Consider the following 57,671-nt stretch of genomic DNA (forward strand, 5'->3'; position numbering starts at 1 on the left):
CCCATCCCGGCACCGTGGGGCCGGGGCGAGCACGGCGATGGGGTGCCAGCGCCCATGCAAACAGTACGTGCAACGACAGGGGTCGTGGCCGCTGACCCGGGCGAGGAAGGCTTCGGCCGCTTCGATGTCCAAGGGTGGGCTCTCGGTCTTCGCCACCGCTTCCCGCTTGCGCGGACGTATCCGTATGGATACACTTCTGCCATGAACACCTTCCTGCGTACGGACGATTTCGACGCTTGGCTTGTCGGTTTGAAAGACAATCTGGCACGCGCTCGCATCGTCCATCGCATCCGGTCTGCTGAACATGGAAATTTCGGCGACTGCGAGCCGGTTGGCGAAGGCGTTTCGGAAATGCGCATCCATGTCGGTCCCGGGTATCGCGTTTACTACACGCGACGTGGGGCAGCGATCTATCTGCTTCTGCTGGGCGGGGACAAGTCGTCGCAAAAGCGCGACATCAAACGTGCGATCGAGATGGCGCGAGCCTTGGACAAGGAGTGAACGATGGTCAAAACTGCCACCTTTGATGCTGCCGACTACCTGAACGATGAGGAAACCATCGCGGAGTATCTGACGGCGGCCCTGGAAGACCCAAACCCTGACGTGTTCCTCGCTGCCGTTCGTGATGTAGCGCGCGCCCGTGGCATGGCGCAACTTGCCAAAGATGCGGGTCTTGGCCGAGAGAGCCTCTATAAGGCACTTACGCCCGGAGCCAAGCCACGCTATGACACGGTGCTCAAGCTGCTGCATGCCCTGGGCGTGAAGATCTCCGCAACGCCAGTCCATTCTTGAGACTTGCGGTAGTGTCGGTCGCCACGCCCAGGCCATCGATCGACAGATCCGCCTGCAGTCTCACTCCGAGCTTCAATCTCTGCCGATTGAAGCTCGGGTAACGGGAACATTGCGGCCTGACTCTGCCCGTCAAGCCACCGGCAGGTCAGGCCAATTTGTGTGACTTAGCTCTCCGCCAGGTTCCGGAATACAGCAGTCGGCCATCTCGCCGCTAGCTCACGGTCGCCCAACACCCATCCACCCCTTTCCACACCTCCGCACGCTCGATCACTTCTACAAATCGAGGAGCACTGAACCCCTCTGGATACAAACTCTTCGACACTGGATCCTCCATGTCCGCAAGAGCGCTCTCACCAAACTTGCCGCGCAGGAGGCCGGCCGGATCCTGCAGGAGGTACGAATCATCCCGCAGTGCGATCAACACCTCTTCCAGCGACACCTTGAAAAACCCCTCGAACCGCTGGTGGTCGCACTCGATGGAGGTATCGACGATCCATCCTTGAATACACAGCTCCTCCTCGCCACCATTCAGCGCGAGCATTTCTGAGAACTGGATATCCGTTAGCGCCCGCTGGACCGCCGCCACCTTCCGCCGCAACTGGATGCCGGCCTTGCGGAGCGTCGTTGTCGAATGCAGCCACGCGTCGCGGCTTGATCGCCTCAGGTAAGTGGATTTAAGCTCAAGCACGAGCACTACGCCGTCACGGGCGCAGACTAGATCGACTTCGCCGGGGACCTCCGAGTCGGTAGGCGGCGGCGTCCAATTCAGGACGATACGGAACCCCCTCGATTCGAATAGCTGGCCGAGCCGCTCCTCGATTCGTTGCGTCTCCTGCCGGGCTTCGTCGCGACGCGCCCCCAAGCGACGCAGGTTGTTAATCGCGGCGGAGCTGTTGTTCTGTACCCCCACGACCCATGGCAGTTGTACGAGGAGCGAGCCAAGCTTCAAGACAGGCCGCTCAAATAGCTCCGGCTGCAAGCCGCCTCCGCCCTCGCGCATCCGCTTGCCCAGTTGCCCCCAGTCGCTGGTCCAGAAGTCCAGAATCGCTGCCGCCATCTGCAGGCTGCCGTTGGGACAGTCATCGCGCACCGTCCAACCAAGGATCTTTGCGATCTTCTCTGACCGATCGGACCACGTCAGGGGGAATCGATTCTGGAGCCCGTCAGCAAGGCCAAAGAATGCAAGGCGACTCAACGCCGCGAGCGTGTTCCTGCTGTCCTCAAGGTGCCCGGCAAACACCAGCAGAAAGTCTCGTTGGAAGAACGCGGACATCAGTTCAAGCGACAGCAGCGCCGTAAAGAGATGCACTTGCTCGCCGGTGTCGGCGGTCACCGTCTCATCGACGCCATACACCTCTGTCAGCCGAAGATGGGTCCGCATGGCAGCGATGTAGGCAGACTGGTTGGCCTCATGATTTTCGGGGCGACCGATGATCTTTCCTGCCTTCTCCGACGATGCGAAGGTATCCATCGCCCGGTAGAGCCAGTAGAGGTGCAGGCAATCGAGTTTTCGACCATCCCTCGACCACGCCGCCCGCAAATCCGGATTGATCTGTTCGATCTCCAGCCGGTAGTCGTGCCGCACGAAGCGGATTGCGTCGTCGTAGCAAAACGCCTCCGCCGAGCGCGAGAGGAATCCATTGAGCTCCACCTGGTCTGCCATGACCAGCGCGAAGGCCTCGACGATATCGTGCCGTGGCTGCGACCCGGACGAAGACGGAAAGATCAGCGGAGACAAATGTTTCCCGATTGACCTTGCAGCGTCAGTTTCCGAAACGCGCAGTGTGTGCTCCGGCGCAGTGGCGAGCTTCCAACGCACGAGGTCCGTGACGGCATCCCAGAACTCCTGGTCCGACGGGTACTCGTCTCCCTCGTCCAGGGTAGTCGTCCCCACGCTTCGCGGGACGAGTGTGTGGAAAGCATGAAGACTCGCGTATATGAGAAGTTCGAATGGTGTCAGTTCGGATAGCCTCGCCCGACTTTTCTCGAGCTCGGCAATGCGTAATTGATGAGCCGCCTCGAAAATTTCAAGGACACGGCAAAGCTCCGCGATCTCAGGCGCAAGTTCGGCCACCCCAGCCAACTCCGCGAATCGCGGGGATGTCGAACGCAAGACGAGTCCCGAACGCCGCACCGCGTAACACACGGTGTCGGGCAACGACTGCGCGAGCCTCGAGAGGAGCGGGATATTGGCGACGCGATCCTGCGAGAAGTACCGCACCAAGGCCAACGTGAAGGGCTCTGCGGCCCACCGCTCGGTGGGCACGGCACACACGACGGCACTGCTCCAAAAGGTCTCGTCCCGCTCAGCCTTCGAAATCTTCTTTTTCCCGCGCAGACGTGGCTTGCCATCCAGATAGTCTTCAAACACAAGCCGCTGGGCATCCTCGGGGGCTCTTCCCGACGCCTGCATTCGCTCAAACGCCGCGTCGTAGACGTTGAAGGGCATCTCGAATCCGGACATCGGCGCTAACCCTCCACGCCGTGACGATACGTGCGCTTGTCGGCCGCACGCATGGGCAACATCGAACGACACCTCGGGAAGCTTGGGCAGCCCCAGAAGGGCCCGCGCTTGCTATCGCGCGCCACCATCTTGGTACCGCAGCCCGGGCAGGTCGGCGTAGTCCAGTCTCCCGCCGTAGCAAACGCCAGAAGCTCCGCACGAGAGGTCTCGGTCAGACGCTCCAACATTGCTAGAAAGAGTCGGCCGTCGACCAAGGTGATCCGATTCTCGGCTGCGAATGCTCGCGCATCATCGGTGAAGCCATTCGGCGCCATGAAAAACCCCTTCTCGACGCTCTGGTGCGCCATGACACCACGCAGCTCGCGAATCAGCTTGACGCCAGCCGCCTGGCTCCATGCCTTGCATTGAACGATCGCCGTACAACGACCGGGATCGCCATCATCCTGGAACAGCCGGATGTCGACGCCGCCGTCAGCGCCCAAGTCCGTGGTCTCGGCCCGTATCCCCTTAATCCGGTAAAACTCGCAGCACACATCTTCGAAGCGCTTCCACTCGAGCCGATCGATAACCTCCCGTGTCCACTCCGTCGGGCGCTCTGGGACGCCGAGGGCGCTGCGCGCAGGCATGAGGGTCTCGTCAAGCGCCGAGAGCGGCGGATTGACCGCTGCCGACACCGGCTCAGTCCGCCTCAGCGCCCCGACGCCCACGCTCGACAATGAGCTCTTCGCCTGCTGCCTGGAGAAGCGAAGCAGGGAAATGCAGCCGAACACGGTGGCCATCGTCCAAGCCAAGGGGGTGACGAGCGCAGCCACCCCGCGCAGTAATGGCTGTCCCCCAAAGAGGACAGGCACGATCACCAAGGCACCTACTATGCAGAAGGCGGACATGCCTGCGGAGACCTTCCAGTCCGAAGTGAGTGCGATCTCGATCAGCCCCGGTTCGCGACGGGTTTTGCGGTAACGTCGATTCATGGCGTGTGATTATGCTCAAAGCAATGAGAGAAGGTGTCACGGGAATGGTCAAAGGTGTGAATTTCGCCGCGGAATTAAGGGCCCCCCGTGCGCGGAGTCCTCACGCGCCTGCAAGTCGGTCAAAAACTGGTCGAGGCGTTCGTAGCATTCCTCACCGCGCAGCAGGCGGGATTCCGCGATTCCGAAGTACACGCAATGGAGCCCCGCGGCGCGGGCAAACTCCGACAGCGCTGCGTCGTACTCACTGACGCGTGAGCCGGAGCCGGAACTCCCTAAGGTCACGAGACAGGAGCGATCGCCATGAGGGTGACGGCGCAGAAAAGCGATCGCATGGGCGAGGTGAAACACCTTGGGGTCGGGATAGGCGCGCGCCAGCACGGCGAGGCGCCGCGCAGGGTCTTTGGGAATGAGTCCCAAGGCGGGGTGAAAGACCATCTCCACCGCCCCCAAGTCGTCGTCCTCAACCGCATTCTCGGCTTGAGCGTCAGCGACCATGCTGACGCGGGACCAGCTTCCGGCAAGGTGCTTCCGTCGCAGCGCTTCGGCTTCGCGCATCTCCTGCTACAGCCTGTGCCGCAATTGCTCCTCGCCCACATGGAACACCCATTGCCGGATGCTCATATCGGTGCGCAAGCTAAGCTCCAATGTCGTGAGGTTCCAGTCCCCGCTGCGGTACATCTGCGACAAATCGAACTCAAGCGTCGACACCCGGTAGCCTTGAAGTCGGCTCCGCTTCGTATCATCGACTGCGTGCGCGACCTTCACCTCGCACCAGATCTGCTCTTCCTCGCCATGAAAGACCACATCAGGCCGTACGCGAAGGTTCGACCATGGCGAGCGCTCACCGCACTCGTCGGGAAGTTCTGATCGACGCACAGACAGGATTCGACCTGGTAGCGCACCTTGCCGTCTCCCTTCGTGAACGAGCAGTGCGGGCAGTTCAAGTGACTGCCACCCCCCGATGATCTGTCGAGCCGCCCGATGCAATGCGCTTTCGCGCCCTCCGTCGCAAGTCGGACGCGCTCGACCGGCAATGTGATGGGCGAAGTGATGGCGATTCTTCCGACCTTTCCGTGCCTGCAGTTCGGCGCCGCAGTTCGGGCACACACATCCGCACGCCAATCCGCGCTCCACCATCCGGATATCAACCACGCGGCCGGTCTTGAGGGATAGGGCAAAATCGAGACCTTCGTCATTTTTCATTGGAATGCTCCATGACTGCCAAAGAGGCACCCATGCTCGACGCCGAGCCCCAGCAAAACGAGGGAAGATCGAGGGAAGAGTCTGGAAAGAATGCGGAAATATCTGAAACGGAACAACTTTTTTCGCATACCATACTGCTTGCCCGTGCGGCCGAACTGGGCGCGGAAGCTGCAGCAAGCAGCCGAGAAAGTGGCTGGAGGGGAGACTGGCTGGTGCTTTTACAGGCGTTGTGCAGCCTCACCGCACGACAGGCCGCGGCTGGCGAACCCACCCCGCTTTTCACCGCCGAGCGGCTCCGCGAGGAAATTGCATCAATCCTCGGTGCTCCGGACGCACAGTGGTGGTCGGACGATTCCGATTCCGTGCGGAAGAAATTCGCAAACGCATGGAAGGTGCTGGAAAACGATTTCCATCGCCTGGATGGGCACCTTCGCGGACGGGCGATGATGAACCGAGTGGCGGGGCAGATCGTGCTCAATGCTCCGGCACGCCTGGGCACAACAAACGCGATGGGCTATGGTTTGAGCGTCCGACCGATCGAGCTTCCCGCAGCACAGCCGACCGTGGAACAACCCTCCGCAGCCGCCGAAGCAAACCGATCGGGAACGGCACCGTTGGAGATCATTTATCAGGAGGAAATGGAGGTCTACCCCATTCCCGGCCTCAAGCGCCCCTTGAAGCTTTCACTTCCAGGCTGGCGCGCCCTTATCCTCGTGGCGCCAATCATCGGTGCACTCGTCACGGGCGGTTTTCTGGCGTGGCTCCTACTTACGCTATGGATGTCCAACGAGGCGCCGCGCGTCCTCTTCCAATGGACGATTCTTACCTGCGTTGTCGCGGGCATGATCGCGTGGATCTGCCACCCCTTCTATGTGCTGATCAACGACCGGATCGTTCGTGCGCCGACGCTACTAGAAGCAACTCTCCCGCTCGGCCACGTCCTCGTGCTCCGCCGCGAGGGCGAAAATCGTGTACTACGGATGGTGCGATTTACCGCGAAATGCCCGATCTGTGACGGTGACATCACGATCGAGAAAGGACGACGAGGGCAACGCGGACGGCTCGTTGGCGAATGTGGCCGCAATCCGGTTGAGCACACATTCTCGTTCGACTTCATTACTGGCAAGGGGCGGCAGCTGTGAATGGAATGCGTAGTCCACTAGGCGCGAATAGATCACAAGGCTCTTCGTGCGATCATCACTCTCCGATGCCGGAAACCCTGGAGTTGGCAGGCAAGCCGCACGATCTCAGCTCCGAACTGCAGGAGGTCGACCTGACCTGCCGTTGCCGTGATACGTGAAGTCAGACCGCAATGTGCTACTCAGCTGTCGTTCGGCGACGGTGAACGAGAGCTTATCCATCCTGTGCTCTTATCTGGATGCGACCGAGGCGTTGAACCTACTCTCAGGATTCTATTCCCGCCTTCGGCCTGGTATTTCGCACCAATTCTCAAGCTGGACGCTTGCGGAAGGCGATCGCGAAACGATTCAAAACATGGCCTCTGCCGCGCGTTTTCAGTGCTTTGGCCAGTTCCAGATCGCGGGAACATCCCGGGCGTGGTGCAGGACGCGCACAACCGTGATCCCATCGTCGTCAACGAAATAAAAGAGGAGATAGGGCGTCGACGTCGGCCAACTGCGCAAACCGACCGCCAGTTCGTCCCGAGCCCGACCCATTCTCGGCTGCAAAAGCAGCGTTCGCGAATCGGCCTGGATCTGATCGAGCAACCGGTCGGCGGCTTCGATGCTGTCCTCGGCGACGAAAAGCCAAGCCTCGAACAAATCGTTTTCCGCACTGGCGGAATGTCGAACCTGGCTCACGCTGCTACTACGCGGGTCGCCGTGCGGCCAGTGTTGCCCGGCCGCGTTGCTTGATTTCGTTCATGTCGAGCTCGCGCACCCGGCCCGCCTCGATGTCGGCGACGCCTTGGGCGATGTCAGCTTTCAGGCTAGCGAGGTTTGCCGCCTGCACGCCTTGATAGGCCTCGAATAATCGCAATGCTTCGCGGATGACTTCACTCGCAGAGCTGTAGAGGCCAGATTCCACGTGCTGGCGCACCCGATTTTCCAGCTCGGGGGGTAAGGAGACGTTGAGGGACATGGCGCGCTCCAGTAAATGTCAATTAATGGCACAGTCTGCCATTAAACCGGCTGTCTGTGGGCTTGGATGCACGCTCCCACCGTCACGATGAGCCCGCTTTGCTCGATTAACCGGTGCGGGAATCTATCCCCGTACGTACGGACATGACCTGCTCCCTCCCGTGGCAGGAGCACCTGTTCCCGGGAGGGAGCAGGTTAGCGACAGGTTTCTGTCGCATTGCGGCTGCAGGCGCCAGCCAGTATTGCCCTGCAGCAGAAAGCACATTCTCGATGCTGGACTCGGTCCCCCGCTCGCCTACCGCCATCGCCTGATAGCCCAGCGAATGTGCCATGGGTAGCACATCGAAAGCAGGAGCGAGCACATACTGCTGCGCTTGGCCGACCAGCAGGACATGGTTCTTTTCATGGTTGTCGGTGTTGTCGATGAGGATGTTGAACACCAGGCGCCGGAACAGCTCATGCATCTGCGAACGATGAATCTCCACGTCTCCCCGGCGGCGCAGGAGTTGAGCCAGATTGGGGTAGGACAGCTCAACAGCCGCTGCATGGGCTGACAGCGCAGGCAATCGCCTGCCTTGCGCTCGGTCGAAGCGTCTGATGGCCAGGGCAACACCACGCGCAAACCCAGTACAATCGCCCACATGACGACCCGCTACCTCGACGACCTCGCACTGGGCGAGGTATTTACCACCAATGGCCTGACGCTGACCGAGGCAGAGATCATCGACTTTGCCTGGCGCTACGACCCGCAACCCTTTCACCTCGACGTTGGCGCGGCGGCGGCGTCGCCGTATGGCGGCTTGATCGCCAGCGGCTTCCAGTCCCTGGCGCTGTGCTTCCGGCTGTTCATCCAGAGCGGGGTGTTCCTGCAGTCGAGCATCGGCTCGCCGGGCATTGACGAATTGCGCTGGCTCGCGCCGGTGCGGCCCGGCGATACCCTGCACAGCCGGATCGAGGTGCTCGACCTGCGCCCCTCGCGCAGCAAGGCAGACCGTGGCATTGCCCGCCTGCGCTACGAGGCACGCAACCAGCGCGACGAGGTGGTGCTGAGCTTCATCGTCAATCATTTGTTGCTGCGTCGCCCAGCCTGAGCATCATGCTTCCCATCCGCTACGTCGAGCCCGTATTCCGTCCGCCCAGCGAGGCGGATTCCCTGATCCTGCCGGTCACCGATGGCTGTTCGTGGAACAAATGCACCTTCTGCGAGATGTACACCGCGCCGCAGAAGGCTTTTCGGGCGCGTGGCGAGGACGAGGTGCTGGAGTCGATCCGGCGCACGGGCGAGCGCTATGGCAATCAGGTGCGCAGGGTGTTTCTGGCCGATGGTGATGCACTGGTGTTGCCCACCCGGCGCCTGCTGAGCTACCTGGAAGCCATCCGCGAGCACCTGCCGGCGGTGCATCGGGTGTCCAGCTACTGCCTGGCGCGCAACCTGGCCAGGAAGACCGTGGCCGAGCTGCGTACGCTGGCTGAAGCGGGGCTCAAGCTGGCTTACCTGGGCGCGGAATCGGGTGACGACGAGGTGCTTGCGCGGGTCAACAAGGGCGAAACCTTCGAATCCACCCGCGCTGCGCTGGACAAGCTGGGCGAAGCGGGCATCTCCCGCTCGGTGATGATCCTCAACGGGCTTGGCGGCCAGGCACTCAGCAGACAGCATGCCGACAACTCGGCACGGCTGGCCAATGCCACCCAGCCCGAGTACCTGTCGACGCTGGTCGTCACCCTGCACGACCAGGGCCGGCGCTTCATGGAGGCCTGGCCAGCGTGGCAGGCGCTGGACCCACAGGGTCTGTTCGTCGAGATGGAGCGCTTTCTGTCTGCGCTCGAACTGCGACGCACGGTATTCCGCTCCGACCATGCGTCGAACTGGCTGGTACTCAAGGGCAACCTGGGGGCCGACAAGGCCCGTCTGCTGGCCGACGTCCGCGCCGCCATCGAGCGTCCGGACGCCGCCCCGCTGCGGGCTGCCTGGCAACGCGGGCTTTGAGCCTGCGCGCTCAGCCCCCCGGCTTGCGCGCGACCATGCCGATCAGTGCCGAGCGGCCGCGATGGCCGTGGCCCTCGTCGACGTCGTCCTCGTATTCGGTCAGCTCCTCGATGACCCAATCGGCAAAAGCCTCGCGCAGCAGCTCGGTGGTGTAGAGGTTTTCCACCGCCGAGGGGCCGCCGGTGCGGTATTCCAGCTGCTTTGGGGTGTAGCCCTGCAGCAGGATGCGACCACCCGGCCGGGTGAGCTGCTTCATTGCGTCAAACTGACGTTCGCGCCATTCCGGACCGACAAACTGGATGAAGATGCCGATCACCCAGTCGAAGGCGTCGTGCATCGAAGCCGGCGGCCAGCCGGGGGCCAGCATGTCGGCCTGCAGGCAGTGGACATCGACATTGCGCCCACGAGCCAGCCGCTGCGCCTTTTCGATGGCCACTGCGGAGATCTCGATCGCCGTCACCTCCAGCCCCTGCTCGGCCAGCCACACCGAGTTGCGCCCTTCGCCATCGGCAACGGACAACGCCGTCCGCCCGTCCTGCAGCAACCCGGCGCGGTGGGCCAGGAAGCGGTTGGGCGCGGTACCGAACAGATAGTCGTCGCCGGCATCACGGTAACGGGCACTCCAGATGCTTTCCTGATTCATCGGACTCTCCATTTTCAGATCCATTCCCTCCACCTCAAACCTGGCGGACTGAACCCGATAGCAAGGGGGCGGGCCCACCGGCAGGGCCCAGCGTAAACTCAAAACGCCCCCACCGTGCACAAGCACGGTGAGGGCGCGGACACGACGTGCAGCTTCAGCTTAGCTCAGATCGAAGCGGTCGGCATTCATCACCTTGGTCCAGGCGGCGACGAAGTCGCGCACGAACTTCTCCTGATTGTCATCCTGGGCATACACCTCGGCATAGGCGCGCAGGATGGCGTTGGAGCCGAACACCAGATCGACCCGGGTTGCCGTCCACCGCGTCGCCCCCGACTTGCGATCGACGATGGCGTAGCTGTTGCGCCCGGTCGGCTTCCAGCTGTAAGCCATATCAGTCAGATTGACGAAGAAGTCGTTGGTCAATGCCCCGACCCGATCGGTCAACACGCCGTGCGCACTGCCGCCGTGATTGGTACCCAGCACCCGCATGCCGCCGATCAACACCGTCATCTCGTGTGCCGTCAGCCCCATCAATTGCGCACGGTCGAGCAGCATCTCCTCGGGCTGCACGACGTAGTCCTTCTTCTGCCAGTTGCGGAAGCCATCGTGCAGCGGCTCCAGCACCTCGAAGGATTCGACATCGGTCTGCGCCTGGCTGGCATCCCCCCGACCCGGGGCGAACGGCACCTCGACATTGAACCCGGCCGCCTTGATCGCCTGCTCCAGTCCAACATTGCCACCCAGCACGATCACGTCGGCCACGCTGACGCCTGTGTCGGCGGCAATCTTGTCGTACGCCGCCAGCACCCGGGCCAGACGTGCCGGCTCGTTGCCTTCCCAGTCCTTCTGCGGCGCAAGGCGGATACGTGCGCCATTGGCGCCGCCGCGCTTGTCCGAACCGCGGAAGGTGCGGGCGCTGTCCCAGGCCGTGCTCACCATGTCGCTGACCGACAGGCCGGCAGCCGCAATCCGGGCCTTGACCGCAGCCACATCGTAATCCTTGCGGCCGGCGGGTACCGGGTCCTGCCAGATCAGGTCTTCAGCCGGAACATCGGGGCCAAAATAACGCGCCTTCGGGCCCATGTCGCGGTGGGTCAGCTTGAACCAGGCACGGGCGAAGACGTCCTCGAAATAGGCCTGATCGTCACGGAAACGCTCGGCGATCTTGCGGTATTCAGGGTCAAACTTCAGCGCCATGTCGGCATCGGTCATCATCGGCTTGCAGCGGATCGACGCATCCTCGACATCCACCGGCATGTCCGCCTCGGCGATATTCACCGGCTCCCACTGCCAGGCACCGGCCGGCGACTTCTGCAACCACCAGTCGTGCTTGAACAGCATGTCAAAGTAGCCGTTGTCCCATCGGGTGGGATGGGTGGTCCATGCGCCCTCGATGCCGCTGGTCACGGTATCACGGCCAATGCCACGGGCCTTGTGGTTGACCCAGCCAAAACCCTGGTCCTCGATGCCGGCACCTTCGGGCGCCGGGCCAAGATTGGCCGCGTTGCCATTGCCGTGTGCCTTGCCCACGGTGTGACCGCCAGCGGTCAGGGCCACGGTTTCCTCGTCGTTCATGGCCATGCGGGCGAAGGTCACACGCATGTCCCGGGCGGTCTTGAGCGGATCCGGCTTGCCATCGACCCCTTCCGGGTTCACATAGATCAGGCCCATCATCACCGCGGCCAGCGGGTTCTCGAGGTCGCGTTCGCCCGAATAGCGCGATCCCTCACCACCGCTGGGTGCCAGCCATTCCTTTTCCGAACCCCAGTAGATGTCCTTCTCGGGGTGCCAGATGTCTTCGCGGCCAAAGCCAAAGCCAAACGTCTTGAAGCCCATCGACTCATACGCCATGTTGCCGGCGAGGATGATCAGGTCGGCCCAGCTGATCTTGTTGCCGTACTTCTTCTTGATCGGCCACAACAGGCGACGGGCCTTGTCGAGGTTGCCGTTGTCCGGCCACGAGTTCAGCGGGGCAAAACGCTGGTTGCCGGTACCACCACCACCACGACCGTCGGCCACGCGATAGGTCCCGGCCGCGTGCCAGGCCATGCGGATCATCAGGCCGCCATAGTGGCCCCAGTCGGCCGGCCACCACGCCTGGCTGTCGGTCATCAAGGCCTTGAGGTCGGCCTTCAGCGCCTGCACGTCGAGTTTCTTGAGTTCTTCGCGGTAGTTGAAGCCCGGACCCATCGGATCGGTCTTGGCGTCGTGCTGGTGCAGGATGTCCAGGTTCAATGCGTTTGGCCACCAGGCCATCACCGAGTTGCTGCTTGCCGTATTGCCGCCGTGCATCACCGGGCACTTGCCCGGGGTGTTGTGTTCGCTCATATCGATCTCCTCATGTATCGCAGTATTGGCCCACGCTGGCTTATGACATCCACAACCCGACACCTGCCCGCCCACGCCTTGTCGGGGGGCTGTTTCCGGGGCTATCGAGTGGCTTGAATCATCCGCTCACAGCCTCAGGTTAGCAAAACACGATGAATATTGAAGCAATAGGGTCAATTGCCTGAAACTATTCAAGCTCTAAGTTTGACAAAAATCAATCTATTGCATCGCAGCAAACCGCCCCGCTGCCAGTCTTCCCTTCCTGACGCTGCCACGCCCGCGTACTGACGTTCGTTTTCCATACGTTCATCGTCTTACCGCTCGCCCGTTGCCGGGCCTTCACCGGCTTCGCAGCGCAGCACCCCATGAACGGACCGCCCCCTTCCGTCCTTGTCCTGACCGCCTTCTTCGTCATCTCGCATCGCAGCACCCGCACCTCGGGCACAGGCGTTGCAAAGGGAGAAGTGGCGCACCGCCTGGCGGGCACCACCATCCACAACAAGGAACGGAGACAAACATGGAAGTTCAAACCGCATCACGCGTACAGGTGCTGGGAATCGATGCCGGTGGCACGATGACCGATACCTTCTTCGTGCGTGAAGACGGCCGCTTCGTTGTCGGCAAGGCACAAAGCAACCCGGCCGATGAATCGCTCGCCATCTTCAACTCGTCGCAGGACGCCCTCGCCCACTGGGATCGGACCGTGGAGGAGGTCTTTCCCGAACTGGTCACCGGCGTGTATTCCGGCACCGCCATGCTCAACCGCATCCTGATGCGCAAGGGGCTCGATGTTGGCCTGATCTGCAACAAGGGCTTCGAGCAGATCCACTCGATGGGTCGCGCACTACAAAGCTACCTGGGCTATGCGCTGGAAGACCGCATCCACCTCAACACCCACCGCTACGACGAACCGCTGGTGCCGGTGTCGCGCACACGCGGGGTCACCGAGCGGACCGACGTACAGGGCAAGGTGGTGATTCCGCTGCGCGAGGCGGATGTGCGCCAGGCCACCCGCGAACTGGTGGAAGCCGGATCGCAGGCCATCGTGATCTGCCTGCTGCAATCACACAAGAACGAATCCAGCGAAGTACGCGCACGCGACGTCGTACGCGACGAGTTGCAGCGCCTCAAGGTCGACATCCCGGTGTTCGCGTCGGTGGACTACTACCCATCGCGCAAGGAAAGCCACCGCATGAACACCACGATTCTCGAAGCCTATGGCGCCGAGCCGTCGCGCCAGACACTGAAGAAGGTCAGCGATCGCTTCAAGAAGCACGGCGCCAAGTTCGACCTGCGCGTGATGGCCACCCACGGCGGCACCATCAGCTGGAAAGCCAAGGAACTGGCCCGCACCATCGTCTCCGGTCCAATCGGCGGCGTCATCGGCTCCAAGCTGCTTGGCGAATGTCTGGGCGACGAGAACATTGCCTGCTCGGATATCGGTGGCACCAGCTTCGACGTGGCACTGATCACCAAGGGCAACTTCGCCATCAAGTCCGACCCCGACATGGCACGGCTGGTGCTGTCGCTGCCCCTGGTGGCCATGGATTCGGTCGGCGCCGGGGCCGGCAGCTTCGTACGCCTCGACCCCTATAGCAAGGCAATCAAGCTGGGACCCGACAGCGCAGGCTACCGGGTCGGCACCTGCTGGCCGGAAAGCGGCCTGGATACGGTGTCGGTGTCCGACTGCCATGTGGTGCTCGGTTACCTCAACCCCAACAACTTCCTGGGCGGTGCGATCAAGCTCGATGTGCAGCGCGCACGCGACCACATCAAGGCGCAGATCGCCGACCCGCTGGGCCTGTCCGTCGAAGACGCCGCAGCGGGCGTGATCGAGCTGCTGGACCTGACCCTGTCCGAGTACCTGCGCGCGAACATCAGTGCCAAGGGCTACAACCCGGCCGAGTTCACCTGCTTCTCCTACGGTGGCGCTGGCCCGGTACACACCTACGGCTACACCGAAGGCGTCGGCTTCAAGGACGTCGTGGTACCGGCATGGGCGGCCGGCTTCTCCGCCTTTGGTTGCGCCTGCGCCGACTTCGAGTACCGCTATGACAAGTCGGTGGACCTTGGCGTCAGCCAGCATGCGGGCGACGCCGACAAGGCCGCCGCCTGCAGCACCTTGCAGGACGCCTGGAGCGAGCTTGCGGTGAAAGTCATCGATGAGTTCGTGATCAATGGCTACAAGGCCGAAGACGTGATCCTGATCCCGGGCTACAAGATGCAGTACATGGGTCAGCTGAACGATCTCGAGATCGCGTCACCGGTCACGACCGCTGCAACCGCTGCCGACTGGGACCGCATCGTCGAGGCGTTCGAAAACACCTATGGCCGCGTCTATGCCAGCTCGGCGCGCTCTCCGGAACTGGGCTTCTCGATCACGGGCGCAATCCTGCGCGGCACGGTGGTGACGCAGAAACCCGTGTTGCCCGAAGACCCCGACGCCGGCCCGACGCCGCCGCCGGAAGCCTATCTCGGCACCCGTCCTTTCTATCGTCACAAGAAATGGGTCAACGCCGCCCTGTGGAGGATGGAGGCGCTCAAGGCCGGCAACCACATCGTGGGCCCCGCGATCATCGAATCGGATGCCACCACCTTCGTCGTACCTGACGGCTTCGAAACCCGGGTCGACAAGCATCGCCTCTTCCACCTGAAGGAAATCCGGTAGTCGCCGGGCAGCCCCGGGACGACCGGCTCCCCCAGGGGGCAAGGTCATGAAACGCCCGGGACACAACCAATTCTGAGGACATCCCGATCATGAAAATGAGCAACAAGGAAATCGGCTTCGCCGACCTGCTGAAGAACGGTCAGACGCTGAAGCAGTTCCGCGACGGCATCATCGAACGCACCAATGCCACCGGCCACTACAACGGCCAGACCACACTGGCGTTTCGCGACAGTGACCCGATTGGCTACGAGAAGCTGTTCTCGAAGCTGCGTGGCGGTCTGGTCCATGCACGCGAAACCGCCAAGAAGATCGCCGCCAGCCCGATCGTCGAGCAGGAAGGCGAGCTGTGCTTCACGCTGTACAACGCGGTCGGCGACTGCGTGCTGACCTCCACCGGCATCATCATCCACGTCGGCACCATGGGCGCGGCGATCAAGTACATGATCGAAAACAACTGGGAGGCCAACCCCGGCATCAACCCAGGCGACATGTTCACCAACAACGACTGCTCGATCGGCAACGTCCACCCCTGCGACATCGCCACCATCGTGCCGATCTTCTGGGAAGGGCGGCTGATCGGCTGGGTGGGCGGCGTGACCCACGTCATCGACACCGGCGCGGTCACGCCGGGATCGATGTCCACCGGCCAGACCCAGCGCTTTGGCGACGGCTACATGATCACCTGCCGCAAGACCGGCATCAACGACGAGCCGCTGCGCGACTGGCTGCACGAGTCGCAGCGCTCGGTACGCACGCCCAAGTACTGGATCCTGGACGAGCGCACCCGCATTGCCGGCTGCCACATGATCCGCGACCTGGTCGAAGAGGTGATCCGCGCCGACGGCATCGAGGCCTATGAGAAGTTCGCCTATGAGGTGATCGAGGAAGGACGCCGCGGACTGCAGAGCCGCATCAAGGCCATGACCCTGCCCGGCAAGTATCGCAAGGTGTCCTTTGTTGACGTACCGTACAAGCACGACGACGTACAGGTCTCCAACGCCTTCGCCAAGCTCGACTCGATCATGCACTCGCCGTGCGAGATGACGATCAAGCCTGACGGCAAGTGGCGGCTCGACTTCGAAGGCGCCAGCCGTTGGGGCTGGCACACCTTCAACGCCCACCAGGTGGCCTTCACCTCCGGCATCTGGGTGATGATGTGCCAGACCCTGGTGCCCACCCAGCGCATCAACGACGGCGCCTACTTTGCCACCGAGTTCCGCCTGCCCAAGGGCACCTGGTGCAACCCGGACGACCGCCGCACCGGCCACGCCTACGCGTGGCACTTCCTGGTCTCGGGCTGGGCGGCGCTGTGGCGCGGGCTGTCGCAGTCCTACTTCAGCCGCGGCTTTCTGGAAGAGGTCAACGCCGGCAATGCCAACACCTCCAACTGGCTGCAGGGCGGCGGCATCAACCAGGACGGCGAAATCCACGCGGTGAATAGTTTCGAAGCATCGAGCTGCGGCACCGGCGCCTGCGCGATCAAGGACGGTCTCAACCACGCCGCCGCGATCTGGAACCCCGAAGGCGACATGGGCGACATCGAGATCTGGGAGATGGCCGAACCCCTGCTTTACCTCGGGCGCAACGTCAAGGCCAACTCCGGCGGCTACGGCAAGTACCGCGGCGGTTGCGGCTTCGAAACCCTGCGCATGGTGTGGAACGCGCAGGACTGGACCATGTTCTTCATGGGCAACGGCTTCATGAACAGCGACTGGGGCATGATGGGCGGCTACCCCTCGGCCACCGGCTACCGTTTCGAAGCGCACAAGACCGGGCTGGAACAGCGCATTGCCATTGGCGATTCGCTGCCGCTGGGCGGCGATCTCGATCCGGACAACCCGGACTACGAACGCCACATCGACGCCACCGCAAGCGTCAAACGCGACAAGCAGTGCATCACCACCGAAGACTGCTACGCCAACCACGATCTGTACCTCAACTACCTGCGCGGCGGCCCCGGCTTTGGCGACCCGATCGACCGTGACCCGAAGGCCATCGAGAACGACCTCAACCAGACATTCCTGCTGCCGGAGTACGCGCAAAAGGTCTATGGCGCGGTCTTCACCCAGGATGCCAAAGGGGTCTTCACCGTCGATGCCGCCAAGACCCAGGCGCGTCGTGCGGAGATCCGCAAGGAGCGCCTCGCCCGCGCCCTGCCGACCCGTGAATGGATGAAGGAAGAGCGCGAACGCATCGTGAACAAGCACGCCGCGGTGCAGGTGAAGCACATGTTCGCCACCAGCTTCGCCCTGTCCGAGAAGTTCACGCAGCAGTTCAAGGACTTCTGGAGCCTGCCGGCCGACTGGCAGTTGCTGGAATCCGAACTCGGCGTGCCGTCCTACGGCGCCACCCACCGCATGGACCTTTCGCTGCTGCCCGACGTCACCACCGTCGTCCAGGTCGAAGAATGATCACCGCATCAAGGAGCTGAAAAATGACTACCTACACCGATGAACAGGTCGCGCACCTCACCGAAGGCTCGCTCGACTGGGAAACCACCTTCCGCATGCTGTCGATGCCCAAGGACCACAGCCGTTTCGAGCAGTACCTGAAGGCGCTGCAGGCCAAAGTGCCCTTCAAGGAGCGGATCGTGCTGCCGCTCGGCCCCCACCTCTACATCGTGCAGAACGCCGCAAAGCAGTGGGTCACCCAGTGCGATTGCGGCCATGTGTTCGGCGACTACCGCGAAAACTGGAAGCTCAACGCGGCCGTCTATGTGCGCGACACCGAAGAAGCCATGACCGAAGTGTATCCGCGGCTGATGGCGCCGGACACCCAGTGGCAGGTCTATCGCGAGTACTACTGCCCCAGCTGCGGCGCCATGCACGATGTCGAGGCCCCCACCCCGTGGTATCCGGTGATCCACGACTTCGAGCCCGACATCGAGGCCTTCTATCGCGACTGGCTCGGCCTGCCCATCCCTGAAAAAGCGGCCTGATCCCGTCCGGCGCGCCTGACCGCGCGCCAAGGTGCTTCCCCTCCGGCCGGTACGGCGCGGCAACGCGGTGTACCGGCATTTTTTCGGATGTACGCCAACACCCCTACCACGCAAGGTCTGCGGGACAGACAACAAGGACACCAGCATGAACACCTATCTCGCCAGCGCCCCCCGTTTTGCCGACACTGCGCTGTTTCGATTCCTCCAGCACTACGGCCATGCCGACCTCGACGCATTGCAACTGTGCGCCCGCGAGGAACCCGGCCGCTTCTGGGCAGAGGTGGAAGACGCCCTGGGCCTGCGCTGGACACGCCGCTACCGCCAGGTGTGCGACCTGTCTGCCGGGCCAGCCTGGCCGCGCTGGTTCGTCGACGGCGAACTCGACCTTCATGACAATCTTGTCGGCCGTACTGCCAGCACCCATCCACAACGCCCGGCGCTGATCTGGGAAGGCGACGACGGCAGCCATCGCGAGCTGAGCTATGCCGAACTCGATCATGCCGCACGACGGCTGGCCACCGGACTGTCCCGCCTGGGTATCGGCGCAGGTGACCGCATCGCGATGTACCTGCCAATGGTCCCCGAAACTGCCGTCCTCTTCCTTGCCGCGGCACGCCTCGGCGCCATCGTGCTGCCACTGTTCTCCGGCTATGGCGCCGACGCCGTGGCCAGCCGGCTCGCCGACAGCGGCGCCCAGCTGCTGGTCTGTGCGGACGGCTTCATGCGCAGGGGGCGACAGGTCGACATGCTGGCGGAAGCCCGCCGCGCTGCCGCCATGACCGCCCCTCTCGCACATTTGCTCGTCGTGCCTCGCCTCGGGACGAACCTGACCCCACCCGATGTGTCGCACTGGACGGAATCGAGCTGGGCCGATCTGCTCGCAGACAGCGATCCGGCACCGGGCCCAGCCACTCACCCCGCCGACACGCCACTGCTGATCCTGTACACCTCCGGCACCACCGGGCGCCCAAAAGGGGTGGTGCACACCCATGCCGGCTTTCCCTTGAAAGCTGCGCAGGACATGCTGATGGCTTTTGACCTGAACCCCGCCGACCGCCTGCTGTGGATCACCGACATGGGCTGGATGATGGGTCCGTGGCTGGTCTTCGGCGGCCTGCTGCGCGGTGCCACGCTGGTGCTCTTCGAAGGCACCCCCGACTACCCGCATCCCCGGCGCATCTGGGAACTGGTCGCACACCACCGTCTCACCCACCTCGGCCTGTCCCCCACCCTGGTACGCCTGCTGATGACAAGCGGCGACGCCGGTCTGCCCGAACCCGGACAGCTCGACAGCCTGCGCATCTTCGGCTCCACTGGCGAACCCTGGAACGACGATCCGTGGCACTGGCTGTTCGAGCAGGTGGGCGGGCAGCGCTGCCCGATCATCAACTACTCGGGCGGCACTGAAATAGGTGGCGGCATCCTCGCGTGCTTTGCCGGGCTGCCGCAGAAGCCCTGTGGTTTCACCGCACCTATCCCGGGCATGATTGCCGACGTGGTCGATGCTGCGGGCCATTCGCGCCATGCCGGCGGCCCTGCGGACGAGGTCGGCGAGCTCGTCCTGCGCGCACCGTGGCCCGGGATGCCACAGGGTTTCTGGCGTGACGATGCGCGCTATCTCGACGCCTACTGGTCGCGATTTCCCGGTATCTGGGTGCATGGTGACTGGGCGCGGGTGGACGTCGACGGACACTGGTTCATCCAGGGACGCAGCGACGACACACTGAAGATCGCCGGCAAGCGCGTTGGCCCCGCTGATTATGAATCCGCCCTGGTCACCCACCCCGCGGTAGCCGAAGCCGTCGCAATCGGCGTACCCGATGAAGTGAAGGGAGAAGCCGCGCACTGCTTCGTCACCCTGGTCGCCCCCATTGGCCGGGGCAGCCGCCGCTGGCGCGAGCTCGAAACCGACCTCATCGCCCACCTTGCAGCCCGCCTGGGCAAGGCACTTGCCCCCGCGCGGATCCATCAGGTCAGCACACTGCCGCGCACACGCAACGGCAAGATCCTGCGCCGCATGGTCAAGGCGATCTGGCTTGATCAGGCCCTTGGCGATACGGCCGCACTGGAGAACCCCGAGGCTCTCGACGCCCTGCGTCAATGCCGCGAGACGCTCGAGGCCGATGCCTGAACCGTTCGGTTTCCGTACGCTGCTCAGACGCCGAACGTACGGAAACCGAACGTCGCGCTGCACACCCAGGCTGGCCGACACACCTGACAGCGTCATTTGCGCCCCGGTGGCACAGGCAGGCATTTCCTTTGCTAAGCTAAAGAGGCCCGCAAACCGGTCGGCCCCTTGGCCGACCACCACGGGCACACATCACGAATCCACCCACCATGCGCGACGGTACTGCCGATCGCATGCTGCCAGCAGAGCAGCCGGGCGCTGGAGTTCGCCAAGGAGGAGATCAACGCAATGACCGGTACATCCGATGGACAGCGCTTTTCCGAGCCTGGAAAAGACGCCGATGTCATGGCAGCCTGGGAGCGCTTTCTCAACGGCAGCGGGCAAGCGGGCGATGCCCTGCGCAGCCTGGTGGAAGGGTCCTGGCAACGCTGCCGGGATCACAACGTCGACCCGGACAAACGTAGTGCCCCACCGCCCCTGACCGAGTCCAGGCTCGAATCACTACGCAACACCCACGACGAACTGCTGCGGGCAAGCGCGCCGATCATGGCCTGCGCACGCGACTTCCTCGCCGAGACCGGTACCGTCATGGCGCTCGCCGACGTCAACTGCACCATCCTCAGCATGGAGGGCGACACCCGCACCCTGGGCGCCGCAGAGAACATCCACCTGCTGCCCGGGGTCGCCTGGAGCGAACGCATCTGCGGCACCAACGCCATCGGTACCGCGCTCGCGGTGGGCGAACCGGTGCAGATCCACTCCGCCGAGCACTACTGCGCGGGCATCAAGCGCTGGACCTGTTCGGCCATGGTCATACGTCATCCGATCGACGGTGAGACCCTCGGTGTCGTGGATGTCTCCGGGCTTTCGGAAACCTACAACCGGCAAAGCCTCGCCCTTGTCGTCACCACCGCCAACCGGATCGAAAGCCGGCTGACGATGCGTGAAACCGAGCTGCGTCTGCGCCTGCTCGAAGCCGCCCTCCCCAACCTGTCCTCCACCACCGACAGCGTCGTGCTGTTCGACCGTCGCGGCTACCCGATCAAGGCCAATGGCAACGCACAGGCGGTGCTCGCCTCGCTCGGCGCCGATCTCGACCTCAGCCGGCCCCGTCGCATTCCGGCCCTTGCACTGGACAACAGCCTGACCCAGTTGCCGCCCTGGATGCGCGCAGAGTGGCTGGCCCCGGTTTCGGAGCGCGGCGAACGCATCGGCACGCTGCTCATCCTGCCGCTGCCCGCCCTCGTGCATCGCCGCAGCAAACCGGATCGCGAGGAGATCGAACGCCCGCCGGGCGGCTTCGAACACATCATCACCGTGGACCCCGGGTTGAAAACCGTACTGAGAAAGGCCCGCCAGTTGGCAAGCTCTCGCGTACCGGTGCTGCTGCTCGGCGAAACCGGTGTCGGCAAGGAGGAATTCGCCCAGGGCATACACCGCGCCAGCCCGTTCTCCGCAGGCCCCTTCGTCCCACTCAACTGTGGCGGCCTGTCACGAGAGCTGCTCGCCAGCGAACTCTTCGGCTATGTAGACGGCGCCTTCACTGGCGCCCGCCGCGGCGGTCTGATCGGCAAGATCGAAGCCGCCAATGGGGGAACCTTGTTCCTGGATGAAATCGGCGAGATGCCGATGGACCTTCAACCCCACCTGTTGCGCGTGCTCGAACACGGCGAGATCTATCGCCTGGGCGAAAACGCGCCGCGCAAGACCGATTTCCGGCTGGTCGCCGCAACCAACCGCGACCTGCGCCAGGAGGTTGCGGCCGGCCGCTTCCGCATGGATCTCTACTACCGCGTCGCCGTCACCTCGATCCGCATCCCGGCACTGCGCGACCGGCAAGGCGACGTCGAACGGCTGGTACAGCATTTCCTTGCCCACTTTGCCGAACGCCATCGCAAGCCCTTGCCGGTCATCGATCACGCCGTACTCGAACGGCTCACAGCCTACACCTGGCCGGGCAACGTCCGGGAGCTGCGCAATGTGGTGGAGAGCATGCTGCTGGTGTGCGAAGGCCCGCGCCTGAGCCTGGACTGCCTGCCGGCCGAACTGGAAGCCGATACCCCCACCACCCCCGATACCCATCCCGCGAGCGTGACCCCACTGCATGCCGTACAGCGCATCAGCGAAGTCGAGGCCGAGTTGATCCGCCGCACCATTGCGGCCACCGGCGGCAACCTGACACTGACCGCGAGCAAGCTGGCCATTGCCAAGAGCACGCTCTACCAGAAACTCAGGGATTACGACCTGCACGACGAGGTCTCTGCCCAGCGCAGCCTGAAACTGAGCGGCCAGCGTTGATCGCCCCCTTAACCTTCGGTCATCTCCGGTCTAGACTGAGAACATTCCTGCGCCACCGGAGCCCGCCTTGAAGATCGATCTTGCCGCATTCCGCCTCAACGCGCTCAGCACCCTGACGGCCAACGACAGCAAGGGCAGCAGCAATACCGACTTCCTCAGCGCCCTGCTCAACGCCAGAATGGGAAACCTGCCCGACGCCGCTGGCGCGACCGGCGCCATCTCGCTGCTGGGCGATACCGGATCGCAGATGCAGTCGGTACTGTCCCAGCTGGAGGCCAGCAACGCCGCCTTCCTGCGCCGTTACAACGCGCGGGTGGATGCAATCGGTGACGAGGCGCAGGTTCTCACCCGGCTGCGCGAACGTGTCGCCGAACTCGGTACTGCCAGTCAGGAGCTGAGTGGCCTGCGTGTCGACAGTGCGGATACCGACATCAAGGCCGCCTTGCAGGACTTCATCGCCCGCTACAACGCGTGGGACAGCGAGTTCGACCCCTACTTTGAGGACGGTGCCCTGCTGGACGACGTGCAGGCTGGCGAGACCGCCCGCTTCTCGCTGCGCCGTGAAGTCGGCTCGATCTTCCACGGGGCCGGCAATGGCGGTTTCGACCGCGGCCTGACGGCGATGGGCGTCAGCTTCGGCAGTGACGGGCAACTGCGCTTTGACGAGGCCAGCTTCGACGCCGCGCTGGGCAGTGACCGCGCGGCAGCAGTACAGACCTTGAGCAATGTCGCACGCGCCTTTGGCGATGCGGCCGAAATGCTCTCGGCCGACGGCCATCTGCTTGCGCGCCGCATCGACAACGCCCAGCGCGCCGTCGACTGGGCGGCAGACAATCGTGACGACCTGAATGCAGAATTCGGCCCGGGCGCGGTTGCCGCGCGCCTGCGTCGCGCCGGATATTCCTGAAGCAGCGGTAGCGGGCCCATAGCGCCCGGCTTCAGACGCCGCTTCCGGCAAACCCGGCAGGGCGCACGCATCACGCGCCGCTCCCGCCGGCTTTCGACCCGACGACCTCAACGAAGGCACGGAAAGTGCCGTCCGTCGGCTTTCGATGCATCGGCAGGCAGCCAACGGCGGTCTGTGGGATTACACTTCGCGCTCGACAAATCGGGCACCACGCCCCCAAGGAGAGAGACGATGAAGCTCGGCACCCCCCTGTCCCCCAGCGCACTGCGCGTCATGCTGCTCGGTGCCGGCGAACTCGGCAAGGAGGTCGTCATCGCCCTGCAACGCCTGGGCGTGGAAGTCATTGCCGTCGACCGCTACGCCAATGCCCCCGGCCACCAGGTTGCCCATCGTGCCCACGTCATCCCGATGACCGACGGTACCGCGCTGCGGGCGCTGGTCGAGGCCGAGCGCCCGCACCTGATCGTGCCCGAGATCGAGGCCATCGCCACCGACATGCTGGCCGAAATCGAAGCGGCCGGTCTGGCCGAGGTCATCCCCACCGCGCGTACCACCCAGCTGACGATGAACCGCGAAGGCATCCGCCGCCTGGCCGCAGAAGAACTCGGCCTGCCGACCTCGCCTTACTGCTTTGCCAGTTCGCTGGAAGAACTGCAGGCCGCGATCGACGGCGGCATCGGCTACCCCTGCATCGTCAAACCGGTGATGTCGTCCTCCGGTAAGGGCCAGTCCACCCTGCGCGGTCCGGACGACGTCCGCAAGGCCTGGGACTATGCGGCGGCAGGCGGCCGGGTGAACCAGGGCCGCGTCATCGTCGAAGGCTTTGTCGACTTCGAATTCGAGATCACCCTGCTCACCGTCCGCGCCTGCGACGCCAGCGGCGCCGTTCAGACCTACTTCTGCGAGCCGATCGGCCACCTGCAGGTGTCGGGCGACTATGTCGAATCCTGGCAGCCGCAAGCAATGCGCCCGGCAGCCCTGAAGCGCGCGCAGGAGATTGCCGCTGCGGTCACCGGCAATCTGGGCGGACGCGGCGTGTTTGGCGTCGAACTGTTCGTGCGGGGCGACGAAGTCTGGTTCTCCGAAGTCAGCCCGCGCCCGCACGACACCGGCCTGGTCACACTGTGCACCCAGCGCCTGTCCGAGTTCGAACTCCATGCCCGCGCCATTCTCGGCCTGCCGGTGGATGTCGCCTTGCGCGAGCCCGGCGCCTCGGCGGTGATCTATGGCGGCATGGACGAAACCGGCATCGCTTTCGAAGGCGTAGCCGACGCACTGACCGTACCGCGCAGCGATCTGCGCCTGTTCGGCAAACCCGAATCCTTCCTGAAGCGCCGCATGGGCGTCGCCGTGGCCAATGGCACGAGTGTCGACGAAGCACGCGATCGGGCCCGCCTGGCGGCAAGCAAGGTGCGCCCGGTGAAGGACTGATACGGACGTCGTATGCGGTGGCATCGTCGGCCGACCCGCCGAGCGGTGCCAAAAGCCGCGATGCAAGCACTCATAAACCCTTGCTGGAGCATTGCTTTTCAATCAGACGAAAGTTAACCTGATCAGCATTACGATTTCACCCGTCAATGGGCAAGGTCATGCCGTCCGAGCAGGAGTTGCTTGAGATCATCGATATACAGACCGAGATTGCGAAGCTGGGCCGCAATCTCGGTGACGTCATGAAGCGGGTCACCGAACGGACGCTCAGCCTGGTTCGCGCCGACGGCGTGGCCATCGAACTGGCCGAAGGCGACGACATGGTCTACCGGGCAACCGCCGGCATGGCCAATGGCCATCTCGGCATCCGCCTCAAGCGCGACGCCAGCCTGTCGGGGCTGTGCACTCAAACCGGCCAGATCCTGCGCTGCGACGACGCCGAAACCGACCCGCGCGCTGATCGTGAGGCCTGCCGCAAGGTAGGTATCCGGTCCATGATCGTCATGCCCTTGCAACACAACGAATCGACCGTCGGCGTGCTGAAAGCCATGGCGGCAGCGCCTGCACACTTTACCGACCACGACGTCGAACTGCTCAAGCTGCTGTCCAGTCTGGTGGCGGCCGCCATGTACCATGCCACGCACGACGACAACAGCGATCTGGTGTACAAGGCGACCCACGACGACCTGACGGGCCTGGCCAACCGGTCGCTGTTCATGGACCGGCTGCGCAGCAGCCTGATCCACCTGCCTCAACAATCGCGCGGGGTGGGCGTACTGATGATCGACATGGACGGTCTCAAGGAGATCAACGACACCTGCGGCCACCGTGCCGGCGACGCGGTCATCCGCGAATTTGCCACCCGTACCAAGAGCTGTGCCCGCAGTTCCGACACCGTCGCCCGCCTGGGTGGTGACGAGTTCGCCATCATCCTGAATCCGGTCGACCTGCCGGATGGTGTTGGCGCGGCGATCAAGCGCATCCAGTCAGCGCTGGAAGCCCCCTTTCTGTTTGAAGACCGCAGCTACCAGCTTTACGCCAGCATTGGTGCCGCCCGTTTTCCGGACGACGGTCACGCGATCGACACCCTGCTCGAACTGGCCGATCAGCGTATGTACGCGATCAAGCGCCAACGCAAGGGGCAACAAGGGTCGCGACTGCACTGACCCCCGTGACCCCGTCAAAACTCACATTGCCCTGATTGCGTCGACGATCTGGCAAAGCCGGCTCAGGCTTCGGCGCACACCCTAAGCATCGCCAGCCTTGCCGCAGCCAGATCCCACCCACCCCAACCGCAGCTCTTGAACAGCACCGGCCCCGCCGGACGCGGACGCGACTCCCGCACGATCTCAGCCAAGGAGGGCAGGGCGGTGATGTCGACGCCGGCCTGCAGCAGGTCGCCCGCCTCATGTTCGGCATCACGGGTATCCACCACCACCGTGCCGCAAGCCATCAAGTCACGGCACATTGCCGGCCCCAGTTCCACCATGCTTGGGGTAAAGGCGCCCACTGCGGCAATGAAGGCATCCTCACGCGGGCGGGCATCCAATACCACGCCACTGGCCGGCGTGGCGGTGACGACCAACGGGCAGTCCGGCAAGGCCGCCGCCGCGTTGTCCACCACCCGGGCCTGAGCACCCAGCGTACGGACATGCGCCGCAAGCGCCTCGGCGCTCGCCGGGCTGCGTGAGCAGATCCACACCTCCCGAACTCCCAGGCCGGCAACAAAGGCCTCCACATGCGCGCGCCCCTGAACACCCGCCCCCAGCACCAGCAAGGGACCACGGGTGTTCGGAGCCAGTCGCTGCGCCGCCAGCAGGGACACCGCAGCAGTTCGGTGAGCGGTGACGGTGGGGCCATCCAGCACCAGCCGGCGCGTACCGGTTGCGATATCGAACACCACCACATCGCCCTGTATCGTCGGCCTGCCGGTTCCCGCGTTGGCGGGGGTGAAGGTGATCAACTTGGTCATGGCCACCGTGGCATCGTTGGCCGGCATCACGAACAGGCTGGCACCACCGGGCAAGGGCTGCACCAGGCGCGGCGGCACAGTGACTGCGCTGTCGGTGAGCGAGGCGGCCAGTTCATCGGCCAAGGCGGGGTAGGGCAGGCAGGCGGCAGTCGCCGCAGCGGACAGCAAAATGTCGGACATGGCTCGGTCGGGTCATGGTGCGGGACAGCATCTTACCGCTAGCAGAACCGGTCGGCCTTGCATCTGGCGTCGGGCACCGCCACTGCTTCAGCGTCGCACAGGCATACCGGCGGCAACATCCCCGGCTTCGGACAAGACTGCAAACCATGACGTACGCAATCTCGTGTTGCGCATTGCAAAAACCCGTATCGCATTAAATTATCCCCCGAATACACCGATGAAACCTCAATCATTCATAAAACTTATGGTTTCATAGAAACATTCGAATGCGGTATTGTTGCGACGCACAAGGTGTTCGTATAGTATTTGAACCGTCTCCTCCACCCTCCTCCTTTGGTGTGGATTTAGGCCCGAACACTCAAGTGATCGGGCCTTTTCTTTTTTGCAGTCCTGTTTCCGCTGATGGTCAGTCACCAAGCCATCACAAGTGTCACTGCCCAGCGGTTCAATGGCAAAACAGGCCAGATCTTTCGACCTGACCCGCCCCTGGGTGTCATCGATCAACCCAGCTTTTCCAGCAACAAGGGTTTCACTTCGGCCAACCAGGCGTCGATACGCTCGTTGGTATGCATGCCCTGGGTGCGCTCGTCGATCACCAAGCCGACAAAACGCCCGTCCCGGACCGCGGCAGATTGTTGAAAGGTGTACCCCTCGGTGCTCCAGCTACCCACAATTTCGGCGCCATAAGCTGCAAACACCTCATGGAGCCGCATCAGCGAACTGGCAAAGCGTTCTGAATAGCGCTCCTGTGCGCCCAGGCCGAACAGTGCAATGCGCTTGCCGGAAAAATCCGGCTGCGCCATCTTGGCGAGAAACTCTTCCCAGTTCGGCTCCAGACAACCGGCACTGCGGCCGGGGATCTGTTCCTGGCCATAGCTGGGAGTGCCGAGAATCAGCACATCGTATGCGAGCATCGCGGCCGGCTCGATGCGATTGACGTTGACCGGCTTGTCGGCCAGTTCGTCACCCAGCTTCTTGTGGATCTTCTTGGCGATCAGGCGGGTGGTACCAGTCTCGGTACCAAAGAACATTCCAATCTTTTTCATGGCGGCAAGGGCAGAAAACGGCAATGCGTCGATGATACGCAAGCCACCCAAAGACCACACCATAAAAGCGGTCTTGCACGCCAGAATTTCTTTAATGCACCACGATCGTGCGTGCAAAATCCGCCAATATGCACCGAAACAGGGATTTCACCGCGCCACTTCCCGCCTGCAACGGTACTCAGACACCATTGTCCGGCTTGTCGTTACGCGAGGGGTTTACCTCGCGAATGACCTCACCCTCCAGCACCAGTCCACCCGGCGGGTTGTCACGCATCTGTTTGCGGATGGCCCGCGACTTCCACCACAAATACCCCCAGGCCACGGCACCCACGGTCAGCACCACGGCAAACAGCACCACCGAGAACATCAGCGCCAGCACGAACACGCCACCGGCGACGACCACCGCCAGCAGCTTTTGCAAGGGGCTGCGCGGCTGCGCGGGTTGACGCCCGAACTGGCGGAAGAAATTCGTCCTGCGACGGTCGGTATACATCAAGCAAATCCTTTACAGCGATCACGCTGAAACAGTGCCGAAAATCGGCAAATCGGAAGTATGAACCACCGCGACCGAAAAGATTCCGGACGCCCAAGGGCTCAAGCGCGCGTTCCGCTCAAATCCAAGCCATCGACACCGCCTGAACCCTGCGGCAGTGCAGGTGCCTCGAGCCCGGCGGCCGCACGCGCTCGCTGCTTGGCGGCAACAAACTCACCCCGTGGGATGTAGAGCAGATCACCCAGCTTGAGCATCAACTGGTTCTCATGGTGACTCAGATGACCATCGGCATAAGCCACCTGCCACAGGTACTCGGTCATGCGCAGCTTTTGCGTCAGATCGAAACCGCGATTGAGTTGCGACGTAAACGCGAACAGGTCAGGCGCATCATTGGCCGTCGCCTGCGCCAGTTCAAGCAATCTGGCCACCTCGTCTTCACCCAGACCGAACTTGCCTTGCAGTGCCTTGATCACCGCACCGCGCTCGTCGGGGTCAATCCGGGCGTCCGCACGCATCATCTCCACCAGCAGCACCGCAGTGGCCAGTTGCAGGGTATGCTCGCGCGCCGCCGGCGCAGCCTCTGCAGGCGCGGCCAGGGAGGCAAACAGTTCTTTCAGGGTGCGGATCATCGATGAGCTTTCCTTGCAAAACGGCGGTGTCGCCACCATGAGTCCCCTGATGCCCCACAAGAGTTCCGCCACCGGGAGCCGGATCGGCATCGCCGCGCTCGTGGAACTCGCAACCGGCAATGCAGTCTGTTGCGCCCGGGCGACCCTGCGTGCACACATCCTGCAACGACAGCCATGTGGCATATCGCCCTGATCGCCACTAACCTGCCCGTATGCCGTCTCCCAGCCAAGCTCCCACCACCTCACGCGACCTGCGCCTCGATTTCTTTCGGGGCCTGGCGCTATGGTGGATCTTCCTGAACCACATCCCGGACAACATCTTCAGCTGGGCCACGGTGCGCAACTACGGTTTTTCCGATGCTACCGAGATCTTCGTGTTCATCTCCGGCTATGCCGCAGCGCTGGCCTATCGACGGCCGATGCTGCAGCAAGGCATGGTATTTACCACCCTGCATGTGTGGCGGCGCTGCTGGCAACTCTATGTTGCCCATCTGATCCTGTTCCTGTTCTTCACCGCCCAGATTGCCTATGTTGCCGAACGCTTCGGCAACCCGATGTACATGGAGGAGATGAACGTCACCCCCTTGCTCGACACCCCGCACCTGGCCCTGCTCGACGCGCTGATGCTGACTTTCCGGCCCGTGAACATGGATGTACTGCCGATGTACATCGTACTGTTGCTGGCGTTTCCGGCCATGCTCTGGATGCTGCTGCGCGTGCCGGTCATTGCCTCGCTGCTCTCGATAGGCCTGTATATGGTGGCGCGGGTGTTCGAAATCAACCTGCCCGCGCATCCGCCCGGCAACAGCTGGATCTTCAACCCCTTTGCCTGGCAGTTGCTGTTCGTGCTCGGCGCCCTGCTGGCGCTGTATCCCAAGCTGCGCAACTACCCGGTACGCCTGACACCCGTCATCGATCTGCTCGCCCTCGCCTATGTGCTGGGTGCGGGCTTCATCGTTGCGACCTGGCATCTTCCCCAGCTGGAGCGATGGGTGCCGGAAAACCTGGCGATCTGGATGTACCCGATCGACAAGACCAACCTCGACACCCTGCGCCTGGTGCACTTCCTCGCCCTGGCCCATCTCACGTTACGCCTGGTCCCGCGCGAGGCGGGCTGGCTGCAACGAACCTGGGTCTGGCCAGTGATGTTGTGCGGACGCAAGTCACTGGAGGTGTTCTGCCTCGGCATCTTCCTGTCCTTCGTCGGCCACCTGGTGTTGATCGAGCTGGGCAACGACGTGTGGCTGCAATGCGCGGTCAGCGGCACAGGCATTGGCATCATGGCCAGCCTCGCGTATGTTTTGCACTGGTACGGTAGCCGCGCAGCCGCTGGCCGCCGCAGCGGATGAACGACAGGAAGCTCATGCCTCACCCCGCCACACCCGCCCCACACTTGCACCGGCTATGTACCGGCGTATTGCTTGCGCTACTACCGCTTGCCGGCACTGCCGCCGCAGGCGGAACCGAGCGCGCGTGCGACGTTCCTGCCGAACTGCTGTACCACAACCCGCCGCTGCACCGGGTCCATAAGGCCTTGGCCGAGGGCCGGCTGGACATCCTCATCCTGGGCACAGGCTCGACCGCCGGTGCCGGCACCAGCGACTCGCAGCACGCCTACCCCGAGCGCCTGCGCCAGCATCTAGCCGACGCCCACCCAGGGCTCGAGCTGCACATCCAGGTCGCCAGCCACCCTGGGCAAACCGCACAGCAGCTGCAACGCATCCTGCCCACCTTGCTGCGTCATCAGACCGACCTGGTGATCTGGCAGACCGGCTCGGCTGACGCCGCCCGCAAGCTGTCGCTGCAGTCCTTCGGTCAGGCCATTTCCACCGGCTTGCGCAGCATCCGCAACCGTGGCGCCGACGTCATCCTGATGGACATGCAGTACGCCCCTTACACGCTGATGATGGCTGACTTCAATAGCTACCGCGGCTATCTGTGGTGGAAGTCCCGCCAGGAAGACGTCGGCCTGCTGCCCCGCTACCAGATCATGGAATACTGGTACGAGCAGGGCCGTTTCGACCTTGCCACCGATGATCCGGCTCAACAGCGTGCCAACGCCGACGCCATCCATGACTGCCTCGGTCAGCTGCTTGCCACCATGACCTCCGAAGGCGCTGCTCATGCCGCGCCTGCCGGCGACGGTGCAGGGCAGGCAGCACGCTGAGCGCTCACGCGCTCAGCGGTGCACCTCGGCCAGCACACCGTCACGCTCGGCCATTTCCAGCATCACCTTGTAGTCGACGATTCCCGCGACCGACCCATCGGGCGCCAGTCCGGCAATCGGTCCCTCGAACACGCAGAACAGCACGCAACCACTGGCGGTACGCGGCTGGTGAATATCGCCGGCGGGTTCGAACATGTAGTCGCCCGGCCGGCCGATATCCGCCTCCTCGTAACAGATGTCACCTTCCAGCACCATCACCTCGATCGCGCCCAGGTGGTGATGTACCGGCGCCTCCACCCCGGGCAGCACCTTCAGCATGCAGGTGAACCCCCCTGTGCGGCGATTCACGCTCAGCAGCTTGTACATCACGCCCTCCATGACCCAGGGCTTCCAGGGAATGGGGTCGAGCTTCTGAAACCGGGGGTAGGGTCGGGTGATGCGGTCGTGTGCGCCACTCTGGCCCTTCTGATGCTCTGCGCTACACAGCATTGCGGTCATTGCATGTCTCCTGATGGTTGTCGGTATGTGGCATCCGGGGCCGGCCTTCCGCCCGCCCCGGATGCCGATACTAGGCCGAGCAGCCGAGGCCATGCCGGCCGGCCCGGAAATCGCCGCGACTACTGCAAAACATCGATAAATCGACAGTAATAGCCGACGTTCACGCACCTTTTTCAAAAAAGCGCTGCGCTGTCGGGATATCGCTGAGATTCGCCGCGGGCTGCGCTTGTGCACCGCACACCCCGCTAGATTGCGCCTCATCGGTCGACCGGCCGGTCAATAAAAACACTCAGGAGACACGCATGACCGCAGCAATCCTCAACGCTTCATCCCCTGTCCATGCCCCGCTCAGCCAACGTGCCGGCAAGGATTTCATCAAGCTCGACACCATTCCCTGGACGCCATGGGTGATGGAAGGCACCCATTTCAAGCTGCTCGCGATCAACGAACTCAGCGGTGGCTTCTCGATGCTGCTCAAGGTGGATCCCGGTGTGCAGGCACCGGTCCACGCCCACCTCGGGTCCGCCGAAGCCTATCTGGTGGAAGGCGGCTTCTACTACGAGGCGGACGACCCCGGCTGCGCCGGCGACTACACCTATGAACGCGGTGGCTCGGTTCATCAACCGGTGTCTCACGAAGGCTGTGTGATGTTTGCCGTCACCCATGGCCCGCTCGCCGGCTGCAATCCCGACGGTTCGGTATCCGCCGTCGTCGACTGCCGGCTGATGCTGAAACTGGCCGAGGCCAGCGGCACCGCCGACCACGTCGTCCGAGTCATCTCCGGGCACTGAGCCCCTGCACCTCCCCCTTCTCAGGAGGCAATCATGCACAACACAGCTCGCAGGCATGGCCTGCGCCGGGCCTGTCTCGCCGTCGCCATCGCCGGACTGGGCCACACCGCACAGGCCAACGACTTCCGTCTTGGCGATGAACTGACCGGCATGTGGACACTTAACGCCAGCCTCGGCACCAATGTCCGCATGCAGGGCCGCGACGCCGCGCTTACGTCGTTCGGCAATGCCAACCACAACGGCGGCAAGCCCGGTACCGGTGGTGGCAGTACCGATGACGGCGATCTCAACTTCGACCGTCACGACATCACCTCCACCACCCTCAAGGTGGTCGGTGATGTCGAACTGCGCTACCGCAACTACGGCGCCCTGTTACGTGCCAAGGCATGGCACGACTTCACCCTGTCCACCAAGAAAGTCGACCATGGTCACTTCGACAACGGCTACGTTCCCGGTGAACGCCTGGACGATCGCCATTTTGACGACGCCGCCAAGTTCTCCGGTGCGGAGCTGCTCGACGCCTTCATCTACGGCGACTGGGAACTGGGTGAGAACGCCCGGCTGAACATGCGCCTGGGCAGCCAGGTGGTGAACTGGGGAGAAAGCATCTTCATCCAGGGCGTGAACGTGGTGAACCCGGTCGACGTGCCGGCCGCCCGACGCGCGGGTGCCCAGGTACGCGAGATCCTGCTGCCGGTACCGCTGCTCTACGGCAACCTTGGCCTGCCCGGCGGCGTCAGCCTGGAAGCCTTCTACCAGTTGAAATGGAAGAAGACCGTCATCGACGGCTGCGGCACCTTCTTCTCTCCCGCCGACGTCATCAACTGTGGGGGTTCGCAGTTCGGCCCCGACGCCTTTTCCGACCGTGAGCATTACGAAGGCATTCCCGCACTGGGTGGTCTCAACGTGCGGTCGATGCGGCTCAACGACGAGAAGCCGTCCGATGGCGGCCAGTACGGTCTGGCCTTGCACTGGCTCGAACCCAATACGGAGACCGACATCGGCCTGTACTACATCAACTACCACACCCGCACACCCTTCCTGACGCTGTCGAGCGTGCCGTCCGAACCCAGCTCGCTTTACGGCACCCTGGCGCCGCTGTCCTACCGCCTCGACTATTCGGCAGAGGACATCAAGACCTTCGGCCTGAGCCTGTCGAACACCCTGGGCGGCGCCTCGGTCATGGCCGAACTGTCCTATACCCGCGACCTGCCGGTGCAGATCAATGGCGGTGACCTGGTGCAATTCGGCATTTCCGGCGGCACCCAGGGCCCCCTGGTGGGTCATCGCATCTACGACCCGGCCGGTGCGAACATCCGCGGCTATGACCGGATGGACAAGATCCAGCTGCAACTGGGTGCGATCAACGTCTTCAGCCAGGTGCTGGGCGCCCAGTCACTGCTCACCGTGGGTGAAGTCGGCTTCAGCTGGGTACCCGATCTGCCCAACCCCAAGACCGGGGTGCGCTACGGTCGTGCCTTCACCTTCGGCACCGCCTGGCATCCGGGCTACACCGATCCGGCGCTGGCCAGCCGCGCGGGGTGTGACGCAGCCAACATCGCAAACAAGGTCACACCCGCCAACTGTTCACAGGACGGCTTCGTCACCCCGTTCTCGTGGGGATACCGCCTGTTCGGGGAACTGGAATACCCCAACGCCGTCGCTGGCTGGACCGCAAAGCCTCGTCTGTACTGGTCCCACGACGTCAAAGGCAACGCTGCCGACGGCGTGTTCCTGGAGAACCGCCGCACCCTCGGTACCGGCGTTGCGCTATCGCGCCTGGAGAGCGGCCGGCGATGGACCGTGGACCTGGCCTACACCCGCTTCATCGACGCCGCGCGCTGGGACACCAACCGCGACAAGGACTTCCTCGCCGCCAGCATCAGCGTGGCGTTCTAAGGAGAACAGACATGAACCGACTTCACCCCGCCTGCCGCCTCGCCGGCCTGATCCTGCTGCCGCTCGCCATCGGTAGCGCACATGCTGCCCTGAGCGCTGAAGAGATCGCCCGTCTCGGCAAGGACCTGACCCCGGTGGGTGCCGAACGCGCCGGCAACGCGGCCGGCACCATTCCCGCATGGACGGGCGGCCTCACCAAGCCGCCGGCCGACTTTGACATCACGCAGGGCCATGCCAACCCCTATGCCGGCGAGAAACCGCTGTACACCGTCACCGCACAGAACTGGGAGCAGTACCGGAATGTACTCTCCGACGGCCATGTCGCCATGCTCAAACGCTACCCGGATACCTATCGTCTGGAGGTCTATCCCACGCACCGCAGCGCCGCACTGCCGCAGGCCGAATATGACCGCATCCGCGAACAGGCCGGCGCCATCACCCTCACCGCGAGCGGCACCGGGCTGGAGAACTGGGACCGCAGCGCAGTGCCCTTTCCCATTCCAAAGAACGGGCTCGAGGCCATCTGGAACCATCAGGTACGTTCCCGCGCAGGCGGCATCGAACGCCGTCATCTCATCGGCGCCGTCAACCCCAACGGCAGTTTCAACGCCTACGGCGTCGATGAAAGCTGGATCTTCGCGCAGAACATGGACCGCCAGGAACCCAACCGCTTCTGGTACTTCATGGCACGCATGTACTCGCCAGCCGACGTCACCGGCGAGGTGGTGATGGTGCACGAGCCGCTCGACGCCGCGCGCGACGGGCGTCTGGCCTGGGTGTACAACGCCGGCCTGCGCCGTGTACGCCGCGCACCGCAGATCATCTACGACTCACCGGGCAGCTTCTCCGAAGGCACCCGCACCGAAGACGACTACGACATGTTCAACGGCCCCACCGACCGCTACGAGTGGAAGCTGGTAGGCAAGCGCGAGATGCTGATCCCCTACAACAGCTATGCCATCCACTCGAAGAAGCTCAAGGCACGCGATGTGGTCAAGCCCAGACACCTCGACCCCGCCCTGACACGCTACGAGCTGCATCGCGTCTGGGTCGTGGAAGCCACGCTGAAGGACGGCATGCGCCACATCTACGGCAAACGCGTGTTCTATCTTGACGAGGACAGCTGGACGATCGCAGTCAAGGAACAGTATGACGGGCGCGGCCAGCTCTGGCGTGTGGGAGAGGCGCAGTTGATGCAGTACTACGACCTGCCATTGCCCTACTACGCCTTCGAGAACATGTACGACCTGCAGGACGGGCGCTACTACGTCGCCGGCCTCAGCAACGAAGAAGGCCCGTGGCGCTTCGGTGCCAAGGCACGACGTGCCGACTTCGACCCCGACGCCCTGCGCCGCAGCGGCACCAAGTAAGCAGCGGCCACGACCGCGCGCACGGGGCGCACCAGATTCAAGGCGTGCGCCCCCACCCACAGGGAACACCATCATGACACGCCTGCCCCTCGCCACCCTGGCCACGGCCGCGGTGCTGGCCATTGCCGCCAGTGCTGCAGCCGGCCTTGCGCCCCGCCCCGCCAGTACACCCATCGACCTGTTGGAAACCCCCGCCCCTCAAAGCCCTCGGGCCGCCAGCCAGCTGATGAACAGCCTCGTTCATGCCGGTCCGCGCATGGTCGCCGCCGGCGCGCGCGGCACCATTGTCCATTCCGACGACGACGGCCACAGCTGGATCCAGGCCGAGGTTCCCGTCGCCGTCATGCTGACCGCGCTGCACTTTCCCACCCCTGAGCTGGGCTGGGCCGTGGGCCACGACGGCGTCATCCTGCACAGTCGCGACGGCGGCGCCCACTGGCAGCGCCAGTTCGACGGCGACCAGGCCAACACACAGATGCTCGCCTGGGCGAAAGCCCGGGTCAGCCAGGCAAGGCTGGCGCTGCAGCAGGCGGGCGAGGCCGAACGTGCAGCCGCCGAAGACCGCCTTGCCGATGCCGAAGATGTCCTGGCTGGCGCCGAACAGGCTGTCGCCTTCGGCCCCTCCCAGCCATTCATGAGCGTCTGGTTCCGCAACCCACGCGAAGGGTACGCCGTAGGCGCTTTCGGCATGGCCTTTGCCACCACCGACGGCGGCGAGCACTGGACCCTGTTCGCCGACCGGCTGCCCAATCCCGAAGCCCTGCACCTGTACGCCATTGCATCACCCAGCCCCAATGTCTTGCTGATCGCCGGCGAACGCGGCCTGATCCTGCGCTCCACCGATGCAGGCCAGCACTGGCAGGCGGAACCCGATCTTGCCGAAGGCGGGTTATACGGCCTGATCACGGCGCCACAGGACGGTGCCGTACTCGCGTACGGTTTCGACGGCATCGTACTGCGCAGCACTGACCTGGGTGCCAGCTGGCAAACGCTCGACAGTGGCACCCGCAGCGCACTCTACGGCGCAGCGACTGCGGGCGACGAACTGCTGCTGGTCGGCAACAACGGTACCCGTCTGCGCCTGAATGGTCACCGCTTCGATCCTCTGCCTGCGGGGGACGGCCGTCCCCTGACCACTGCCGCCCACGGCGCCAGGGGCTGGATCCTGGCTGGCTGGGGTGGTCTCGCCCATGACTCCGCCGCCGCATCAGGAGCCACCCGCCATGAATGAGACGTCCTCCCGCCGCCCCCACGACGGCTTGCTCAAACGCCTTGAGCGCCGGCTCGAAGGTGCGCTGTTCCGCCATCGCGGCGCCACCGTCGTCATCTTCGCCGTGCTGACGGTCTGGCTGGGCTGGGTCGCACTCGGCCTTCGCCCGGACGCCAGCTTCGAGAAGATGATCCCCACTCACCATCCGGCCATCGCCAACTATCTGGTGCATGAGGACAACCTGCGCGGTCTCTCCAACGTGGTGCGGGTCGTGGTCGAGAACCGTCAGGGTGACATCTTCGACCCCGCTTTCCAGGACATCCTGCGCAAGGTCAACGACGAGGTCTTCTACATTCCTGGGGTCGACCGCGCCGGCATGCGCTCGCTCTGGACACCCAACGTGATGTGGGGCGAAGTCACTGCCGAAGGCTTCGAAGCCGGCCCGGTGATCCCCGATGGCTACGACGGCTCGGCGCAGGCCATCGAGCAGTTGCGTGCCAACGTTTTCCGGTCGGGCGAAGTCGGCACCCTGGTTGCCAATGACCTGCGCTCGGCGCTGGTACTGGTCCCGCTGATGGAGCGCAACCCCGAGACTGGCGAACGTCTGGACTACGGCCGCTTCGCCACCGACCTGGAAGAAAGGATCCGTGCCCGCCATGAAAGCACCACCACCGGTATCCACATCGTCGGCTTTGCCAAGGTCATCGGCGAACTGATCGACGGCGCAGTGCCCATCCTCGGTTACTTCCTGCTGACCCTGGTGCTGACCGCAGCCCTGCTGTTCTGGTATTCGCGTTGCCTGCGCAGCACGGCCACCACGCTGCTGTGCTGCCTGATCGCGGTGGTCTGGCAGCTGGGCATCGTCCGCCTGCTGGGCTACGGGCTGGACCCTTACTCCATCCTGGTGCCCTTCCTCACCTTCGCCATCGGCATCAGCCATGCGGTGCAGAACATCAACGCCACCGCCAATGCCGCCCTCGACGGTGCCGACCGTATCGAAGCCGCCCGACGCTCGTTCCGCAGCCTGTTCGTCGCCGGCACGGTGGCCCTGCTGTGCGATGCGGTAGGCTTTGCCACGTTGCTGATCATCCGCATCGGCGTCATCCAGGAGCTGGCGATCTCGGCCAGCATTGGGGTGGCCGTCATCATCTTCAGCAAGATGTTCCTGCTGCCGGTGCTGATGTCATGGACCGGCGTCTCCCCCGCTGCCGTCATCCATGCCCGCAAACGCCGTGAACACCTCCCCTGGCTCTGGCAGCAGGTGGCGCGCTGCGCGCAGCCACGCCCGGCAATGGTCGTGACGCTGGCCGGTGCAGCCTTGCTGGCGCTTGGCTACTGGGGTGCACGCGACCTGCAGATCGGCGACCTCGACCCGGGCGCGCCCGAACTGCGCACCGACTCCCGCTACAACCGCGACGCCGCTTATCTGGTACGGCACTACACCACCAGCACCGATGTGTTCGTCGTGATGGCCGAAACCCCACCCCAGGGTTGCCGCGACTACCAGGTGCTGGCCGGCATGGACCTGCTCGCTGCCGAACTGGAGCGCGTGCCCGGCGTTCAGCGTACGGTGTCGATGTCCGACTTTGCCTACCGCGTACTCGCCGGCAACAATGAGGGCAACCCAAAGTGGTACGCCATCAGCCGCAACAAGTACGCGCTTGGCGGCGCCTTCCAGAAGACCCCCAAGGAGTACATCGGCAACGGCTGCGCGATGACGCCCTTCGTGGTCTACCTCAACGATCACAAGGCCGCCACGCTGTCGGCCGTGATGGCCACGGTGCGCGACTTCGCCGCCCGCCACGACTCGGACGCGGTGCGCTTCACCCTGGTCGGTGGCAATGCCGGCATCGAGGCCGCCACCAACGAGGTCATCGGCAACGCCGAACGCACCATGCTGATCCTGGTGTACGCCATCGTCGCGCTGCTGGTGCTGATCGAATTCCGCTCACTTCGGGTCACCCTCTGCATCGTGGTGCCGCTGTACATCACCTCAGTACTGTGTGAAGCGGTCATGGCCTGGATGGGTCTTGGGGTGAAGGTCGCCACCCTGCCGGTCATCGCGCTCGGGGTCGGCATCGGCGTGGACTACGGGATCTACATCTACAACCGCCTTCAGTCCTACCTCGACCGTGGCCTGCCGCTAACCGAGGCCTATCTGATGACCGTCTCCACCACCGGCCGCGCAGTCGCTTTCACCGGCCTCACGCTGGCGGTGGGGGTGCTCACCTGGATGGGCTCGACCATCAAGTTCCAGGCCGACATGGGCCTGCTGCTGACCTTCATGTTCCTGTGGAACATGGTCGGTGCGCTGGTGCTGCTGCCGGCGCTCGCCAGGCTGCTGCTCCCGGCGCAGGCAGCGACGCCCGCCACCACGACACCCGCCGGGACACCTTCCGCATCGTCGCCCCCACCCCAACTCACCCTTGCCGAAGCCCACAGGAGCTGAACCCATGAACCCGATCGAAACCCGCCTGATGGACCTCAGCGGCCGTGTCGCCCTCGTCACCGGTGGCGCTTCCGGCATCGGCCGCGCCACCGCCCACGCCCTGGCAGCACAAGGCGCACGCGTCATCGTCGCCGACATCAACGAAGCCGGCGGCTGGGAAACGGCCGACGCCATAGGCTCCGCTGCCAGTTTTGTTCACCTGGACGTCAGCGACGAGACCGCCTGGTGCCGCGCCCTCGACTACGTCGTCTCGACCGAGCAGCATCTCGACATCCTCGCCAACGTTGCCGGCATCGGCCTGGGTGGCGACTTCGAGGACCTGACACTGAGCGACTGGAACCGCCTCATCGCAGTCAACGCCACCGGCCCCTTCCTCGGCTGCAAACACGCGATCCGCGCCATGTCCGGCAGCGGCCGACCCGGCGCCATCGTCAACGTCGGCTCGATTGCCGCCACCCACGCCGCGCCGGACCTTGCCGGCTACTGCGCCAGCAAGGGCGCCATGCGCATGCTGAGCAAATCAGTGGCGCTGTACTGCGCGCACAAGGGCTACCCGATCCGCTGCAACGCCATCCACCCGACCTATGTGGATAGCGAAATGCTCGACCCCATCGCGGCGCACTATGGCAGCCGCGATGCGATGGTGCAGGCAATGTCGCGGCTGGTACCGGCAGGCAGACTTGCCAAGCCGGCCGACATCGCCGCAGCCGTGGTGTTTCTGGCATCTGACGCAGCCACCATGATTACCGGTACCGAACTGTTCGTGGATGGCGGTCAGACCGCCGGAATTGCGCCATCACATTTTGGCTAGGATGAGTCCGGCCACAGGTCATTTCGGATGTCACCACAATAAGGCTCAGTCTGCTTGCCCGGGACGACAATATGAGATCACGGTTCGTCCACGATCTCGTGGAGTCGCTCGGGTACGCGCGCACAAAGGATCGCATGACCGCACAAGGCCTGCGAGGCACGCTGTAATCCGGTTGAGGATCATTTTCGTGGCGTCACGAAAATGATCCAGCGCTGAAGGGGGGCCCAACGCCCCATTGACGACAGCCTGCCAACCATGGGGTCGAAGGACCTGGCCCCTTACCCCCGATACGCTTTCGGACTCACCCCGATCACCCTGCGGAAAGTCGCCGAGAAGTGGCTCAGGTTTCTGAAGCCGCAGCGGCGGGCGACTTCTGCCACGGACAGGGCGGGTTCCTCGCGCAGCAGCATGCGTGCGCGCTCCAGCCGCTGCGACAGCACGTAGTGATAGGGCGTCTGGCCGACGGTGTCGCGGAAGGCACGCAGGAAATGGTCCTTGGAGATGCAGGCCAGGTCGGCCAGGTCCTGCAGGCAGATGTCCTCGTGCAGGCGTTCGTGGATCAAGGCGGTGATCTTCTTCAGAACGCTCTGACGTAACTGGTTTCCGGCATTGCTGCGAGTCAGCACACGCTCGGTTTCGATGCGTCGTTCGCGGGTGTAATGGGTCACCAGGTGGCGGACCAGCAGGCTCTGGATCTGGTCCAGCACAAGGGTTTCCAGCCGGGTACCCTGTCCGGCAGCCGGCGGGGCTTCGCTTGCCAGCATGCGGAAGAAGCCATCCAGCCAGCTATCGCTGACCGAGAAGAAATCGTCGATCGGCGGACAGGCGTCGCGCTCCAGGGTGTCGCGGGCGAAAGCATCGAGCAGGGATTGAGGCAGGTAGAGATGGAAGACCTGGGTGTTGCCACCCAGCCGCCAGTCCGACTCCGAATCGCGCGGCATGAAGGTGACCGATCCCACCCGCGACCGGAAGCCGGTAACCATGCCCTGCTGCAGGCGTTCGACATCGGTGTTGCCCGACAGGTGATAGACAAGCACATGTTCCGCATTGCGGCGCAGCTGTGACTCGCCAGCGGGGTGGTTCCAGCGTGCGCCAAAGATGGTGCCGCTATGCGCCTGCATCACGTAGTCGGGCCCCGATGCGGTCGCGCGCGCAACCAGCTCCGGGGTGGATACCAGCATTCCCATTCTTGTCTCCTCTGTCCGGATACCGCTTTTGTTATGCAAGCCATTGTAGGCGTGCTGTTTTCCAATTACAGCTGGGGACTTTGCAGATATCGCGAAAGTTATCCCGCCGCGCGCCGCCGGAGACGCCACAAGGCTACAGTGCCGACCACGGAGCCGCCCCGGACGAGGGCCGCCGAACGACAGGAGACGACAATGCAGGGAATGCTGGAACAACGCGTGGTGATCGTGACCGGTGCCGGATCGGGAATCGGCCGCGCCGCCGCCGAGGTGATGGCACGCGAGGGGGCGATCATCATTGCCAGTGACCTGAAGCTGGACACTGTGGAAGAAACGGCGCACCGCATCGTCACCGCAGGCGGACGGGCCATCGCCACCCGCACCGATGTATCCCGGCTGGGTGAGCTCGACGCGCTCCACGCACTGACCATCGGCGAATTCGGCCGACTCGACGGTGCCTTCAACAATGCCGGCATTCCGGGGCCGGGCAGCGCCCTGGCCGACCATGATGAAGCCGCCTTCGATGCGCTGATCGCAATCAATCTGAAAGCCGTGTGGTACGGCATGAAGCGCCAGATCGAGCTGATGCTGCCGCGTGGCGGCGGTGCCATCGTCAATACCGCCTCGGTCGGCGGCATCGTCGGCAAACCCGGACTATCGGTGTATTGCGCCACCAAACATGCGGTGATCGGCCTGACCAAGACCGCCGCGCTGGAATACGGCAGCCGCGGTGTCCGGGTCAATGCAGTGTGCCCCGGCGTGATCCGCACGCCCATGGTGGACCAGGTGATTGCCGGTCAGCCCGGTGCGGAAGAAGAATGGAACAAGCTGCAGCCGATCGGCCGCATGGGCACGCCGGAGGAACTTGCCGAAACCGTGGCCTGGCTGATGTCGCCGCGCGCCTCGCTGGTCCATGGTCACGCACTGGTTGCAGATGGCGGCCTGACCGTCGCCTGACCGACGAACAGGGGAAATGGTGCCCCTCCTCTTGGCCCGGCCTGTCGCCGGGCCTTTTTTTGTCTACAAAGGGTTTGCCGACGTCCCGTTCGCCACCAGTCCCACGCCTGCATCAAAGCGCAAGCGGCCGAGCTCGGCAATGAACCAGGCCAGGGCCTTGCCCTTGTTTGCGGCCTGCCAGGCCACCGAAATCGGCTGTGGCAAGCGGGGCTCGGCCAGCGGCAGCTCACGCAGGTGCCCGGCAGCCAGCTCGTCCACGATGCGGTGACGGGGCAGGAAGCCTACCCCCACCCCCTGGCGCTGGGCCTCAACTTTGTGGGCGAAGGTCGGCACGACGATACGCGAACGGCCATCGAGCAGACCACTGGAGCGGGCTGGCAGGTAGCGTGAGCTGTCGGCCACCACCACCGTGGGCCAGGGACGGATCGCCGCTGCGGCCAATGGTCGCTCGGCCTCACACAGGGGGTGATCGGCAGCCACCGCGAACACGAACTCCACCGCCCCCAGCGGCATAGTGGCGATATGACCCGGCGGCCCTTCACCGGCCGCACCGACGACCAGATCGCAGCGCCCGCTGGTCAGCGCATCCCAGGTACCGCCCAGCACCTCTTCGACCACACGGATCTCGGTCTGCGGGCGCAGCCTGTTGAAGGCACCAATCAGGTGATAAATCGGCTCGGGATCGAGCACGTTGTCCACGCCGATGCGCAGCTCCGCCTCCCAGCCGTCGGCCACCGACTGCACCACCCGGGTCAGTGCATCGACCGCGTCGAGGATATGCCGCCCCTGATCCAGCACCAGACGACCCACCGGCGTCAGCACCGCACGCCGCCGGCTACGGTCGAACAAGGCCACGCCAAGGTCTTCCTCAAGTTTGCTGACGGTATAGGACACCGCCGAAGGCACCCGGAACAGGGCGTCGGCCGCTGCGGCAAAACTGTGCTTGCGATCGATGGCGTCGAGCACGCGAAGGGCATCCAGGGTGATGGGCGAGATCATTGTTCGATTCCATTGAACATTCAGATCAATATTAACCGTTATTTTTTGCTTTCTCCTTTAACTAAGATCGCTCCATCAGTCATACGAACTGACCAATTACCCCAGGAGAGACTCTCATGAACACCCTGATCCAACGCATCCTGTCGTCCAACGCCGGATTCGCCACCCTTGCGCTGCGCATTCCCGTCGGCATCATCTTTGCCGCACACGGCGCCCAGAAACTGTTCGGCTGGTTTGGCGGCTACGGTCTGGAGGGCACCGGCCAGTGGATGGCTTCGATCGGCCTGCAGCCCGGCTACCTGATGGCGCTGATGGCCGGCAGTGCCGAATTCTTCGGCGGTCTGGCCTTGCTGATCGGCCTGCTGGTCAGACCGGCGGCCGTAGTGCTGGCATTTGCAATGCTGGTGGCGATCTTCAGCGTGCATATCGGCAACGGCCTGTTCATGAGCAACAACGGCTATGAGTTCGGCCTGGCGCTGCTGGCAATCTCCGTATCGCTGGCAATCAGTGGCGGTGGCCGGCTCGCGCTCGACAACCGCCTTGCCGCCATGTATCGCTAAGCCGCCCGCCAGACCCAGCACAACGCCCGCGGGCCATGCCCGCCGGGCCTCATCCAGGAGAGCACACATGATCACCCTGCGCCCCGCGGCCGACCGCGGCCATGCCAACTTCGGCTGGCTCGACAGCCACCACACCTTCTCTTTCGGCAGCTACCACGACCCCGCACACATGGGTGTGTCCGCCCTGCGCGTGATCAACGACGACCGGGTGACACCCGGTGCCGGTTTCGGCGCCCATCCACACCGCGACATGGAGATCATCAGCTATGTGCTCGAAGGCAGCATCGAGCACAAGGACAGCATGGGCAGCCACACCCGCCTGAACGCCGGGCAGATCCAGGTGATGAGCGCCGGTACCGGCATCGTCCACAGCGAATACAACCCGGACGACAGCACCGGCCTGCACTTCCTGCAGATCTGGATCCAGCCGGATCGCCGCGGGGTCGAGCCGCGCTATGCCCAACAGGATGTGCCACCGGGCGAGGGCGCCACCCTGCTGGTGTCGCCGGATGGTCGCGATGGCTCACTGTCAATCCATCAGAATGCCTTCATCCACCTGCTGCGGCCGGCCGCATCCGGGCTGACCCGGACGCTGCACGCCGACCGGACCTACTATGTTCACGCGGTGCACGGCACACTGACGGTCAATGGCGTGAGCATGAGTGCAGGTGACGGAATGACGCTTGCCGCCGAAACCGCCTTGACGGTATCCGCGCAAGCGGGCGCCGAGGCCCTGTTGTTCGATCTGCCCTGAACGGGATGCGGGCCAAGCAGCACCTTGGCGCTCGACGAGCTCGGGCTCGGTGGCGTTCAGTAAATCAGCAACACCCGGGTCTCGATGCTCTTGCGCAGCGGCGCGTCGGGCGGCACCTGCGGAAGGTCGAACGCTGCGTGGGGCGTGAATGACGCCACGTCGGCAGCAGAGTCGAAGGACTTGAACACCAGCGCCTCGTCGCGCCGCATGCGTGGGTAGTAGTGCCAGCGATGTCCTTGAGCATGGGTACACAGATAGATCTCGCCGCTGCGCGACGGGTAGTGGATGTCGGTCGCCACCAGATCCTCGCTCGCCACACTACTCGCATCGCAGACGCCCAGTGGGGTATCGAGCACTTCGCCCACCAATGGCCGCCAGATGTTGAGAATGGAAAACCGGCCATCCCAGGTATCGCCATCCATGCCCGGGCACTGCATGCCCAGGCGCCGCCGGCCAGAAGCGGCCGTGTAGTCGTTATGCACCCGCCCCACCGCAGCAGGCGGACTACCGTCATCAGCGCGACCAAAGCCCAGCGCCGGCCGACCCGCCTCTCGCTCACGTACAAGATGGTCGAACACGATTGCCAGCCGCGCCCCGGTCAGTTGCCGCGCCAGCGTCGCGCATTCGCGGTAGTAAAGCGACTTGACCTCGGCCCAATCGAAAAAGTCAGCCACCTCGCTGCGCTGCTCCACCAGACGAAACCCCTCCACATCCAGCGAGGTCTCCGGTCCCTGGCGGGCATCCCGTACCTCGCACAGACAGGACTGATAGCGCGCCGTCTCGCGCTTGATGCCGGCAGGAGGCGGGTACAGATAGGTGTATGGTTTGTCCTGCATCGGCAGCAGATAGCTGAATTCGGCATGCAGACTCATTGTCCGTCCTCCACCTTCTGCCGCGTTGCATGACGCAGCGCATGGGCCAAACGGTCGGTGCCCCAGAACAGGGTGTCGCCGGCGAAGAAGCTGGGCGCACCAAAGACGCCGCGCCGCATCGCTTCGGCGGTGTTCTCGCGCAGGCGCGCACGTACTGCCTGGCTGGCAGCCAGGACCAGGACCGCATCCGGTTCGACCTGCAAGCCTTCAAGCATCATGCGCAAACCATTGGCCCCGGCGATGTCGATGTCATAGCCAAAGCTCGCTGTATAGGCACTGAGCACGAAGCGCTTGCCCCATCCCTGGTCGAGTCCTGCCAGGGTCACACAGGCGGGCAACACGCTGTTGCGCGGAAACACCGCAGGCCGCCGCAGCGGCAGGCCGCGTTCTTCGCAGAGGCGGGCAAGGTCCTGCCACATGTAGTCGCCCTTGGCCGGATACAGGTTGAATGGCGAGTCCTGCCAACCCTGGGCTGCAAAGACCGGCCCCAGCAGGAAAGGGCGGTAATCGATCCGTGCCCGGCCTTCATCCTCAAGCCGGGCCACGTCGGCAGCGGCCACATAGGAGTAGGTACTGGCAAGATCGAACCAGAACTCGATAAGGGGCGGGGGAGTGCGCATGCTTGTTGTCTCCAATCCAGGTTGCACGGCTGCATGTTGAGGCCCGCCGAAGCAGGCTTGCTTGAACAACGCTGTGGGAGCGCACAGCAAAATTCAACCATCGCAAAAGCGCAGCCGCCTAATCTGGACACGCCCTCTCCGCGGCGTCGTTCCTCCCGACACGCCGCATCCCTGTGGCTCCGCCCCTTCGGGGGCGGTCTTTTTTGCCGAAACGTGTCCCCGGGAGATCGTCGGTCAAGGAGCCACTCATGCCCCACCACGACACGCGCTGGATCATGGAACTCGATCATGGCGCCCACCTCAACCTGACACTGCGTCCGGGCACCACCCTCTGTTGCCGCAGTGGCTGCGTCTGGCTGACCGAGTACCGGCCCGGCAAGGACGTGATCCTTGCCGCCGGAGAGTGTCACCTTGTGAACCACGGTGGCGCGGTCGTGATCAGCAGCCGGCATCGGGCGCTGATTGCCGTCAGTCCGGTAGGTGGCTTGAGCATGCACACCACGCTAAGTGCATTTTTCGAGAACCTAGCTGATCTCAGGATCCGTCTGCAGCTCGGTGGCGAGGTCGAGAAGGGCTGCAGTGCAGGCCTGGACGACCGGGCGCCCCTGCCCCTGCGCTGAGTGCAGCAGCACATACTGCTTGTCCACCCTCTGCCAACGGCGCAAGGCACGCAGATGATGGCGCCGGCAGTAACTTGCGGTCAGGCGCCAGGGCAACCAGGCCAGGCCTTCGCCGCGCGCGCACGCAGCCAGAATCGCATAGAGGTCGTGACAGACCAGCGCGGGCGCACGTGGCAGCCCCTCCAGACCATGCCCTTGTGCCAGGCGCAGCCAGGGTATCGATGGATGCTCGATCAGGGCCTCACTGGTGAGCACGTCCGGCAGGGTACGCAGTTCGAGCGCGGTCACCCGGGCGGCGGGGGCCAGCATCACCAAGGTCTCCTGCCACAACGGAATCGCCCCCTCATGCTGGCCCGGGTGACAGTAACGCACTGCGATGTCACACTCACCCCGCTCCAGATCAGACAGCGACTCGGTGGCTGACAGCGTCACGGCCACCCCAGGACAGGCGGCACGCAAGGATGCAAGTCGCGGCGCCAGCCACAGGCGGGCGATGCCCGGGCTGGCCGACAGGCGCAACTCGGTGACAAAGTCCTTGCCCAGTCCGTGAAGTGCATCTGCCGCTCCCCGGGCAAAGGTCGCCACCCCCTGGTAGTAGGCACGACCTTCGTTACTGAGCTCGACGTCGGGCAAGGGGCGGATCAGCAGACGCAGACCGGTGCGTTCCTCGAGCAGCGCAATCGACGCACACAACGCGGCCTTGCTCACCCCCAGTTCGGCCAGAGCACGCGCTACCGAGCCATGCCGCACCAGCGCCTCGAAGGCAACCAGGGCGTGCAGTGGTGGCAGCGGAGCAGGGGGGGTGTTCGCAGGCAGCATGGAGAATCCTCATGAGTCGTTCATTATTGCGTGATCTGCCCCTGCTGGAACTGCTCGCGCTCGAAGCCACCTTGCGCCTGGGCAGCCTGACCCGTGCCGCAGACGAACTTTCGGTCACGCCATCGGCAATCAGTCACCGAATCCGACAGATCGAACAACGCCTCGGCGTCGCCTTGATCGAACGACAAGGTCGCGGAGTCGGACCCAGTGCCGCAGGCCAAAGCTGCCAGACCGAACTTAGCCGCCTGGTGGCCGACTTCCGCGCCCTCTCGCACACACTGCGCAACGATGCGCACCAGCACCTGCAGATCGACACCACGCCGGTACTCGGCACCGAATGGCTGACGCGCCAGCTACCCGAACTGCATCGCCGCCTCGCTGTTACCGGCCTTCAGGTCGAGCTGGCTACCAGTCGCTTGGTCGATACGCCGCCCGATCCGCGCGCCGATCTGGTCATCGAGCTCGTCACCGGAACCTTGCCGAGCGACGTCCGCCCCCTGTTTGCTGCCCATATCGGTCTGTACGCAGCATGTCATCTGGCACTCGCCACGCCGATCACCCTTGAATGGCTGCAGGCACAGCCATTGGTACGCCATGCCGGTGCCGACTGGCCGCACTGGCTGCAGACCGTATTTGGTCAGTGTCCCGACCTGCACTATGCGATCACCGTCGACGACCCACTGACTGCACTCGAAGCCTGTATCGCCGGCGCTGGACCGGTGCTGCTCAACACCCTGGCAGCACGCCCGCATGTAATCGAGGGGCGGATTTACGCCCTGCACGCCGCACGCGTGCATGCCGGTCACTACCTGCTCAGCCTCGGTGCGCGAGGGCAGCTCAAACCGCTGGCACGCCGCGCTGCCGACATCCTGAACACGCTCGCCACCACACCACCATACTGATTCACCACCGGAGGCCTCCATGCACGATCAAGATGGCCACTTCGCCGCCCGCCAAGCGGCGCTGACCTGCAAGCCGCGACAGATCACCCGCTACACGCTCCAGGTCGAGCGTCCCGCGTCCTTGGCCCGGTACATCGCCATGTCTGCCGCATGAATGAGCGTGCTGGCCGAGTCGCCATCGACCGGGAAGCGGGCAATCCCCACGCAACAGGAGATCTCGATCCGCAGGGAAGCGAGCTCGTACGGCGCCGACAGACTCTCGACCACCCGCGCCGCCGCCGATTCGGGCGTAGTTCGGGTGTCGCCGCCGGTCAGCAGCACGACGAACTCGTCGCCACCCAGGCGGGCGACGGTGTCCTCGTCGCGGAACATCGTTTCCAGCCGACGAGCCACTTCGCACAGCACCAGGTCGCCCACCTCGTGACCATGGAGATCGTTGACCGGCTTGAACCGGTCGAGATCGACAAACAGCACCACCACCTCTTCGGCCTGTCGGCGGGCGTGGGTGATCATGCGCTCGAGACGGTCGATCATCAGTGAGCGGTTGGCCAGCCCGGTCAAGGCATCGAAGTTGGCCTGGCGCCACACCTCGTCTGCCTTGCGCCGCAGTTCGGTGACATCGGACAGCACCACCACCCGATGCGCCGCTTCGTCAGGCAATGTGGGCTGCATCACGGTCAATAGCACGCGGCCCGTATAGGCATTACCGTTCTTGCGCAGCCCGTCAAAATCCTCCACCCACCGGCTGCCACCCTTTTCGTGAATGATCTCGGCCAGTTTCCGGGCACCTTCGAATGCGGGCGACAGCACGTCGCAGCGCTGGCCAAGCAGCTCTGCCTCCGAGTATCCGGTCAGCACCGACACGGCAGGATTGATGCCTACGATGCGATCGTCGGCGTCCACCACCATGACGCCTTCGCCAATGTTGTCGAGCACACTGCGGTGGTGCTGGTTGCGAACCTCAAGCGCACGCACCACCTGTTCGTAACGCCACAAAGCGTATAGCAACACACAAGTGGCAAGCAGGATGAGCACGGTGGAAATACCGGTACGCAACAGGATCCCATGATTGATGTTGACTGTCGGCAACATCTCGTCCCCGATTGCAATCCCCGCGGCCATGATCAAGCCGGAGGGCAGGCGCCGCCAGGAGTACAGTCGGGTCACACCATCGATGGCACCGGACGCCACATAGTCTCCTTCCAGCACATTGGGCTCAAGCAGAAAGGGGCGATCTTCCGGAACGCGTTTGCCGAAGTAGCTCGAACTGCCCAGTGAGCGCAACAGGTAGTGTCCGTCGCTCGAAAGCAGGGTCAGTGTGTCGTGCGGCCCCACCTCATAACGCCGCAACTGCGTCATCCATTCATCGGCCGAGATTGCGATCGACACCACCCCGGCAAACACACCGTCGTGCCTGACACCCCGCGCAAACTGGATGCTCCACTTGCCGGTCAGCCGCCCAAGCACCGGATTGCTGACCACCAGCGGATCGGATTCGCTTGCTGCAAGACGGCGAAAATAATCGCGATCACCCAGAAAGTTGCGTGGCGCAGGGCCAAGCGACGAATAACTGAGGTAGCCATCCGCATCGATATGAAAAAGCTGCAGGACCAGCGCTGAAGGCAAGGCCTCGATGACGATGCGGCCGTGCTTGGCCAGCATCTCCGGCTGATCGGCCGCCGCCGCCCTGACTGCCCGCAATGCGTAGTCGAACCGATCGATCGACGCCTGCAGGGTATCGGCTGCAGCCCTGACCCGAACGCCAGCCTGACTGCGGATGCGTTCCATCGCAGCCTGTTCATTGTGCTGAACGGAGTTAACCGACTCCAGCCACATCACCGTGAGCGTCACCAGACAGGCGAGTGCTGCCAGCACCCTGATCACACAGAGTGGCCGACTGGCACAACGCCTGAAGGGCTGAAACAGCACAGCGACCACGGATCGCGGGTCTCCATTACGTTATAGATATGAAATCAGACAGGCAGTGTCCGCACCGGTACGGACAGGAAGCGGCAGATTATTACACTCGCTGGCATCGTTCCAGCGTGTCGAATGACTCGGACGAAAGATATAACACTGGCTCGACGTTGTCTCAGATGACACCCAGCCATCGCAGCACCATCACACCCGCACTGGTGGTCAGGATGGACCCCAATGTAGTAAGCGCAATGATGTTGGCCGCCAGGCTCGCATTCCCCCCCATCGCCCGCACCATCACATAGCCTGCCGCTGCCGATGGCGCCGATGCCATCAGGAACAGCACACCCAGTTCGGTACCGCGAAAACCCAGCGCAATACCCCCCACGCCGAGCAGCACCGGCACCAGCACCAGCTTGCTCAGACTTGCGAGTACGGTATTGCCGATCTCCGAACGCAGACTGCGGAAGTTGAGCGCCGCGCCGGTACACAACAGGGCCAGTGGCAGCGTCATGTCGGCCACATAACGCCCGGACTGCCACAACACCTCAGGCAGCGGAAGCTGCAACCATGACACCGGCAAGGCCAGCAGGATACCAATGATCAGCGGATTGGTGGCAATGCCGCGTGCAATCTTGCCAGCCCCCTGACGGCGGTGCAAAGAACGGCTCAGGGTGACGACCGCCAGCACATTCACCAGAATCGTCACCAGACCGAGGTACAGCGACACCACTGCCAGGCCCTCATCCCCATAGGCGTTCAGGCAATACGCCAGACCCACCACCCCAAAGTTGGACCGAAATCCGCCCTGAACCACGACTCCACGATCCTGCGCGGGTTGCACACAGTGCTTCGCGCCCCACTCGAGCAACAGGTAGATGACCAGCGTCGCCACCAACCCGTAAGCAATCATGCCCAGATTGACCGAATCTCCGATCTGCGTCTTCGCGATGCTCATGAACAGCAGCACCGGCAGGGCAATGGTGAATACCAGCCGCGATCCGGCATCGATGAAGCCGTCGGTCAACATGCCGGTTCGCCGCAACAGCACCCCCAGCGCCAACAGCACGAAGATCGGTCCGGTGACCGAAAACGAAAACGACAGGACTTCAAGGAATGCGGTCATGACCTGAGGTGAGGCAAGGAAAAAGGGGAAAGGACCGGCCGCCTCCGAGGAGGCTGTCGGGCTTGAGCGATCGTAGCGAGCCGAGGAGGAAAACGAGGACAGATTTGGCCGTTTTTGAGGCGCATAGTCATTCCATGCAACGAAAAAACGGGCGGATATGGACCGTTTCTCCCACTGGCGAAGCAGATCGGCCTCAAGCCCGACAGCCTCCTAGGCGCGCAACAGGAAGAGCAAGACCGACAAGGTCAGCACCGAAAGCAGTGTGGACAGAAAGACCGACGAGGCCACCGCCTGCTGACAGACGCCGTAGCGCTGCGCAAACAGATAGGGCGTAATCCCGGCAGGCAGCGCCGCCAGCAAAACCGCAGTCATCACCCACAACTGCGGTACCTCGAACACATGCGCTGCCAGCATCCAGACCAGCAGCGGATGAATCACCGTCTTCAGCGCCACCAATACCATGGGCTCGCGCAGGTTGCCGGCCAGGCTGTAACGCGTCAGCGAGGCGCCAAGTGCAAACAGGGCACACGGCGTCGCCGCGCTGCCCAGACCCTTGACCACGACATCGAGCGGCCCGGGTATCTCGATGCTGGACAAGGCAAACACCAGGCCTGCGGACAGACCCCAGATGATCGGCGTGGCCAGGATGCTTTTCGAAAGGTTGACGAGCAACTCGCGGGTCGGCCGCTTGCCGCCTTGTGCGGCTTCGATCAAGGCCGTGGTGGGTGGCAGCAACAGCAGGCTGTGGCAGGCGATCATCACGAACAGGGGCAGGGCGGCCGAAGGACCGTAGGCTGTCATCACCAGCGGAATGCCCAGCATGCCGGTATTGGAGAAAGCCGCCCCCAGTCCGATCACCCCCTGCTCGTCGAGACGGCGCGCAAACATCATGCGTCCGGCCAGCATCGCCAGACCGAACACGACAAAGGCACCGATGTAGTAGGACAGCAGATAGCCCCACGGCATCGCATCCGGCAGTTCGGCCTGGGCGATGGCGCGGAACAGCATCAGGGGCAGTGCGAAATTGAATACGAACAGCGACAGGCCACGGTTGGCCGCCTCGTCGAAAGCACCGAAACGGGCGGCGACATAGCCCAGCCCGAGCGTACCGAATACCGGCAGGATGATGCCAAAGATGATGTCCAAGTTTCGTGTCCGATCGGGTCGCCCCGCGTCAGCCCCAATCCGCCTGCCCGGCTTGCCGTCCGATCCGGTTCAGGTGACGACCTGGCGGAGGGGTGCAGCGCACCGTGCGTGCCGATTCAGGCGCCTGCCGCCAGATGGCATTGAAGATGTCCCCGTGCCAGTACATGCCACGCCCGGGGTTGAGCTTGAAACGGTATGCGGCCGGCCATGCGCCTGCACCGCTTGAGGCATACATGATGCACCTGCCCGGCAGCCGGATGAACCCGGAAAACTGCGGATTGCGCTGCACAGTGGCCCCACCTTGCCCCTCGTCACCGGTCGAACCCCCGCGATCGTCCGGCCGTGGATCGCACACCGTCATCTCGGCGGCCCCATCCGCAGCATCGCCGCGATGTTCCGCGCAGTACGCTCGACATTGACCGCCGCATCCGCCAGCGCCTGCTCCAGTGAACACGGGCCTGGCACCGTGCCGAACACTGCATCGATACCATGCTCGTATAGCGCATCGGCGTCAGCACCGACACTGCCAGCAATGGCAATCACCGGCTTGCCATAGCGCCTGGCCAACCGTGCGACCCCGATCGGCGTCTTGCCACGCAGGGTCTGACTGTCGATACGTCCTTCGCCGGTGATCACCAGATCGGCATCGATCAGTTGAGCCTCCAGCCCAAGCGCAGCGGTCACAATATCCACCCCGGGGCGGAGCGACGCGCCAAAGAAGGCCAGCATCGCCGCACCCATGCCCCCCGCAGCGCCGGCACCCGCCACCGTGGCCACCGCAACACCGAGATCACGTTCGACGATATCGGCAAAATGCGCCAGGCTGGCATCCAGACGGCTGACCATGTCCGGCGTCGCCCCTTTTTGCGGACCGAACACCGCCGATGCTCCACGCACACCGATCAGCGGGTTGTCGACATCGCAGGCCACCTCGATCCGGCAAGCCGCCAGACGCGCATCCAGTCCGGTGCAGTCGATGCGCGCCAGTCCGGCCAGCGCGCCACCACCCGGTGCCAGATCGCGCCCCTCCGCATCAAGCAGGCGGACACCCAGCGCCTGCAGCATGCCCGCACCCGCATCATTGGTGGCACTGCCGCCAATGCCGAGGATCAGGTGGCGGACACCCGCATCCAGCGCAGCCCGGATCAACTCACCCGTACCACGCGAACTGGTCAGCAGCGGATTACGTGCTGCGACCGGAACCCACATCAAGCCACTGGCCGCCGCCATCTCGATGATGACCGTACGACCATCTCCGGTCATGCCGTAGAACGCTTCGACCGGTGTCCCCAGCGGTCCGCTGACGGTCACGGGCACACGGCGGCCGCCCGTTGCGGCCACCATCGCCTCCACCGTGCCTTCGCCCCCGTCAGCGACCGGAATGCAGACGTAGTCGGCCTGTGGCAGCACCGCACGGAAACCCGCCTCAATCGCGCGGGCAACCTCCAGCGCGCTCAGGCTCTCCTTGTACGAATCGGGGGCAATGACGATCTTCATGATGGAACTCCGGGTTTCGAACGACCGACCATGGCCACAATACGGGCGGGTTCGGATACCACCAGTACGCCCATCAGGATCCCGACCGCCGCAGCCCGATCACCAGCGCAATCCCACCCAGTACCGCCACCGAGGCCAGCACCAGACGCAGGGTGATGGCCTCGCCGAGGAACAGCGCACCGCCAAACGCGGCAATCACCGGCACGCTCAACTGCACGGTCGCCGCCTGAGTGGCGCGCAAGCCGGGCAGGGCGGCATACCAGATCGCGTAGCCCAGACCGGATGCAAACGCACCGGACGCAAGCGCATACAGCACACCATCGGCCGCCAGACTGGCATGCGGCAGCATTGACAGACTGAGCACCAGCGCAAAAGGCAGGGCACGAACAAAATTGCCCGCCGTACTCGCAGTCGGATCGCCACCGCGCCGGCCGCGCAGCGAATACAGGCCCCAGGCCACGCCCGCCACAATCATCAGCACCGCACCCTGCAAAGGCGGCGCGGACACACCAGGCAACAGCAGGCCAAGCAGGCCGCCAGCGGCCAGCACCAGACCCACCGTCTGCCGGCCACTGAAGCGCTCCCCCCGTACCAACCCATAGCCGATCATCGTCGCCTGCACCGCACCGAACAACAACAAGGCCCCGACCGCCGCCGGCAGCGACAGATAGGCATACGAGAAGGCGGCGGCATAGACGAACAAGGCCGCCGCAGATCCCCAACTGCCCTGCCGGCCGATATCCCCCCGCCGCGCCCGGACGATCAACCACAACACCAGGGCACCGGACGCGATCCGCAAGGTCGTGAAACTGGCCGCATCGATGCCGGTTTCGCGCAGGGCAATGCGGCACAACAGGGAATTGGCGGCAAAGGCGAGCATCGCCACCACGGTCAGCAACAGCACACGACTTGCACTCATCGAGACAGCTCTCCGGGTGCCTGCCACGGCACGGTTTCGATCACCCGCGCATTCTGACCCGACTGCGGCGAAAGCGCACCCAGCCGGCTCAGGCAGTACCGTACAGCGCGGTCAGTATCTTGCGGGTCGCCTTCTGTGCGATCGGAATCGCGATATAGGCCGCCATGGCCGCAAGCGGCCAGGCGATGATGAAGGCGCGTGCCCACAAGGCGATGAAGTTGGAGGGCAGGCCGAGGTTGAGCCAGGTGATGAATCCGGTCATCAGAAAGGCCATGATGCCGGCCATGATCACCGGCTGGATGTGCTGGGGTTTGAGCTTCATGTTGTTTTCCGTAAACGGGTCGATGAATGTGTCGAGCAGGAATGACGCACCGCAACATTCTGACTCAGGCCGCGTGTTTGTGTGAGCCCGGATCTTCCACAACCCCATGTTCACCCAGCAGCACCTCCACCCAGGCATCGAGCGCTGGATGGGCTTCGGCCTGGCGCCGCCGGATCAGCATGGTTGGCGACGACGCCAGATGCACCGGCAACGGATGGCTGAGCACCTGATCACCACGCGGATGCGCCGCCAGCAGGCTGGCCGGCAACACCCCCACCCCCAGCCCGGCCGCCACACAGCCGATGATGGCCTCGACCGAGGCGTAGCTCTGCAGGCCGGTCACCGTCAGACCACTCTCCTGCGCCCAGCTGAGCAAGCGGGCACGGTAGTGGCAGCCCTCCGGAAACACGATCAGGCCGACCTCGTCACCGCGACGTGGCAGGCGCATGTCGGCCGGCAGCACCAATCGCAACTCCTCTCGCCAGACCTCATCGGCAATCAGGCGCGGGTGTTCCAGCGGACCGGCGACAAGTGCGGCATCCAGGTCGTGGCCCAGCACCCGCTCGATCAGTACCGCGCTGGAACCCGTCTCCAGCTCCATCGCCACCCGTGGCGCATGGCGGTGGAACCGTGCCAGCACGACGGGCAGGCGCATGGCCGCGGTGGTTTCCATCGACCCCAGTCGCAGCCGCCCCTGCAAGGTATCCAGGTGCACGCTCTGCCACGCCGCCGAGCACAGCACGTCGAGCTGGCGCGCATGCGGCAACAGACGCTCGCCAGCCGCGGTCAGGGTGAACTGCGGCCCGTTGCGCTCAAGCAGTACGCTACCGAGCTGCTCCTCGAGCTGGCGCAGCCGCGCCGAGACATTGGACGGCACGCAGTGCAGATGACGCGCAGCCGCACTGAGGCTGCCATGTGTCACCACCGCACTGAAATAGCGCAACAACTGCGGATTGAAGCGGGAGGGTGCGAGCACGGCGCCACCTTTCTCTTAAAGTGAAATTGAAGATTACTACTTTTCACTAACAAGGAATACATTCCCGCCCTTAGAGTGCACCTCATCCCGCTATACCACACATCATCGGGCGTCGCCGCACCGCTTCCCATCAGGAGTCCCCCCATGTCTTCCATCAACGCCCCCAATCCACCCAACCGTCTGTGGATTCCGCTGCTTGCCGCTGCCGTGGCGCTCGTCGTGGTCCATGGCCTGGGGCGCTTTGCCTACACGCCGCTGCTGCCGATGCTGGTCAGCGACGGATTCATGGGGCTGGATGCAGCCGCTGCCTTCGCCACCTGGAACTATGTCGGCTACCTGCTCGGCGCCATGCTGGCGATCCGCCTGCACCAGCCCGACCAGATCCGCCGCATCCTGCCCGCCGCACTGATCGTCAATGCCTTGTGCACCGTTGCCCAGGGCTTCGTCACCCAACCGGACCTGTTCCTTGCTCTGCGTCTGATCAACGGCATCAGCAACGGCGTGGTGTTCGTGCAGGCCCCGGCACTGGTGCTGGAGTGGCTGGCGCGTCACGGCCTGGCAGCGATGAGTGGACTGATGTATTTCGGCGTTGGCGCCGGCCTGCTGCTGTCCAACGGGCTTGCCAGCTTTCCGGCCGAATGGCTGCAGGGCGCCGCACGCTGGTGGCCGATGGCACTTGCCGCAGTGCCGCTGGCACTATGGAGCGCGCACCAACTGAGCCATCTCGACCGTCCCGCTGCCGGCAGTGTGCCCCCTGCAGCCAGCCCGACTGGCCGCTTGCTTGACCGCGCCAGCCTGCCGGTCTTTCTCGCCTACGCCGGCGCGGGACTGGGCTACATCCTGCCCACCACCTTCCTGCCGGTGGTCGCACGCGAACAGCTGGAAGCCGGGCACTGGCTGCTGAACGGTGCATGGTTGATCCTGGCGCTGTCCACACTGGGTGCCGCCTGGCTATGGAACAAGCTTGGTAGCCGCATGGGTGACCGCAATGCGCTGGTGCTGAACTATGTGGTGCAGGGTCTGGGCGTAGCCGGCCCGCTGTTGTGGCCGGGCGAGATCGGGGTGTTCGCCTGCGCCTTGCTGGTAGGCTCGACCTTTCTCGGCAGCGTGCT

54 protein-coding genes (1 of these 54 running past the window's edge) are annotated in these 57,671 nt (G+C 63.9%); 27 read left to right on the forward strand and 27 right to left on the reverse strand.

Going from position 1 to position 57,671, the window contains the following annotated elements; all coding sequences use genetic code 11:
* A partial coding sequence (locus DNK49_RS25300) for a type II toxin-antitoxin system RelE/ParE family toxin (RefSeq protein WP_438616897.1) occupies positions 1-501 on the forward strand: 501 nt, incomplete at its 5' end.
* Between the two features lie 3 nt (positions 502-504).
* Positions 505-792 (forward strand): addiction module antidote protein, encoded by a 288-nt coding sequence (locus DNK49_RS03675; protein ID WP_068804343.1) that lies wholly within the window; start codon positions 505-507, stop codon positions 790-792.
* 211 nt (positions 793-1,003) lie between these two features.
* Here DNK49_RS03675 and DNK49_RS03680 read toward each other — a convergent pair whose 3' ends face one another.
* The 4 genes from DNK49_RS03680 to DNK49_RS03695 are packed head-to-tail and all read right to left on the reverse strand — an operon-like array spanning position 1,004 to position 5,430.
* Positions 1,004-3,241 (reverse strand): hypothetical protein, encoded by a 2,238-nt coding sequence (locus DNK49_RS03680; protein WP_133255080.1) that lies wholly within the window; start codon positions 3,239-3,241, stop codon positions 1,004-1,006.
* Positions 3,242-3,261: 20 nt separating this feature from the next.
* Positions 3,262-4,227 (reverse strand): restriction endonuclease, encoded by a 966-nt coding sequence (locus tag DNK49_RS03685; protein WP_110522988.1) that lies wholly within the window; start codon positions 4,225-4,227, stop codon positions 3,262-3,264.
* Positions 4,228-4,275: 48 nt separating this feature from the next.
* Positions 4,276-4,782 carry a hypothetical protein gene (locus DNK49_RS03690; protein ID WP_110522989.1) on the reverse strand — a complete coding sequence of 169 codons (507 nt, stop codon included), beginning with the start codon at positions 4,780-4,782 and terminating at the stop codon, positions 4,276-4,278.
* A gap of 6 nt (positions 4,783-4,788) precedes the next feature.
* Positions 4,789-5,430 carry a competence protein CoiA family protein gene (locus DNK49_RS03695; protein ID WP_110522990.1) on the reverse strand — a complete coding sequence of 214 codons (642 nt, stop codon included), beginning with the start codon at positions 5,428-5,430 and terminating at the stop codon, positions 4,789-4,791.
* A gap of 11 nt (positions 5,431-5,441) precedes the next feature.
* On the opposite strand from DNK49_RS03695, the gene DNK49_RS03700 reads away from it, so the two are divergent.
* The gene (locus DNK49_RS03700; RefSeq protein ID WP_110522991.1) at positions 5,442-6,572 is read left to right on the forward strand and encodes a hypothetical protein; all 1,131 of its coding nucleotides are present in this window, start codon (positions 5,442-5,444) and stop codon (positions 6,570-6,572) included.
* Between the two features lie 372 nt (positions 6,573-6,944).
* On the opposite strand, the gene DNK49_RS03705 is transcribed toward DNK49_RS03700, so the two are convergent.
* The 3 genes from DNK49_RS03705 to DNK49_RS03715 form a co-directional block, all read right to left on the reverse strand.
* A complete protein-coding gene (locus tag DNK49_RS03705; RefSeq protein ID WP_110522992.1) occupies positions 6,945-7,250 on the reverse strand; it encodes a type II toxin-antitoxin system RelE/ParE family toxin in 306 nt (101 codons plus the stop codon).
* A gap of 7 nt (positions 7,251-7,257) precedes the next feature.
* Positions 7,258-7,530 carry a type II toxin-antitoxin system ParD family antitoxin gene (locus DNK49_RS03710; RefSeq protein WP_110522993.1) on the reverse strand — a complete coding sequence of 91 codons (273 nt, stop codon included), beginning with the start codon at positions 7,528-7,530 and terminating at the stop codon, positions 7,258-7,260.
* A gap of 106 nt (positions 7,531-7,636) precedes the next feature.
* Entirely contained in the window at positions 7,637-8,290 is a 654-nt protein-coding gene (locus DNK49_RS03715; RefSeq protein WP_120719288.1) for a HipA domain-containing protein, read from the reverse strand.
* Here DNK49_RS03715 and DNK49_RS03720 point away from each other — a divergent pair.
* Positions 8,171-8,620, forward strand: coding sequence for a MaoC family dehydratase (locus DNK49_RS03720; protein WP_110523291.1), 450 nt, complete (start codon positions 8,171-8,173; stop codon positions 8,618-8,620). The two genes, DNK49_RS03715 and DNK49_RS03720, sit on opposite strands and share 120 nt — an antisense overlap.
* A gap of 5 nt (positions 8,621-8,625) precedes the next feature.
* Positions 8,626-9,516 (forward strand): radical SAM protein, encoded by an 891-nt coding sequence (locus DNK49_RS03725; protein ID WP_207806878.1) that lies wholly within the window; start codon positions 8,626-8,628, stop codon positions 9,514-9,516.
* Positions 9,517-9,526: 10 nt separating this feature from the next.
* On the opposite strand, the gene DNK49_RS03730 is transcribed toward DNK49_RS03725, so the two are convergent.
* Positions 9,527-10,159, reverse strand: coding sequence for an SAM-dependent methyltransferase (locus DNK49_RS03730; RefSeq protein ID WP_110522995.1), 633 nt, complete (start codon positions 10,157-10,159; stop codon positions 9,527-9,529).
* A gap of 159 nt (positions 10,160-10,318) precedes the next feature.
* A complete protein-coding gene (gene katG, locus DNK49_RS03735) occupies positions 10,319-12,487 on the reverse strand; it encodes a catalase/peroxidase HPI (RefSeq protein WP_110522996.1) in 2,169 nt (722 codons plus the stop codon).
* A gap of 517 nt (positions 12,488-13,004) precedes the next feature.
* On the opposite strand from katG, the gene DNK49_RS03740 reads away from it, so the two are divergent.
* From DNK49_RS03740 to DNK49_RS03775, 8 genes are all read left to right on the forward strand, one after another.
* Complete coding sequence (locus DNK49_RS03740) at positions 13,005-15,155, forward strand: hydantoinase/oxoprolinase family protein (RefSeq protein WP_110522997.1); 2,151 nt, start codon at positions 13,005-13,007, stop codon at positions 15,153-15,155.
* Positions 15,156-15,244: 89 nt separating this feature from the next.
* Entirely contained in the window at positions 15,245-17,566 is a 2,322-nt protein-coding gene (locus tag DNK49_RS03745; RefSeq protein WP_211170795.1) for a hydantoinase B/oxoprolinase family protein, read from the forward strand.
* Positions 17,567-17,589: 23 nt separating this feature from the next.
* Positions 17,590-18,093 carry an acetone carboxylase subunit gamma gene (locus DNK49_RS03750; protein WP_110522999.1) on the forward strand — a complete coding sequence of 168 codons (504 nt, stop codon included), beginning with the start codon at positions 17,590-17,592 and terminating at the stop codon, positions 18,091-18,093.
* A gap of 145 nt (positions 18,094-18,238) precedes the next feature.
* Complete coding sequence (locus DNK49_RS03755) at positions 18,239-20,224, forward strand: AMP-binding protein (RefSeq protein ID WP_110523000.1); 1,986 nt, start codon at positions 18,239-18,241, stop codon at positions 20,222-20,224.
* Between the two features lie 285 nt (positions 20,225-20,509).
* Entirely contained in the window at positions 20,510-22,519 is a 2,010-nt protein-coding gene (locus DNK49_RS03760; protein ID WP_110523001.1) for a sigma-54-dependent Fis family transcriptional regulator, read from the forward strand.
* A gap of 67 nt (positions 22,520-22,586) precedes the next feature.
* Entirely contained in the window at positions 22,587-23,426 is an 840-nt protein-coding gene (locus tag DNK49_RS03765) for a flagellar filament capping protein FliD (protein ID WP_110523002.1), read from the forward strand.
* 231 nt (positions 23,427-23,657) lie between these two features.
* On the forward strand, positions 23,658-24,857 hold the full coding sequence (gene purT / locus DNK49_RS03770; protein WP_110523003.1) for a formate-dependent phosphoribosylglycinamide formyltransferase: 1,200 nt from the start codon (positions 23,658-23,660) through the stop codon (positions 24,855-24,857).
* A 146-nt stretch (positions 24,858-25,003) separates the two neighbouring features.
* A complete protein-coding gene (locus tag DNK49_RS03775) occupies positions 25,004-26,020 on the forward strand; it encodes a sensor domain-containing diguanylate cyclase (protein WP_207806879.1) in 1,017 nt (338 codons plus the stop codon).
* A 62-nt stretch (positions 26,021-26,082) separates the two neighbouring features.
* On the opposite strand, the gene DNK49_RS03780 is transcribed toward DNK49_RS03775, so the two are convergent.
* The 4 genes from DNK49_RS03780 to DNK49_RS03795 form a co-directional block, all read right to left on the reverse strand.
* Positions 26,083-27,006 carry a delta(1)-pyrroline-2-carboxylate reductase family protein gene (locus DNK49_RS03780; protein ID WP_110523004.1) on the reverse strand — a complete coding sequence of 308 codons (924 nt, stop codon included), beginning with the start codon at positions 27,004-27,006 and terminating at the stop codon, positions 26,083-26,085.
* A 500-nt stretch (positions 27,007-27,506) separates the two neighbouring features.
* Complete coding sequence (locus DNK49_RS03785) at positions 27,507-28,052, reverse strand: flavodoxin (RefSeq protein ID WP_110523293.1); 546 nt, start codon at positions 28,050-28,052, stop codon at positions 27,507-27,509.
* Between the two features lie 178 nt (positions 28,053-28,230).
* Positions 28,231-28,545 (reverse strand): hypothetical protein, encoded by a 315-nt coding sequence (locus DNK49_RS03790; protein ID WP_110523005.1) that lies wholly within the window; start codon positions 28,543-28,545, stop codon positions 28,231-28,233.
* A gap of 101 nt (positions 28,546-28,646) precedes the next feature.
* Entirely contained in the window at positions 28,647-29,174 is a 528-nt protein-coding gene (locus DNK49_RS03795) for a tellurite resistance TerB family protein (RefSeq protein WP_110523006.1), read from the reverse strand.
* A gap of 212 nt (positions 29,175-29,386) precedes the next feature.
* On the opposite strand from DNK49_RS03795, the gene DNK49_RS03800 reads away from it, so the two are divergent.
* Together DNK49_RS03800 and DNK49_RS03805 are read left to right on the forward strand one after the other, a co-directional pair.
* The gene (locus tag DNK49_RS03800) at positions 29,387-30,523 is read left to right on the forward strand and encodes an OpgC family protein (RefSeq protein WP_110523007.1); all 1,137 of its coding nucleotides are present in this window, start codon (positions 29,387-29,389) and stop codon (positions 30,521-30,523) included.
* A gap of 14 nt (positions 30,524-30,537) precedes the next feature.
* The gene (locus DNK49_RS03805; protein WP_165843259.1) at positions 30,538-31,341 is read left to right on the forward strand and encodes an SGNH/GDSL hydrolase family protein; all 804 of its coding nucleotides are present in this window, start codon (positions 30,538-30,540) and stop codon (positions 31,339-31,341) included.
* 12 nt (positions 31,342-31,353) lie between these two features.
* Here the strand turns inward: DNK49_RS03805 and DNK49_RS03810 are convergent, their stop codons facing one another.
* Complete coding sequence (locus DNK49_RS03810) at positions 31,354-31,839, reverse strand: 2,4'-dihydroxyacetophenone dioxygenase family protein (protein ID WP_165843260.1); 486 nt, start codon at positions 31,837-31,839, stop codon at positions 31,354-31,356.
* A 302-nt stretch (positions 31,840-32,141) separates the two neighbouring features.
* Between DNK49_RS03810 and DNK49_RS03815 the strand changes: the two genes are divergently transcribed.
* From DNK49_RS03815 to DNK49_RS03840, 6 genes are all read left to right on the forward strand, one after another.
* Entirely contained in the window at positions 32,142-32,630 is a 489-nt protein-coding gene (locus tag DNK49_RS03815) for a 2,4'-dihydroxyacetophenone dioxygenase family protein (protein ID WP_110523010.1), read from the forward strand.
* A gap of 33 nt (positions 32,631-32,663) precedes the next feature.
* Entirely contained in the window at positions 32,664-34,529 is a 1,866-nt protein-coding gene (locus tag DNK49_RS03820; RefSeq protein ID WP_110523011.1) for a DUF1302 domain-containing protein, read from the forward strand.
* Between the two features lie 11 nt (positions 34,530-34,540).
* Complete coding sequence (locus tag DNK49_RS03825) at positions 34,541-35,899, forward strand: DUF1329 domain-containing protein (protein ID WP_110523012.1); 1,359 nt, start codon at positions 34,541-34,543, stop codon at positions 35,897-35,899.
* Positions 35,900-35,972: 73 nt separating this feature from the next.
* A complete protein-coding gene (locus DNK49_RS03830) occupies positions 35,973-37,130 on the forward strand; it encodes a WD40/YVTN/BNR-like repeat-containing protein (protein ID WP_110523013.1) in 1,158 nt (385 codons plus the stop codon).
* Positions 37,123-39,558: an efflux RND transporter permease subunit gene (locus tag DNK49_RS03835; protein ID WP_110523014.1), complete on the forward strand. Its 2,436-nt coding sequence runs from the start codon at positions 37,123-37,125 to the stop codon at positions 39,556-39,558. Before DNK49_RS03830 ends, DNK49_RS03835 begins: the two co-directional genes overlap by 8 nt.
* 4 nt (positions 39,559-39,562) lie before the next feature.
* Complete coding sequence (locus DNK49_RS03840) at positions 39,563-40,369, forward strand: SDR family NAD(P)-dependent oxidoreductase (protein ID WP_110523015.1); 807 nt, start codon at positions 39,563-39,565, stop codon at positions 40,367-40,369.
* A gap of 278 nt (positions 40,370-40,647) precedes the next feature.
* Here the strand turns inward: DNK49_RS03840 and DNK49_RS03845 are convergent, their stop codons facing one another.
* Positions 40,648-41,556: a helix-turn-helix domain-containing protein gene (locus DNK49_RS03845; protein ID WP_110523016.1), complete on the reverse strand. Its 909-nt coding sequence runs from the start codon at positions 41,554-41,556 to the stop codon at positions 40,648-40,650.
* A gap of 192 nt (positions 41,557-41,748) precedes the next feature.
* Between DNK49_RS03845 and DNK49_RS03850 the strand changes: the two genes are divergently transcribed.
* Positions 41,749-42,510 (forward strand): glucose 1-dehydrogenase, encoded by a 762-nt coding sequence (locus DNK49_RS03850; RefSeq protein ID WP_110523017.1) that lies wholly within the window; start codon positions 41,749-41,751, stop codon positions 42,508-42,510.
* Between the two features lie 63 nt (positions 42,511-42,573).
* Here the strand turns inward: DNK49_RS03850 and DNK49_RS03855 are convergent, their stop codons facing one another.
* Positions 42,574-43,509: a LysR family transcriptional regulator gene (locus tag DNK49_RS03855; protein ID WP_110523018.1), complete on the reverse strand. Its 936-nt coding sequence runs from the start codon at positions 43,507-43,509 to the stop codon at positions 42,574-42,576.
* 116 nt (positions 43,510-43,625) lie between these two features.
* On the opposite strand from DNK49_RS03855, the gene DNK49_RS03860 reads away from it, so the two are divergent.
* Both DNK49_RS03860 and DNK49_RS03865 read left to right on the forward strand, forming a co-directional pair.
* Positions 43,626-44,069, forward strand: a complete 444-nt coding sequence (locus DNK49_RS03860; protein ID WP_110523019.1) for a DoxX family protein — start codon at positions 43,626-43,628, stop codon at positions 44,067-44,069.
* A 67-nt stretch (positions 44,070-44,136) separates the two neighbouring features.
* A complete protein-coding gene (locus DNK49_RS03865) occupies positions 44,137-44,823 on the forward strand; it encodes a pirin family protein (protein ID WP_110523020.1) in 687 nt (228 codons plus the stop codon).
* Between the two features lie 56 nt (positions 44,824-44,879).
* Here DNK49_RS03865 and DNK49_RS03870 read toward each other — a convergent pair whose 3' ends face one another.
* Both DNK49_RS03870 and DNK49_RS03875 read right to left on the reverse strand, forming a co-directional pair.
* Entirely contained in the window at positions 44,880-45,695 is an 816-nt protein-coding gene (locus tag DNK49_RS03870; protein ID WP_110523021.1) for a CmcJ/NvfI family oxidoreductase, read from the reverse strand.
* On the reverse strand, positions 45,692-46,315 hold the full coding sequence (locus DNK49_RS03875) for a 2-hydroxychromene-2-carboxylate isomerase (protein WP_110523022.1): 624 nt from the start codon (positions 46,313-46,315) through the stop codon (positions 45,692-45,694). The genes DNK49_RS03870 and DNK49_RS03875 overlap by 4 nt, the downstream gene beginning before the upstream one ends.
* A gap of 248 nt (positions 46,316-46,563) precedes the next feature.
* On the opposite strand from DNK49_RS03875, the gene DNK49_RS03880 reads away from it, so the two are divergent.
* Positions 46,564-46,935, forward strand: a complete 372-nt coding sequence (locus tag DNK49_RS03880) for a DUF2917 domain-containing protein (RefSeq protein WP_110523023.1) — start codon at positions 46,564-46,566, stop codon at positions 46,933-46,935.
* On the opposite strand, the gene DNK49_RS03885 is transcribed toward DNK49_RS03880, so the two are convergent.
* On the reverse strand, positions 46,840-47,754 hold the full coding sequence (locus DNK49_RS03885; protein WP_110523024.1) for a LysR family transcriptional regulator: 915 nt from the start codon (positions 47,752-47,754) through the stop codon (positions 46,840-46,842). The two genes, DNK49_RS03880 and DNK49_RS03885, sit on opposite strands and share 96 nt — an antisense overlap.
* 11 nt (positions 47,755-47,765) lie before the next feature.
* On the opposite strand from DNK49_RS03885, the gene DNK49_RS03890 reads away from it, so the two are divergent.
* Positions 47,766-48,656, forward strand: coding sequence for a LysR family transcriptional regulator (locus DNK49_RS03890; protein ID WP_110523025.1), 891 nt, complete (start codon positions 47,766-47,768; stop codon positions 48,654-48,656).
* Positions 48,657-48,746: 90 nt separating this feature from the next.
* Here the strand turns inward: DNK49_RS03890 and DNK49_RS03895 are convergent, their stop codons facing one another.
* From DNK49_RS03895 to DNK49_RS03930, 8 genes are all read right to left on the reverse strand, one after another.
* A complete protein-coding gene (locus tag DNK49_RS03895; RefSeq protein WP_110523026.1) occupies positions 48,747-50,594 on the reverse strand; it encodes a sensor domain-containing diguanylate cyclase in 1,848 nt (615 codons plus the stop codon).
* A gap of 154 nt (positions 50,595-50,748) precedes the next feature.
* Positions 50,749-51,699 (reverse strand): AEC family transporter, encoded by a 951-nt coding sequence (locus DNK49_RS03900; protein ID WP_110523027.1) that lies wholly within the window; start codon positions 51,697-51,699, stop codon positions 50,749-50,751.
* 210 nt (positions 51,700-51,909) lie between these two features.
* Positions 51,910-52,845, reverse strand: a complete 936-nt coding sequence (locus DNK49_RS03905; protein ID WP_110523028.1) for an AEC family transporter — start codon at positions 52,843-52,845, stop codon at positions 51,910-51,912.
* Between the two features lie 28 nt (positions 52,846-52,873).
* Positions 52,874-53,080: a hypothetical protein gene (locus DNK49_RS23895; protein WP_133255081.1), complete on the reverse strand. Its 207-nt coding sequence runs from the start codon at positions 53,078-53,080 to the stop codon at positions 52,874-52,876.
* Positions 53,081-53,202: 122 nt separating this feature from the next.
* Positions 53,203-54,342, reverse strand: a complete 1,140-nt coding sequence (locus DNK49_RS03915) for a glycerate kinase (protein WP_110523030.1) — start codon at positions 54,340-54,342, stop codon at positions 53,203-53,205.
* A 73-nt stretch (positions 54,343-54,415) separates the two neighbouring features.
* Positions 54,416-55,261 (reverse strand): DMT family transporter, encoded by an 846-nt coding sequence (locus DNK49_RS03920; RefSeq protein WP_110523031.1) that lies wholly within the window; start codon positions 55,259-55,261, stop codon positions 54,416-54,418.
* Between the two features lie 88 nt (positions 55,262-55,349).
* Positions 55,350-55,583, reverse strand: a complete 234-nt coding sequence (locus DNK49_RS03925) for a DUF2798 domain-containing protein (RefSeq protein WP_110523032.1) — start codon at positions 55,581-55,583, stop codon at positions 55,350-55,352.
* A 64-nt stretch (positions 55,584-55,647) separates the two neighbouring features.
* Complete coding sequence (locus DNK49_RS03930) at positions 55,648-56,559, reverse strand: LysR substrate-binding domain-containing protein (RefSeq protein WP_110523033.1); 912 nt, start codon at positions 56,557-56,559, stop codon at positions 55,648-55,650.
* 144 nt (positions 56,560-56,703) lie between these two features.
* On the opposite strand from DNK49_RS03930, the gene DNK49_RS03935 reads away from it, so the two are divergent.
* Positions 56,704-57,671, forward strand: the 5' portion of a protein-coding gene (locus DNK49_RS03935) for a YbfB/YjiJ family MFS transporter (protein ID WP_110523034.1). The gene runs 268 nt beyond the window's last position; the window shows 968 of its 1,236 coding nt (coding positions 1-968); it begins with the start codon at positions 56,704-56,706; the stop codon falls past the right edge of the window.

Source organism: Parazoarcus communis SWub3 = DSM 12120 (assembly GCF_003226565.1).
GTDB lineage: Bacteria > Pseudomonadota > Gammaproteobacteria > Burkholderiales > Rhodocyclaceae > Parazoarcus > Parazoarcus communis.

Coding starts and splice junctions, on each gene's coding strand:
- DNK49_RS03755 (WP_110523000.1), top strand. CDS start 18,239: ATGAACACCTATCTCGCCAGCGCCCCCCGTTTTGCCGACACTGCGCTG.
- DNK49_RS03800 (WP_110523007.1), top strand. CDS start 29,387: ATGCCGTCTCCCAGCCAAGCTCCCACCACCTCACGCGACCTGCGCCTC.
- DNK49_RS03680 (WP_133255080.1), bottom strand. CDS start 3,241: ATGCCCTTCAACGTCTACGACGCGGCGTTTGAGCGAATGCAGGCGTCG.
- DNK49_RS03845 (WP_110523016.1), bottom strand. CDS start 41,556: ATGGGAATGCTGGTATCCACCCCGGAGCTGGTTGCGCGCGCGACCGCA.
- DNK49_RS03850 (WP_110523017.1), top strand. CDS start 41,749: ATGCAGGGAATGCTGGAACAACGCGTGGTGATCGTGACCGGTGCCGGA.
- DNK49_RS03885 (WP_110523024.1), bottom strand. CDS start 47,754: ATGCTGCCTGCGAACACCCCCCCTGCTCCGCTGCCACCACTGCACGCC.
- DNK49_RS03775 (WP_207806879.1), top strand. CDS start 25,004: ATGGGCAAGGTCATGCCGTCCGAGCAGGAGTTGCTTGAGATCATCGAT.
- DNK49_RS03695 (WP_110522990.1), bottom strand. CDS start 5,430: ATGAAAAATGACGAAGGTCTCGATTTTGCCCTATCCCTCAAGACCGGC.
- DNK49_RS23895 (WP_133255081.1), bottom strand. CDS start 53,080: ATGTATGCCTCAAGCGGTGCAGGCGCATGGCCGGCCGCATACCGTTTC.
- DNK49_RS03835 (WP_110523014.1), top strand. CDS start 37,123: ATGAATGAGACGTCCTCCCGCCGCCCCCACGACGGCTTGCTCAAACGC.
- DNK49_RS03840 (WP_110523015.1), top strand. CDS start 39,563: ATGAACCCGATCGAAACCCGCCTGATGGACCTCAGCGGCCGTGTCGCC.
- DNK49_RS03860 (WP_110523019.1), top strand. CDS start 43,626: ATGAACACCCTGATCCAACGCATCCTGTCGTCCAACGCCGGATTCGCC.
- DNK49_RS03700 (WP_110522991.1), top strand. CDS start 5,442: ATGACTGCCAAAGAGGCACCCATGCTCGACGCCGAGCCCCAGCAAAAC.
- katG (WP_110522996.1), bottom strand. CDS start 12,487: ATGAGCGAACACAACACCCCGGGCAAGTGCCCGGTGATGCACGGCGGC.
- DNK49_RS03740 (WP_110522997.1), top strand. CDS start 13,005: ATGGAAGTTCAAACCGCATCACGCGTACAGGTGCTGGGAATCGATGCC.
- DNK49_RS03825 (WP_110523012.1), top strand. CDS start 34,541: ATGAACCGACTTCACCCCGCCTGCCGCCTCGCCGGCCTGATCCTGCTG.
- DNK49_RS03915 (WP_110523030.1), bottom strand. CDS start 54,342: ATGAAGATCGTCATTGCCCCCGATTCGTACAAGGAGAGCCTGAGCGCG.
- DNK49_RS03780 (WP_110523004.1), bottom strand. CDS start 27,006: ATGTCCGACATTTTGCTGTCCGCTGCGGCGACTGCCGCCTGCCTGCCC.
- DNK49_RS03750 (WP_110522999.1), top strand. CDS start 17,590: ATGACTACCTACACCGATGAACAGGTCGCGCACCTCACCGAAGGCTCG.
- DNK49_RS03875 (WP_110523022.1), bottom strand. CDS start 46,315: ATGCGCACTCCCCCGCCCCTTATCGAGTTCTGGTTCGATCTTGCCAGT.
- DNK49_RS03820 (WP_110523011.1), top strand. CDS start 32,664: ATGCACAACACAGCTCGCAGGCATGGCCTGCGCCGGGCCTGTCTCGCC.
- DNK49_RS03730 (WP_110522995.1), bottom strand. CDS start 10,159: ATGAATCAGGAAAGCATCTGGAGTGCCCGTTACCGTGATGCCGGCGAC.
- DNK49_RS03815 (WP_110523010.1), top strand. CDS start 32,142: ATGACCGCAGCAATCCTCAACGCTTCATCCCCTGTCCATGCCCCGCTC.
- DNK49_RS03805 (WP_165843259.1), top strand. CDS start 30,538: ATGCCTCACCCCGCCACACCCGCCCCACACTTGCACCGGCTATGTACC.
- DNK49_RS03900 (WP_110523027.1), bottom strand. CDS start 51,699: ATGACCGCATTCCTTGAAGTCCTGTCGTTTTCGTTTTCGGTCACCGGA.
- DNK49_RS03710 (WP_110522993.1), bottom strand. CDS start 7,530: ATGTCCCTCAACGTCTCCTTACCCCCCGAGCTGGAAAATCGGGTGCGC.
- DNK49_RS03745 (WP_211170795.1), top strand. CDS start 15,245: ATGAAAATGAGCAACAAGGAAATCGGCTTCGCCGACCTGCTGAAGAAC.
- DNK49_RS03855 (WP_110523018.1), bottom strand. CDS start 43,509: ATGATCTCGCCCATCACCCTGGATGCCCTTCGCGTGCTCGACGCCATC.
- DNK49_RS03925 (WP_110523032.1), bottom strand. CDS start 55,583: ATGAAGCTCAAACCCCAGCACATCCAGCCGGTGATCATGGCCGGCATC.
- DNK49_RS03810 (WP_165843260.1), bottom strand. CDS start 31,839: ATGACCGCAATGCTGTGTAGCGCAGAGCATCAGAAGGGCCAGAGTGGC.
- DNK49_RS03675 (WP_068804343.1), top strand. CDS start 505: ATGGTCAAAACTGCCACCTTTGATGCTGCCGACTACCTGAACGATGAG.
- DNK49_RS03830 (WP_110523013.1), top strand. CDS start 35,973: ATGACACGCCTGCCCCTCGCCACCCTGGCCACGGCCGCGGTGCTGGCC.
- DNK49_RS03725 (WP_207806878.1), top strand. CDS start 8,626: ATGCTTCCCATCCGCTACGTCGAGCCCGTATTCCGTCCGCCCAGCGAG.
- DNK49_RS03760 (WP_110523001.1), top strand. CDS start 20,510: ATGACCGGTACATCCGATGGACAGCGCTTTTCCGAGCCTGGAAAAGAC.
- DNK49_RS03880 (WP_110523023.1), top strand. CDS start 46,564: ATGCCCCACCACGACACGCGCTGGATCATGGAACTCGATCATGGCGCC.
- DNK49_RS03690 (WP_110522989.1), bottom strand. CDS start 4,782: ATGCGCGAAGCCGAAGCGCTGCGACGGAAGCACCTTGCCGGAAGCTGG.
- DNK49_RS03870 (WP_110523021.1), bottom strand. CDS start 45,695: ATGAGTCTGCATGCCGAATTCAGCTATCTGCTGCCGATGCAGGACAAA.
- DNK49_RS03795 (WP_110523006.1), bottom strand. CDS start 29,174: ATGATCCGCACCCTGAAAGAACTGTTTGCCTCCCTGGCCGCGCCTGCA.
- DNK49_RS03685 (WP_110522988.1), bottom strand. CDS start 4,227: ATGAATCGACGTTACCGCAAAACCCGTCGCGAACCGGGGCTGATCGAG.
- DNK49_RS03720 (WP_110523291.1), top strand. CDS start 8,171: ATGACGACCCGCTACCTCGACGACCTCGCACTGGGCGAGGTATTTACC.
- DNK49_RS03865 (WP_110523020.1), top strand. CDS start 44,137: ATGATCACCCTGCGCCCCGCGGCCGACCGCGGCCATGCCAACTTCGGC.
- DNK49_RS03785 (WP_110523293.1), bottom strand. CDS start 28,052: ATGAAAAAGATTGGAATGTTCTTTGGTACCGAGACTGGTACCACCCGC.
- DNK49_RS03920 (WP_110523031.1), bottom strand. CDS start 55,261: ATGAGTGCAAGTCGTGTGCTGTTGCTGACCGTGGTGGCGATGCTCGCC.
- DNK49_RS03790 (WP_110523005.1), bottom strand. CDS start 28,545: ATGTATACCGACCGTCGCAGGACGAATTTCTTCCGCCAGTTCGGGCGT.
- purT (WP_110523003.1), top strand. CDS start 23,658: ATGAAGCTCGGCACCCCCCTGTCCCCCAGCGCACTGCGCGTCATGCTG.
- DNK49_RS03890 (WP_110523025.1), top strand. CDS start 47,766: ATGAGTCGTTCATTATTGCGTGATCTGCCCCTGCTGGAACTGCTCGCG.